Origin of the sequence: Pseudomonas sp. PA15(2017) (genome assembly GCF_001945395.1) — a bacterium.
Lineage (GTDB): Bacteria > Pseudomonadota > Gammaproteobacteria > Pseudomonadales > Pseudomonadaceae > Aquipseudomonas.
This window is the reverse complement of the sequence record NZ_MSXV01000037.1, coordinates 55,484-113,154: the sequence shown is the minus strand read 5'-3', so window position 1 is coordinate 113,154 and position 57,671 is coordinate 55,484. Positions and strand designations below refer to the sequence as shown.

Here is a 57,671-nt window from a genome sequence, read left to right as displayed (position 1 = left end):
GCTGAACGACACGTGGGGAAACCGAAGTCATGGGAAATACATCCTTTCGCATCGGCGCCCCCGCGCAAGACATCTCACGAGCCTTGGCGCCTCATTATTCTGGGTATCCGCTAGCGGATTTGATTCTAGGCAACGCCTTGAGTATAAGTGGGCGCACACGCAACCGATACTGGCAGCAGAGCAATTGATGATTGCATCTACGCAATATCAGATCAGCCACGTCGATCTCGCGCTGGTGCTCGCCCTGGTGCGCGGACGCTCTCTGGCCCGGGCCGCCGAGCAATTGCAGGTGGATGTGTCGACGGTATTCCGGGCCATCCGCAAGCTCGAGGCCAATCTGGGCATCGCCCTGTTCGAGAAAAGCCGCCGCGGCTACATGCCGACCCAGAGTGCCCAGGCCCTGGCCGAGCAGGCCGAACGCGCCGAGCAGGCCCTGGATGCGGCGCGGATCGCCCTGCAGCATGGCGAGAAAGTCATCAGCGGCACGGTGCGCCTGACCTGTACCGACGCGGTGCTGCAAAACCTGCTGCTGCCCAGCCTGGCCGAGCTGATGCCGCGCTACCCAGCGCTGTCGCTGGAGCTGGCCACCACCAACACCTTCGCCAACCTCAGCCGCCGCGACGCGGACATCGCCCTGCGTCTGTCCAACGCGCCGCCCGAGCACTTGGTCGGCCGCCAACTGGGGCACACCGCCTATTACATCTGCGGCCGCCCGGAACACCGCGACGCCTTCTTGCAGGCACCCACCTCGGTGCCGTGGATCGCCCCGGACGACTCCATGCCCGACCACATCACCGTGGCCTGGCGCCATCAGGTGCATCCCAGCCTGGTGCCGCGCTACCGCTGCAGCAGCATGTCGGCGGTGGCGACCCTGGTACAGGGCGGCCTGGGCATCGCCGCCCTGCCCGATTTCATGGCCCGCAGCCTCGATGGCGTGGAGCGCCTGAGCGAGGCGCTGGTCGATTGCGACACCGACCTGTGGCTGCTGACCCGCCCGGACTGCCTGGCGCTACGCTCCGTGCAGACGCTGTTCGACGAACTCACGCCGCTGCTGCGCACGCGCCTCAACAGCCGATAGTCCCGCCACTCTCGATGGCCTGCGACGCAGCGCGAGGCTGCCAGCGATTCGTGTGGCCATGATGCTGCGTTCGGGAACTCTCTGCTGATCCCTGCCTTCTTAAATAGCCACGGAGGATCAGGACAGACAGCGACAGGATTGTGCAATCGACCCGACACCGGGCTGCACTACGCTTATCCATCCACACGGCCATAAGCCGTTGATTTACAACCGATAGGAATGCCCATGACCACCATTCTCGGCTATGCCGCCCAGGACTCCAGCAAACCTCTCGCGCCCTACCGCTTCCAGCGCCGCGCCGTCGGCACCAACGACGTGCAGATCGATATCCTCTACTGCGGCGTCTGCCACTCCGACCTGCACACCGCGCGCAACGAGTGGAAGAACACCCTGTACCCCTCGGTGCCCGGCCACGAGATCGTCGGCAAGGTCACGGCCGTCGGTAGCGACGTGACCGGCTTCAAGGTCGGCGACCTGGCCGGCGTCGGCTGCATGGTCGACAGCTGTCGGAGCTGCTCGTCCTGTTCCGAAGGCCTGGAGCAGTACTGCGAGAACGGCTTCACCGGCACCTACAACGGCCCGCTATTTGGTGGCGAAAACACTTTTGGCGGCTACTCAGACGCCATCGTCGTCGACCAGAAATTCGTCCTGCGCATCCGTCACACCGACAACCTGGCCGCCGTCGCGCCACTACTGTGTGCCGGTATCACCACCTACTCGCCGCTGCGCCAGTGGAACGTCAAGCCGGGCGACAAGGTGGGTATCGTCGGCCTCGGCGGCCTCGGCCACATGGGCGTGAAGATCGCCGCCGCCATGGGCGCTCACGTGGTGCTGTTCACCACCTCGCCGAACAAGCGTGAAGACGCCCTGCGCCTGGGCGCTGCCGAAGTGGTGGTATCGAAGAACGCCGACGAGATGGCGGCCCACGCCAACAGCTTCGATTTCATCCTCAACACCGTGGCCGCCCCGCACAACCTGGATGCCTTCCTCGGCCTGCTCAAGCGCGACGCCACCATGACCCTGGTCGGCGTACCGGATTCGGCACACCCGTCGCCGGAGGTCTTCGGCCTGATCTTCAAGCGCCGCCGGCTGGCCGGCTCGCTGATCGGTGGCATCGCCGAAACCCAGGAAATGCTCGACTTCTGCGCCGAGCACAGCATCGTCTCGGACATCGAAATGATCGACATCCAGAACATCAACGAAGCCTACGAGCGCATGCTCAAGAGTGACGTGAAATACCGCTTCGTGATCGACATGGCTTCCCTGGCCAAGGATCAGGACGCGGCGTAACGTCAGCGCCTGATCGCCCAAAGGCCCGGTCTCGCCTGCGCGAACCGGGCCGTTGTTTTTATACCGGCATCGTCACGGGACTCAACCCGTTACGATCAGGCTTTCCTGATACCGGGCCTCGGTCCAAGGCGTGCTTGAACTGTCGGCCCCCGTTAACCTTACCACTCATTTATTGGGACACGTGCGGGTTGCACCGCTAGCCGATAAGCCCTTTGACTTCGCCCTTGGCTTGATTCAGCAGACCCGGAGATTGAGGCCCGGACTTGGCATCGCCCTTGTCCATCATACCCACGGCCTGACTTAGCAAAGTCGAAGGCGGGAGCCCGGTTTTGGCGCCGTCCTTGTCCATCAATTTCATGGCTTGACCTAGAAACCCGGGAGACTGGAGCCCAGGCTTGGGATCATCCTTGCCCATCAGGTCCATGGCCTGGCCCAACAAATCACTCATATCACCTGACTCCTTGGCAGCTTTGACCGCCTTCGCCGCTTCGGCGGCTTTGAAGATGGTTTGCAGGTCCGGCGTAATGGCGGTTTGCTCGGTAAGCGGTACCGGCAGCGGCATGCTGCTGAGTTTGGCCACCACATCGCCTGGGTTCTGAGTGAACGCACGCAGGGACTGCACGCCGTCCATCATTGGCAAAGCGATACCGGTTAATGGATCGAATGCGCTGATCTCCGGGAAATCTGGCAGGCCAACTCTGCCTGTCAGCACAGGTGTCGCCAGGGACGGAAGGAAAAGGCCCAGCAAGTAACGCGGGTTGCGCTTCTTGACCGACAACCCAACGCTGGCCAGCGCAATGCCCACGCCAACCACGCGCCCGGCTGTTGCCAAGACCGATAGGTTTTTGTTCGATTCGTTGTCGAAGTGAACCAAGCGGATGCGGAAGTAATCGGTAAAAGGCTCGCGCTCTCCAAGAGCAGAAGAATTCATGAACCAGGCACGCGAATCGTGTACCTGCTCGTCGAAGAGCTCCACCAGCGCTTGTTGCCCATTGGCAATAACTCCGGGCCTCACAAACAGCTCGCGATTACGCGCGGTTCCATTCTTGTAAAGCTCGGCATACTCCTGGGCTTCGTCTTCTTCGTTGATAAGATAAACGGTGCCGCCCAACAGCATGTTGATTACGCCACCGATGCTAAAGGTGTCTTCGTCAACACCCCAGCTACGATCATAATCACGCTTGAACTCAGCGGCGGCACGGCGCAATTGCTGATCGTCGAGCGCAGGCTCGAATGTCTTGTTTGTGTTGATGCGCGTATAGGCCTCAGTGCCCCCGACCAGCTTGAGATCAGCCTCATGCTGTTGCTGTTCGCGCTCGCTGAGTACAGGCAGCTCCTTGCCCTGAGCCGCTGCAGAATTTTCTGCCAGTTTATGGGCATGCAGACGTTTCAGAGCGGCCTGTTGCTCCTTGCTCATGTCCTGCCCTTTCACACGGCTGTAAAAGCCTTGCTTGTCGATGCCACTCGCAAAACCTTGCTTGTCGATACCGCCCGCATAGCGGTCGATACGCCAGGCCGTGATCAGGGCCTGCTCTCGCTTGATTACATCTTCAAGTGAACCTGCCACGGCTTGTTTCTGCCAGGCGTTGAAGCGGGTGACAAGCATCTCAGAGACAGAGAATTCAACTTCTGTCTTAGGCTCCATGATGCGCCACTCTTCTACTTTCTCGGTGCCGCTTAAAGCCGAACTAGGTATTTGTAATGGCGCCCCCGCAGCAAAGGCTGATCGGTACATATGGTGCAAAGGAATCTGCGACATAAGCTCCCCCTGACCACCTCGAGCCTTGCCTTGATCACCTGGGGGATAACCGCCGCCTACATCGGAATGCATACCGGGATAGACATACTCCCAGGTGTCCTTGCGATAAACAGATGCTCGGGCGTCGTCACGCGTCCCATCAGAATTTTTTTCCCGACGACGAATGGAGTCCAGCGGGAAGCTAGCGCGCTGCTCATGGGCCGAGACCAGATGCACGCAGCGCTTGAGGAAGCTGCAATCTTCAGGCAAACCGGTTGGCATGCAGGCCTGCCGCAGATCTTCGTCCGGCAAGCGCATGGTGCCGCTGGCCCAGTCCATATGGCCAGCTGCAAAAGGCGCACTGTCAGCCAGGCCGACAGCAGCCACGGTATCGAACAGCCCCAGGAACTCGATGGAAATGGGTAGCCCGGCGAACCGGTATTCGCTGGCTTCACCGTTCTGCTGGCGCGTCAGTTCCATCAGCCAGTTGGCAAAAGTGCGGGCCTGGGCGGCACCACGGGAAAACCCATAGACATAGAGGCGCAGAGCGAGGATTTCCGGCTTCTTCTCGGCAATTCGCCGCTGCTCCAGCAAACTGGAAAGTTTGTCCTCGTAGGGCTGCATCGCCGCCTTGCGCTTGCGTGCGCCATTTTCCAATAGCCCAGCGCTTAACACCGACTTTGCCCAGTTAGTGCCCATGGCCTCAACCAATGCCTGCGTCTGATCCAGTTGCAATCTCGACTCTGGTGTCAACGTCGTTTGTAAAGCATCAACGAGCCGAGTAAGCCCCCAGTTGATCCTATCTTCTCCACCACGGGCACCAATGAGCCCGTTTGAATCAGGTACATACTCTTTAATCTCCTCGAATACAGTACCCACTCCTGGGCTGTAATAACGAAAAAAACCATCATCTATTTTTTCGATGCTTGCATGAAGTAGACGCGCTACGTTGCTCGTACATCTAGGATCGGCAATAGAGTCCGAGGGCTCATGGTTATTTGTGCCATCGAAGCAAAGGCTGATATGCAGCGTTTTGCAGCAAGGTTCGGGGGCTTCTTCACCTTGCTTTGCCCCAACGCTGATCGACTTGCTCCAGAATTTCTTCTCATCTCGCTCTTGGGCCCGAATATTAAGGAGCACTTCCGAGGAGTCCAACGGTAGGCCTGTACGATCGAAAGGACGTGCAATTAGCACGCTGGCAGGCGGCGGCTTCATTACTTGGGACATTCCTTATCCTCCATCTTCCGCGGAAAGTTATAGGGGTAACCAGGATGGCCTGGAACTATAGGTGTGGCAGCGACGCGCACGGTGTCGCAAGGAAGAAAGTGCACGATGAGAGGACCAGGATTATCGTACTCATGTATTTCTACAACTGCACGGTGATGAGTGTAGTTAGCCGCATGTCTTTTATAATCATCAGGGTCTAGAGAACCGTATTTATTGCGCTTAAGTGGTACCGCTGGGCGTGGATTAGGATCTTTCTCCCACTCCACAATGGCTCTTAGCCCTGGACGCCACTGACGGGGTAGAGAGCCACAACATACCTGTCCACCGCCACCGCTATAAGGCCCTAAATTGGGCCCACCAGCGCCGTTGACGGTAAATCTGTTGATAGCGGCAGACGTATGGTTGTACCCCTCAACAGGTGCACCAAGCATCTCGGACTCCCTGGCCATACAACCGCTGACCAGCAATAACGTCAGTGGCAAAGCAGCAAATGGATAGCGGAGTATCGAGTTACGCGCAGCCGGTGACTTCAGGCTTTGGGACATTCCTTATCCTCCATCTTGCGTGGAAAGTTATAGGGGTAGTCCGGGTGGCGCGGCGTTACGGCCGCAGCCGTAACTCGGACTTGATCACAGGGGAGAAAGTGCACAACGAGAGGGCCAGGGCTGTCGTACTCATGTATCTCCACAACTGCGCGGTGATAGGTGTAACTAGCCGCATGTTTTTTGTAGTCATCCGGATCGAGAGAGCCATATTTGTTGCGCTTTAGGGGAGTAGCTGGTCGAGGATTGAGATCTTTTTCCCACTCCACAATAGCTCTCATACCTGGTCGCCAATAACGAGGTACTGAGCCACAACAAATCTGCCCACCGCCACCGCTATAAGGCCCTAAATTCGGCCCACCTGCGCCATTGACGGTAAACCGGCTAATGGCCGCAGAAGTATGGTTATAACCCTCAACAGGTGCTCCGAGCATCTCGGACTCCCTGGCCATACAACCACTGATCAATAATAGCGTCAGTGGCAAAGCAAAAAATGGATAGCGGCACATCAAGTCACGCGTTGCCGGTGGCTTCAGGCTTTGGGACATTCCTTATCCTCCATCTTACGTGGAAAGTTATAGGGGTAACCAGGATGGCCTGGAACTATAGGAGTGGCGGCGACGCGCACGGTGTCGCAAGGAAGAAAGTGCACCACGAGGGGGCCGGGGCTGTCGTACTCATGTATTTCCACAACTACACGGTGACGAGTGTAATGACTACGGTGCTCATCCATGCGTTTATTCCATGCATCAGAATACAAACGCTCAGACCAATTGGCATACCAGTAAGGCGAAGGGTCTTTCTCCCACTCCACAATTGCCCTTAACCCTGGTCGCCAGTATCGGGGGACCGAGCCACAACAGACCTGCCCACCACCACCGCTGTAAGGCCCTAAATTAGGATCACCAGCACCATTGACGGTGAATCTGTTGATGGCCGCGGATGTATGGTTATAGCCCTCAACAGGTGCGCCGAGCATCTCGGACTCCCTGGCTATACAACCACTAATCAATAATAGCGTCAGTGGCAAAGCAGCAAATGGATAGCGGCGTATCGAATTACGCGCTGCCGGTGACTTCAGGTTTTGGGACATTCCGTATCCTCCATCTTGCGTGGAAAGTTGTAGGGATACCCTGGGGTATCGTAGAAATTATTGTCCGCCGAAACGCTTACTTGATCACAGGGAAGAAAATGCATTTTCAATGTTCCGGCTTCTTGATACAGGGGGATATCCACTACCATACGGTGACTCGTGTAATTGGCCGCATGCTTTTTGTAATCATCCGGATCGAGAGAGCCATATTTGTTGCGCTTTAGGGGGATAACTGGTCGAGGGTTAGGATCTTTTTCCCACTCCACAATAGCCCTCAGCCCTGGCCGCCAATAACGAGGCACCGAACCGCAACAGACCTGCCCACCGCCACCGCTATAAGGCCCTAAATTCGGCCCACCTGCGCCATTGACGGTAAACCGGTTGATGGCCGCGGAGGTGTGGTTATAACCCTCGACAGGCGCACCAAGCATCTCACTCTCCTTGGACACACAGCCGGTTTGCAGTAACGCCACCAATACCGTGCTTACAACTAAAGCTCCGCGACTCACGCCCAAACCTCGGCCTCTTCGACAGGCGGCGCGATCGGCGAGTTTTCGGCCAGCCAGGCGCGCACGAAGGTGTCACGCTGGTCGAGGTCCTGTACCCCCTCTCGGTTCGCCGCCAACTGCCCGTGCATCAGGTGGCGCATCAACAGTTCCTGCAGCGCCAGGCCGTAGTCTTGTGGCTGCACGCCCCAGCTACGGCGATAGTTTTCTGCAGCGCTCCAGGCGAGCAGGCCGGCCACCTGTGCTCTGGTCAGCCGCAACGGGGGAAGTGGCGAGGGCAGCTCGGTCGGGCGCATGAGGTTACCCGCCAAGCTGCGAGGCATGCGGTCGCGGTCCTGCCAGTGCCAGGTAATGATCGGTGCGTGAAACCACGCCTGATGAGGGTCCAGCGCTTCACTGGTGGGAACCAGCATGCGTGGGTCATAGAAACGCAGCAGGCCACTGCCTCGGCCGTCGTTCCATTCGGCCTGGGTACAGTGGCTCAGGTGGCTGGCAAGCTGGACGAACGGCCATGGACTGATCAGCGCCAGGAGATGCTGATGGGCATTTTTGCTGGTGAGCAATTCGTCGAGCCAGGACCGCTGTTTGAGCTGCTCAGCTCTCATGCGCAACAGGATAGGCCCATCCGCGGCGATGGCTTCTTCCGGAGTGCCCTGAAGAAGCATGGCCATTTCCGGCGGCTGCTCGATTTCATCGAGGCGCGAGAGCAATGGGTATTGGAGGTTGCTGGCATCGACCAATAGATTGACATGCTGCAGGCCCGCGTCTGCTGCCTGCTCGCCAAGCAGCGTGAGCCAACTGTGGGTTGGGGATTTCATCGTCGCTCCTTGCTTTTAACGTGCGACTAGCACTTGGGCTTTGCTTTGCGCGCGGCGCAAACACTCTTCACAAACCGCCGGCTGCGGTTTTTCCACGCAGTTGCTGGCCACCTCTTCCGGTATTTCGCCAGCCTTGTCGCTATCCGCCGCCCCCGGTAATACAGGTGGTTTGATCGCAATACCCGAACCACTGCCTGGCGAGCCACCGGCATTCACCTTGACCGTTGGCCCGATCATGGTGATGCCGCTCGGATCCAGCTTGATGAAGCTGCCGCCGGCCTTGACGGTGAGCTCCATGCCCGCCTCGATCACGATCTTTTCGCCGGCCTTGAGGTGGATCTCCCTGCCAGCCTGAGTCAATTGCGCAGTGCCCAGCTTCACGTGCTGGTTCTGGGCGACGGTCAGGTGGTCATCGGTGCGCACCTCGACCTTACGGTCGGCGTGGGTGGTGCGGTGCTCTTCGGCCTTCAGTTCGGTGTAGGTGTTCTTCTCTACGGTGTCGTGGCGTTCGTTGCCGACGCGGATCTTCTGGTCGTGCTCGATATTTTCATCCCAGTCTTTCTGGGCATGAATGAAGATCTGCTCGGCACCCTTCTTGTCTTCGATACGCAGCTCATTGAAGCCGCCACCACCCGGGGAGCTGAGCGTCTTGAATACGGTGCGGGTCTTGTTCGCTGGAAGCGGGTACGGAACCTGATTTTCCTTGTGGTAAAGGCAGCCGCTGATCAGCGGCTGATCGGGGTCGCCTTCGAGAAAGGTGATGAGCACTTCCATGCCGATGCGCGGAATGGCGATGCCACCGTAGCGATCCCCTGCCCAGCCGCTGGAAACGCGCATCCAGCAGCTGGTCTTGTCATCTGCCTGGCCTTCTCGATCCCAGTGAAACTGCACCTTCACGCGACCATATTGGTCGCAGTGGATCTCTTCGCCAGCGGGCCCGGTGACCACGGCCGTCTGGCTGCCGAGCACGCGCGGCTTGGGGTGCAGCAGGGCTGGCCGGTACATCACGGCCCAGGGGGTGGCGAGAAAGCGGTTGCGGTAGCCCTGGTGAAAATCGTCCTTGTTATCGGTGGTATCGCTGCTTACCGACTCCTCCAGCACTTGCGGTTGTTTGCCTTCATGAAAGATTTCGGTCAGCAGCCACAGGTCGTTCCATTCGCTGCGCGGGTGTTCGGAAAGTGCCAGGAAATGACCACTCACCAGGCGGGTCTGATCGCCCCAGCCCTCGGCTTGCTGGTAGTCCGCGCGGTGCCGCTCCAGCGCCCGCTGACTGAGGAACTTGCCACGGGCGCGCTCGGCGTAGCGCCCTGGGTAATCGTAGTCCTCAAGATCCGGTTCGGTGCTTTCGCCGCTGGGCTTGTAAGCGGCTTCGAGCTGCAGCCTTGGCTTTTCGAAGTCATAGTCGCGGCGCGTAACGCGGCTGGTGCGGGTTTCCAGGCGCAACTTGAAGCCTTTGATGACCGGATCATCTGCCACCAGGCCGCTGCCCTGCACATAAGCCGTGGGCTGGCCCAGTTTCGGGAACACGGTCTGGTCATCACCGAACACCAGCAGATGGCCATCGGGGCCGTGCTGGAAGTGGTAGTGAATGCCCTCCTCCTCGCACAGGCGCTGCACGAAGTGCAGGTCGCTTTCGTCGTACTGCACGCAGTAGTCGCGCTCAGGGCACGGCTGACTCAATTGGAAGTTGTAGGCATTGGCCTTGATGCCATGTTCTTCGAGTACTTGCGCAATGATGTCCGGTGCGGACATCTGCTGATAGATGCGCTGATTGGCGCGGTGCTGCAGGTACTGCAACTGCGGAACGATCGACACCGTGTAGCGGCTCAGCCGCTTACCGGCATCGCCTTGGGCTACGCGGTAAATCTGGCCGTGAATGCCGCTGCCTTGCGGGTCGAACGCCAGGAAAGCCTGCTTGTGCAACAAGCTCTCCAGATCCAGATCGTGGTTTTCACTCACCAACTCCAGATCGAAACGATAGGGCTGGCTGACACCCTCGGTGCCCGTGAACGACAACACCTGCAGGTCGCCCGCAAACTCCTTAACGCTCAGGCTGAAGTGTGTTTCGTTAGAAGGATTGAACATCGTGTACTCCCTGTTCGGTTGTCATCCGTTGTGCTGGCCGGTCAGGCGTTTCAGCCAGGACGGCGGGGCGTCCAGTGCATCACGCAATTGCTGGGCAGTGATGGTGCGCTGCGCGGGATCGAAGGCCAGTGCAGTCTTGAGCGCCGGCCAGCAGCGCCTTGGCAGGTGCCTGGGGGCATGCAGCTCACCTTCGAGTCGTTCATCGCGCGCCTGGTTGGAAGGCAGGCGGCGGAACGGGTGCTTACCGCCCGCCAGCTCGTAAATCACACAGGCGGCCCCGTAGATATCGGCCCTGGCCGTCAGTGGCTCGCCATCCAGCAGTTCCGGCGCTGCGTAGCCTGGCGTCCAGGCATTGAAGCGCTCTCGGCTCACATGCGGTAAACCTGGCAACACACCCTCTTGCGCCTGCCCCAGGCCAAAGTCGAACAGCCTTATGCCGTCCTCGCTGACCATGACGTTGCTCGGTTTCATATCGCCGTGCAGTACGCCTCGAGAATGGACGTGGGCCAATGCATCGAGCAGCGGTAATGCAATTGTGCGCAGCTCTTGCCAGACAATACCCAGAGGCCGTTCACAGAGCAGCTTATCCAGCGTCAAACCATGCATGAGTTCCATGGTGAAAAAGGCCCGCTGGCACTCAGTGTCCACCTCGAAGGCATGCGCACGTAGCACATTGTCGTGGCGTAACCGCCGCGCAAGGGCGAATTCGCTATACAGCAGGGCACTTGCGTCGGGCGACTCGGCAAACTCCTCACCGAGAATCTTCAAGGCGATGTGAGGCTCGGGATCGCCAAACTGCTCGGCGAGCAGATCGCGTGCCCGGTAAACCAGCCCCATGCCCCCGGCCCCCAGCAGACGCTCGATGCGATATCGGCCGGCCAGCACTTCAGGCATCGCCGGCAAACGGGTTCGGCCGGCAGGCGACGAGGCTTTCGCCACCTTGGCAAAAGCGAAATACGTCAGGTCGCGCTCCTGCACGGCATCCACCGGCAGCTCGTCAGCAATACGCAGCAGTTTGCTCATTGGCGGATCACCACTGCGGTCAGGTTATCCCGCGCAGAACCGCGCAGAGCGCCATCGAACAGGCGCTCCACTGCGATATGTGGCGCTGCAAGGCTAAGTGCGTTCCCGAGTGCGTCACCGCTGATACCGTTGTAAAGACCGTCGCTGCACAGCAAGTAGGCGTCACCGGGATGAACCTCGAACTCCAGTACATCGAGGGTCAAGTGCTCGGCCGCTCCGACTGCGCGAGTCAGTGCGTGAGCGGCCGGGTGAACCCTTGCTTCGGCCGGAGTCATTTGGTGTTCATCGATCAATTGCTGTTGCAGCGAGTGGTCCTTGGAAAGCTGATACAGCCGCTGTGCCCGCCACAGATAGCAACGGCTGTCTCCAGCCCAGATACAGGCGCCGCGACTGCCCTCCACCAACAGCACCACCACGGTGCTGCCGATGATGTTTTCGGGGCGCTCAGCGACGATGGTCAGCTCCTGGGACAAGCGGCGATTGAGCCAGTGCAAGCATTGGCGAATCGCTGTGAGTCGCTCGTCGAAGCTCTGCTCGACCGGCAGATCAGCCAGGCTGGCGACGATCAGTTGGCTAGCGACGTCGCCACCCTGATAGCCGCCCATGCCATCGGCGACCACCCACAAACCATCTTGAGGGCAATCGAGAAAAGCATCTTCGTTGCGCGCACGAACCTTTCCCGTATCGGTTCGTGCGGCGCTACGCCACGGGCTGACCACCAGCATCAGAGCTGCACCGGCATACGGAAGCTACGCAGCGCGCTCATATCGAACGGATTCGGCGCACGCTGGCTGGTCAACAGGTAGTTGGCACGCATACCGCCCACGTCGGCCTTGAGCACCAGCACATCGCGGCCCGTGAGGTACTCGGTCTCCATCAGATCGAACAGCCTGAACAGTGACCAGGGGCCGGTGTTCTTCTCGATCCCCAGTGGCCGACCGACCATTCTGTCGAGCACCAGGCTGGTACGCCCGCCCTCGGCATCCGTCGGCCATTTGAATGCCATCGGCACGATCGGGCCATGGCGGTACTCCATGGTCTTGTCGCCGAGCTTGAATTCGGAGCGGCTGACTGCCGAATCCAGCGTGTAAGGCTCGAGCTTGAACTGCACCTGCGGTTCGGCCGGGTTATCAGCGAAGAAGCTCTGGCGGATAACCTGTGCAGCCGACATCTGGTCGAGGTAAGTCCTGGAAATCGGCAGGCTATGGCCGTCGACGCTACGCATGCGGTAACTGCCCGAGTCGCCATTGACGAATGGACGCATGTAACTGTCGAAGAAGCGATCGAAGATCCCCTGGGTCTTGAAGAACTCACGGAAGTCCGCAATCGCCACATCACTGGCGCTATGAGCGTCGAAGGGATAGCGCTGGCGAATCGCCTTGCCATAGAAGCTATACAGCTCGCTCTGATAACGCTGGTTCAGATACTGATAGGAGTCGCTGAGCACCAATCGCCAGGTATCTTCAGCCAGCACGTTGAACCAGCTGCCCACGGGGCGTGGCAGGCGGCCGGCGGAACTTCGCAGAGCGCTCAGCGCGTCACGCTGCCCCCCCATGCGGTGCTTGGCCATCTCGAAAGCGGCCTGCTCCGGCGCACTGGCACGGGCAAGGCTTGCTACCTGCATCTGCAGGTCGTTGAGCGCCGTCAATGCTGGAAGCAAGTCGGCAGTCGGCCCATTGTTATCATCGAGCAGGCGATGTAGCGGCTCGAAGCGGCTCTGCAACGATTTGCGCGATGTATCCGGCAGATTTTTCGCGCTGTCGGTGGCCTTGTCGGCAACGGCGTTGGCCAGTTTGCCGTTCTGATCCGCCAGTTGTCCCGCCGCCTCTGCTGCACCTTCTGCGGCATCCGCGATAGTCGCGAAGCGGGTGTTTTCCCTCACTTCTACCAGCAACTGCAGTATCGGTGAATTGGCGGAGGTGAGGCCGGCAAGCTGCTCAGCGCCCTCGGCGAAATCGTTGGCCGCCAGCAGGCCAATCTGACCCAAGGCTTCGCTCCAGTAATTGGCGTAGTCGCGGAAATACAACTGCTCGAGTTCAACCATCAAGCGGCGCATATCCATCACGCTAAGGTCGGAGCCCTCCCCCAATACCCAGTTGTCGCGCAGGATATCGCTAACGAGCATCGAGCCCTGTACCGAGAAATACTGCTGATAACCTTGTTGGGTATAGAAGCCTGGAATGACGTAGTTGCCGCCATAGAAAAGCGAGCCTTGCGGCCCGAGGTGTTGATCAAGGCGGTATTCGGGCAGCGTACGAGCCTGCTCGCGAAGCACTCGGTAAACCACGTTGGCCAACGACTCGCTACGCAGGATCTGACGCGCTTGAGCAACCAACTGCTCGTTCAGGGGATAAACGAATGGTTGCTTCAGCAAACGCTCGAAGTGCGCGTTCAGGCCATTCTGCACGGCGGTATTGCCGGTGTAGCGCTGGGACCAATCGGCCGCGACCCAGTCTTTGAGCCACTGTGCGTCGCGACGATCCTTCATGTTCAGCATCAGGTATGCGCGCAGGCCGTTGAGCAGGCGATCACGATCCTTGGTGTTGGCTCTGACCTGCCCCTCCAGCATGCCGGCAACCCGGGGCAGCAACTGTTCTTCCAACTGACGCTCGTAGGCCGCCACAACGACCGGCTCGACCTCCTCGCCCTGATACAAGCCACCACGCTCGTGGTAACTCACATCGCCTTTGTCTGGAAAGACCTGCGTCCCGGCATAACTGGTATCGAGCACCTTGAGAGCAGCCATCGCGTCGTCCCGGGCACTCAGAGCCGAATGCTGCTGGGTCCAGGTTTGCGCCAACGCGCGCAGCTTTTCAAGTCGCTCGTAATTGGCGGAAAAGCCGGTGGCCCAGAGCACACCGAACACTGCCAGGGCAGCGAGCGCGCCTACGTACAACGCACGTTGCCCCCAATGAATACGGTTTCGCTCACGTTTATCCAGCCCCGCAAGGTCGGCTTCGGGAAAAATGACCCGGCTGAGCAAGTGATGGATGAATCGCGAGCGGCCGTTGCGTAAGGTCGGCAATACCCCGGCACTCATGCCAAGGTTGGCACCAATGCTGGCAGCGGTAGCGTCCATTTCCCCGGTCAGGTGGGGTGCACTGGTCAGATAGAAGCCACGCAACTGGCTGGCGCGCTGATAACGGTTACCGGTGAATGCCATGTCCACGAACAGGCAAAGGCGCTCGCCGATCTGCCCCAGCTGATGCGGAAAGTCGAGAATACGGCCGCGGCGCTGGGTATCACGCTCCTGATGCATGCGCATGATTACCTGGCTGTTGAGGCGGCGCAGCAGCTCTTCGAACTCGTTGCGCAGCACCGCCACATCGGTGCCCGACTGCTCCTTGCGGAAGCTGGTGCCAAGCACCTGATCGCTTTCTTCGCGGGTCAGCTGATCGAAGAACTCATCGAAACCCAGCAGGCTGTCGGCCTTGCTCAACACCAGATACACCGGCACATCGACATGCAGTTTCTGATGTACGTCCTGCAACCGTGCACGCACCTGTCGAGCGAGGATCTCGAGCTGCTGCTCGCTATCATGCAGCAGGGTCTCGACCGGAATGGTCACCAGCACACCATTCAACGGTCGATTGCGACGACGCTTGCGAAGCAGGTTGAGCAACGTGCTCCAGGCGTTGCCATCGACTTCGGCATCCGGCTGGGTCAGATAACGGCCAGCGGTATCGATCAGCACGCCATGGTCGGCGAAGTACCAATCACAGTGCCGGGTGCCCAGGGTGTCACGGGTCAGCTTGCGCTCGATCTTGTTGATCGGGAACTCAAGCCCCGAGAAGTCCAACAGGCTGGTCTTGCCCCCGCCCTGCGGGCCGATCAGCAGGTACCAGGGCAAATCGCTGCGCCAGCGCTCGCTACGGCCGCGATACAAGCTCGATGTCTTGAGCGTGACGAGTGCTTCCTTGAAACGCGCCTTCAACTCCTTTTGCTCTTCGTCGATCAGTTCTTCACGACGAATGCGCTCCTGGCCGTCGTCACTTTCTTCTTCAGCCTTCTTGCGCACGCCAGCTCGCCAGCTGACGAAGACCATGGCCAACCCCCAGACGAGGAACAGCACACTGATGGTCAGCAAGCGGGAAGTCGAACTGGCCCAGAACTTGTAATCATCGACCGCCAGCAGAGGCCCAACGAACCATACGAGCAGTGCGACGAAGAGCACTAGCAGCAGCGTCCACACCCAAGTCTTACGCAGGAACGCGCCGACCTTCTTGAAAAAATTCTTCATTACACGTCCCTGTTTACGGCTGCGACTGCGGCTGAGCCGCTACTTGATCGAATGGCTGATACGGTTGCAGAACGGTGTCTCGCTGCTCGCTCAGCACCCAGGCAAAACCCGAATACATCACCACCAGGCAAACCAAGGTGAACAACACCACCATCCAGGCGGGCACAATGCGCACCAGGCTGCGACGTTGGTCGTTCAATCCCTCCCAATGCGGTGAAAGCTCGCGCGGCACATCCCCGCGTAATTGTCGGATCTGGCGATACAGCGCATCACGAATGCCCTCGAGTTCGAGCATGCCCCGCGCCTGCACCCGGTATTTACCCTCGAAACCAAGGGACAGGCACAGGTACATCAGCTCCAGCATGGGCAGGTGTTTGACGGGGTTCTTCGAAAGCCGATCGAGGAGCTGGAAGAACTTCTCGCCGCCAAAGGTCTCGTTGTGAAAACTGCTCAGCAAGCTCATCTGCGACCACTCACTTTCATTGCCCCAGGGCGTAGTGACGACCGCTTCGTCCACCACCGTGCAAAGAACGTAACGAGCAGCCATCACCTGGCTGCTTTCCGCTCCGTTGTGCAATGCACGAACTTCGAACAGCTTCAAGCCGGCTGTCAGCCGTTCATTGAGCGCATAAAGATCTTCATAGCTGTCGCTGTGTTTGAGGCGCACCACTTCGGACAACAATTCCGAGGCCGCGGCCACGAGCGAATTGAGGCTGACGTTGAACGCCTCGGCGGGACGCAGGCGAGCCGCATAGATCATACGTTCTTCCAGCTGCTCGAAACGCGGTGGCGCAGCGAAGTCGGTCAGCGGGCTTGAGGCAGGCCCCTGCCCCTGACGATCGAGCAGGATCGTCTTGTCGTCCTGATGGTAATCCGTGTCCTTGATCATGTCGGTCAGTTCCTTATGGCCCAGAACTTCAGTTCAAGCTCAGCGAATTCGCCAGACACATGGAATGCGAAACCACCGGAGCGCTCGAGTTGAGCGAGGTCTTCGGAGCTGAGTTCGAGAATGAAATAGGTTTTGTTGGAGTGGAATGCGATCTGCCGTGGAGCGACGGGCAACGGTTTGACCTTGATGCCCGGCAGATGCAGATTGACCAACTGGCGGATGCGCTCGACCGGGCCAACCTTGAGGTGTGCCGGCAGCCGGTGACGAAGCTCCTCCGAATCGCAGTTGGCGCTGGCGGCCAGCACGAAAGACGCCGAGCCCAACAGTTTGTGGTCGTGCAGCGGCGACACGATGATCCCGTATTGGCGGGCCTGCAGGATAAGCTCGATGGCATGCTGCTCCAGCACCATGGACAACACCTGACGAATCGCCTCCATCAATTTACGGAAGCTGGCGCCTTGATCGCTATGCTGGTAGCGGCTGTCCAGGCGGGGTCTCTTGCTGTCGCTCGAGAAAGTCGCCAGATCACCGAGCATGGTCAGCAGCGTGCGGTACAGCTCTTCGGGATGCACCTGTTCCAGGCTCAGGTAATGGCGCAACAGCAGCTCGGTTCGGTTGATCAGCTGCAGCATCATGAAGTCTCCGACCTCCGCTCCGCCGACCTTGCCATTGGAACGAATTCGCTCAGCGAGGGTGTCGCCCCGATGGCTGAGCATGCTGATGACTTCCTTGAGGCACGACAGCAGGTAGCTGGATGCATGCGCCTGTATGTAGGTCGGTACGAAGTCTGGGTCGAGGCTGATGACGCCGTCTGGCGTGGCATCGAGCACCTCACACAACTTCAGCTTCACGTAAGCCTGATCGCTCTGCTGCTCACCGAGCAAAAGCCGGAAGTCGGGGCGACCGCAACTGACCTGGCTGGACGAATCGTCACCGGCATTCGAGTCGGCAACCTCCGCCTCATAGGCGGTGTAGCGAGCCAACACATCGGACTGCTCCGGGCGACGCGCCTCGATATGGTTGCCCGTTACCAAAGGCAGTGCCAGATAGATAGGCGTATTGCCGGTATTGGGCGGCACATCGAGAGCCAAGGGTTCGATATTGCCGCCCAGCTCGAAAAGGCTGCCATCGGGAAGAATGCCGGACGCCTGGCTGACCACCAACTTGCCCATGTTGAGAAATTGCAGGTCGATATCCAGGCTCAGAAAGCCCCAGGTATAAGCACCCAACAATTGGGTTCGGGTTTTCAACTGATGGTCGTAGTAACGATCGCTGTGCTGGAAGTGCTGCGGGCGCAGCAGCATGCCTTCCTGCCAAATGACTTTATGAAAATTCACGTTCAGTCACCTGCCTTGGGAATCGCTGCATCGGTGTTGCGAATGCCGTTCTGATCGAGGGTCAGATCGGCCTCGGTAACTTGCAATGGGGCCACTTGAAGGGTGTAGCGCCACCGAGCCTCTGGTAGATCCCTGTAGGCCGCCAGCACACCGACGTAGCGGCTCCCCTCCTGGATACTGAGTTTGAGATCGACTGTTTGCCCGGGGCGCAGCTCGAGCTCTTCGGTCGCGACCATATCTGGCGCCAGAGACTCCTTGGCGCGTTCGTAGAGACTGAAGAAGTCCGCGTTCTCGAACGCGACCGGATGTTTAAGCTCATACAGACGCAAGACGATTGGCGACGGACGCCCGTTGAGATCAGGGTTCAGTTGGTCACTCGCCGTCAGCTTCAGGTTGAGCTTGGTGACATGCGAGTACGGTGAGAGCGTCGAGCAGGCGGCCAGGGCGACCAAGGCGCTCAATACTGCCAACGATTTGATTAAAGCGTTCGAACGACGAAACATGTGCATCATCCTTGACGGTCAGAATCCAGTGTTGAAATAAGGCGCACCTGCTCTTCATAGGCCTGTGCGAAGTCACGTGCCAGCAGACGCTCACTCCAGTCATCGTCCTGCCTCAACGCCTGGTGATAACGCCCGTAGGCCCTCCAGCGGCTGCCAGCAGTGGTAAATAGCGGTTTGGTGTCACGCTCGAAACGCAACGTGAGTTGCTGTGGCGAAAAATGCTCCAGGGTGCCGCGAACGGCGGCCCGGCTCGCCATCAGCATGGCCACCTGATGAGCCTGCAGGTCACGGAACGAGCGTGATATCGCCTGCTGCGCGGTGAGCTGTCCTGGCTTATTCGCCTGCAGCAAAAGGCTCAATGCTTCACCGGCATCGCCGGCGAATTTGAGGGGATTCTTTTGCGAGCCCAACGCCGTGGTCTGAGCGAGGCGTAACTCGTTTTTCAGCTCACTGCGCGTGCGCAAACTCTGCTGCAAGCCCGCGACGCTTTGCTTGAGCAATTGTGCAACGCTCACAGCCAGCGACTCCTTTGCCTCGTGGTCGTAGCCAGAAATATCCATGCCCAGCGCATCGGCGAACTTTTCCCAAAAGCCTTCGGATTGCCGTTCGACCGGTGCTGGCGCAGGCGCCGACTCAACCTTCTGTGGTGCTTCGACCAGCTCCGGTACCAACAGGCTTTCCATATCGATACGCGCATAGTCGGCACGCTGACGACTATCGTCGGCTGCGGCGGCGGGCGAAATCAGCTCCTCGAACTCCGAGTAGACGCGCTCCTGCTGATCGAGTGCGGCGAGCGGATCCAGGTCGAGAAACGCGTCATCGGGAATGATGCTACCGGCGGCTTGAGGTCGGCCCACTTCGACGTCGAACATCGCCGGGTCGCGAACCAGCCGCGCGCGAACCTCGAAATCCCCAAGTAAATAAACGCTGCCATGTTCGATACGTACCGCCTCGCCCTTGCGCAGCCGGGCACCACTCGAACCCTCCTGAATACCGTTGCTGCTGGTATCGGTCAGGAAGAAGGTGCCGTCGCGATAGCTGACCAGCGCGTGGTGGTTGGAAAGGTGACGCTTGCGATCCGGAATGATCCAATCACAATCCTCTCCCCGCCCGATCACACCGCCGGCCTGCTTGAATGTCTTCTGGCACAGCTCGGCAGGCACGAACTGCTTGGTGTTCAACACTTCGAAAACCAGCTCCATGATGATGCTCCTTGCGGTCACTTGCCGCGGTTGACCGCTTGCGGATCACCCAGAGGGCGATAGGTGTCGTCATTGAATTTGTAATTGCCGCCACAGCCGCTAATGCCGCACAGCACGAAAAGGCTCAGAAGAAAGACTTGCCAGTATCGAACAGGCATCAGAGGTCTCCAGAAGTACGCAACATGCACCGATTTTTCACAGTGGTATCGCTGCCATGAACAAAGAGTGAAACCGGGCGCTCACTGCTACCCATTGAGCTCACCCAGGTTGATATTCAGACGTCCGAGGCGGTAAAGCAGCGTGCGCCTGGGCAGGCCTAGCTCTCGCGCCGAAAGGGTTTGGTTGCCGGCATTCTTGCGCAGGCAATCGAGCAACAGGCTGCGCTCCACCTGCTCCAGGCGCTCGCGCAAGCTGAGGTTGCTGTCGACAGATTCGGCATCGACGCGCAGGGAAAAATGCTGGACCAGAAGCTCGCCGCCCTCACAAAGAAGAACAGCACGCTCGACCAAGCCCTTGAGCTCGCGCACGTTGCCTGGGAAGGTGTATTGGGAAAGATGATCGAGTGCGCCATCCGACCAGCGCACCGGGTCTCGCTGCAGAAACGCACAGGCTTTCTCGGCGAAGTGACGCGCCAGGTCGAGAATGTCGCCCTCCCGATGACGCAATGCCGGTAGCTGGATAGGAAATTGCGCCAGCCGGTAGTACAGGTCTTCGCGAAACTTGCCTTCGCTGACCATCACCGCAAGGTCCTGGTGGGTAGCGGCGATAATCCTCACGTCGATCTTGTGGGTATCGTTGGAACCCAGTGGGCGGATTTCGCCCTCTTGCAGCACGCGCAGCAACTTGGCCTGCAGCGAAAGCGGCATGTCGCCGATTTCATCGAGCAAAAGCGTGCCGCCATCAGCTGCATCGAAAAGGCCCGCTCGGTCACGTTCGGCACCGGTGAAGGCTCCTTTGCGATAGCCGAACAGCTCGCTTTCCAGAAGGCTTTCCGGGAACGCGGCGCAATTCTGCACGATGAACGCGCGCGAGCGCCGTGGACCACAATCGTGAATCGCTCGTGCAACGACTTCCTTGCCGGTTCCCGTTTCGCCACGCAGTAAAACGGTATAGGGGCTGTGCAAAACCTTGCTGATTAGCGAGTAGGTTTGTCGCATGACAGCGCTCTTGCCGATCAGGCCATAGCCGCTGGCGACCGGTGTGCTGTGAACGGCGGAGCTTGCATCACCCGATGACTGACGCAAACGCTGTAGAAGATGCAGCTGTACGAGCACGAACGAACCCAGCTTGCAAAGGGAATCGGCGAACACCTGCAATTCGCTGCTGCGACGGCTAGCGCAAACCAGCAAACCTTCGACCGCTTTCTGCTGATTGATCAGTGGCACGCAAAGCAGCGTTTCCCACTGCGCTGCAGAAGGAGGTAGAAAGCTGGTTTCATACAGGCTGCCGCTCAGCTTCTCGACAAACACCACGCGATTCTGGCAGAGCGCGAACTGCAACAGCTGCTCTCCGTTGTAATCGACAGGCAAGCTATCGGCCTCTCGCGGTTGCAGTTGGCTATCCAGATACTCGGCTTGCATACCCAAACAGGTATGCGTGGCATCGAGCAGGTACACCTGAGCCAATTCGCAGCCACTGAGCTCGGTCAATGCGCGTACGAAGTCACCCAACAACGCGGCAACATCCGATGCACGTGACAAGCTGGCGAACTGTGCGAGTAGGCGCTCTGCATAAATCAGCGGCTGCGGCACTTGAGCAAACATCACACCCACCTCAGGCGAACTCGCAGGCCACGCTGCCATCACCATCGAGCGTGGCATGAACACGTTCGAGGGTTTCGCCCGTGGCCATCGCATCGAGCAATCGGTCCGCAACCAGCGGCAGAACGTGCTGATCCAGTAAATGATCGATCAGGCGTGCACCGCTCTCGCTTTGCGTGCAGCGTTCGGACAGGTGATCGACCAGGTTCTGGCACCAGGTGAAATTCAGCTGACGACGGCTCAAGCGCTCGCCCAGGCGGCCCAGTTTGATCTCGATCAGCTCACGCAGAACCGGGCCGCCGACCGGGTAGTACGGCACCACTTTCATCCGCGCCAGTAATGCAGGTTTGAAGTGTTTGCTGAGCACCGGGCGAATGGTTTCTTCGAGAACCTCGGCGGTTGGCCGTGAGCCCTCTGCGCAAAGCTCGCTGATGCGGTCGCTGCCCAGGTTCGAAGTCATCAGAATCAACGTATTGCGAAAGTCGATTTCGCGCCCTTCGCCATCGTTGGCCACGCCCTTGTCGAAGATCTGGTAGAACAGGGTGAGCACATCTGGATCGGCCTTCTCGACCTCATCGAGTAGCACCACCGAGTAGGGTTTCTGCCGCACAGCTTCCGTCAGCATGCCGCCCTCGCCGTAACCGACGTAGCCCGGCGGCGCACCAATCAGACGGGAAACGGTGTGTTTCTCCTGGAACTCGGACATATTGATTGTGGTGATGAAGCGATCGCCGCCGTAGAGCAGGTCAGCGAGCGCCAAAGCGGTTTCGGTTTTACCAACGCCGCTCGGGCCAACCAGCAGAAACACGCCGACCGGTGCATCTGGTTTGTTCAAACCAGCAGCGGTGGCGCGCATGGAACGATCCAATGCATGCACGGCTTGTTCCTGCCCACGGATACGGGTGCGCAGGTCCGTCGCGAAACTGGCGATTTTGGCGTTGTGCTCTCGGGCCAATTGCGTCAACGGGACGCCGGTCCAGGCGCTGATCACTTCAGCCACCAAGCGCGGGCAGACCTCGAAGCTGACCAGGCGCTCTTTCACCTGTGCGGCAGTCAGCGCCTTGTGCGTTTCGTTGAGCCGAGCTTCCAGCGCTTCGACGTTGAGCATTTCATCGGCCTCGCCAACTACCCGTTCAGGCACGTCGTCTTCGGTGCTGTCCGCAACGCCGATGGCTGCTTCACCTTCTCTAGCGTCGCGCGCCATGGCCAATTGCTGGCGCAGTTCCAGCAGGCGCTCGGCCAGTTGCTTCTGTTCAGTCCACAGCGCTTCCAGCGCGACCCGCTCAGTCTCGGCTTCGTCCAGTCGCGCTTCCAGCGCTTGCAATGCGTCATGATCGATCAGAAGACCGGCTTCGCCATCGCGGCGCAGCGCCTGGCGTTGACGACCACCTTCGGCCAGCTCACCGCGCAGGCGCTCGAGGCTTTCCGGCGCGGCGGCAAGGCTGATGCGTACGCGCGCGCAAGCGGTGTCGAGCACATCGACTGCTTTGTCCGGCAGTTGCCGACCGGCCAGATAGCGCGCCGATAGTTCGGCGGCCGACACCACGGCGTCATCGCGCAGGTAGATGCCGTGGCTCTTTTCGTAGACTTGTGCCAGGCCACGAAGAATGGTGATCGCTTCGTTCACCGTCGGCTCGTGCAACTGCACTGGCTGGAAGCGTCGGGCCAGCGCAGGGTCTTTCTCGAAGTACTTCTTGTACTCGGCCCACGTGGTGGCCGCGATGGTGCGCAGCTCACCGCGGGCGAGCGCCGGTTTCAAGAGGTTGGCGGCGTCGGAGCCCCCGGCGTTGCCGCCAGCGCCGATCAGGGTATGGGCTTCGTCAATAAAAAGGATGATCGGTTTCGGCGAGGCCTTGACCTCGTCGATGACGCCTTTGAGGCGACGCTCGAATTCACCTTTGACGCTGGCGCCGGCCTGCAAAAGGCCCATGTCCAGCGACAACAGCTCTACGCCCTTGAGCACCTGCGGCACTTCACCGGCCGCGATACGTGAGGCCAGGCCCTCGACGATGGCGGTCTTGCCGACCCCGGCTTCACCCACCACGATCGGGTTGTTCTTGCGACGACGGGCCAGGATGTCGACCATCTGCCGAATTGCACCATCGCGGCACAGCACCGGGTCCAGTTTGCCGTAGCGGGCTTGCTGAGTCAGGTTGTGGGTAAAGCGCTGTAGCAGCGACTCGCCCTGCGCAACCGGCTTGCCGTCGGCCTGCGTCTGAGGCTGTTGCGACAGGGCGAACGCCTTCAGGCGCTCGATGTTCAACCTGGCAAGCAGCGGCTGGTAACGGCTGCCTGCATAGCGCAGCGGGTTGCGCAGCAGCGCGAGGATCAGTGCAGCATCCTCGACCTGAGTCTGGCCCAGCTCGAGGTTGGCCACCAGCAGGGCATCCTGCAGCCATTGCACCAGTTCCGGAGCGAACACAGGGTTACGTGACTCGCTGTGCTCGACGCGGGTCTGCAAGGCGGCGCTCAGCTCACCGACATCCACGTCAGCGTCTTGCAAGGCGCGAGACAGCAGGCCGTTCTGCCGTTCCAGCAAGCCCAGCAGCAAGTCTTCGACGAGAATCTTGCTGCCGCCGCGGGCGACGCAACGCTCAGCCGAACGCTCCAGATCACGTCGGCTTTCAGCGTCCAGCGCCTGGATGAGTTGTTGCAGGTCTACATTGATCATGGGTCATCTGTCCTTAATGAATTTTGCTGCCCAGCGTCACCACGCCGTCCGCTTTCTCGCGGCCGAGCCAACTGGTCCATCCTAGGCGGCATGCGTTCTGCTCGCCGATGCGCAGTTCACGAATTTCTTCCTGACGCAGCACGAGGCGAATGTCGTAATCGAGTGGGTCACGGAGCGTGAATCGCACCAGGGCACAGAGCGGCTGGTAGCCGAAACCGATCGGCAGGAACTCATGGAAGCGCTGCCAGTCGAGTTCGCGGATATGAATGCGGAATTTGCCGCTGCGGTCGCGTACGTGTTCGCCGAGGACGAGGTCTTCGCCAAGCAGACTATTGGCTCGCCCCAGACGATTACGCTGCTCCTCGAGAATTTCCACGCGGCGCTCGATGCATTGCTCGATGGTCAACTCAGCGTGCTTGAAGTAGTAGCGCAGCACCGCCTCGATCAGCGCCGCCGAGTGCGCACGAAGGCTGAGCAGGCCCAGATAAGGCAGGAGGCGTTTCCAGTTCAGTTCCTTGGCACGCCGGATCTCCTCGCCACCCAGGCCGATCAAGCCAAAAAGGTGTGACGAGAACGGATCGACGGCGCCGCTTTCGAAGCTTGCGCGATATCGATACTTCTTCCAGATCGGCAGCATCAGGCGTTGCAACCGATGATGAAACAGATCCAGGAAATTGCGCGTCGGGTTGCCGTCTTCGCTATCGCCCAACGCCTGCTCGCCATAGAACGCAGGCAACGGCGAACCCGAACCGACCAAGCCGATCAGGTTGAAACGCATACGCGCCCGCATACGCCCGTGCTCTTCGAAAAACTCGACACGGTCAACATCGCTGCTCGGGAAGCCCAGACTCGGATTGGCCTGGAATTCCAACTGGTCATACAGTTCCTCTTCGCTCAGGTACGGGTGTGCCTGGCGCAACCGGTCAAGCACCAGTAATACCGCCTGAAACAGCGAGTACTCGCGTATGCTTCGTGCCAGCCCGCTCAAAGCAGGGGCTGCAGGCCCATACGTGGTGTCCATTGGTACACCTCTCCCTGTGTGCTGTTTACCCGTAACTCGTGATACGAGTTCAGGCTGGCGTACAACGCGAAAAACTCGTTGAGCACGGAAGCGAAAACGAACAGGTCGCCCTCACCGATATACCCCTCAGGGTCGATCGTCAGCTCGGTGCGCAACCCACGTACTGGCAAGCCACGATGCAAACGATCCACGTGGTGATGCTTGATGTGCTTGAGCCCACCGAGCAGGCGCTTGCTGACCTTCTCCGCGTGCTGGTCGTAATAGCGCGGCAGGTCGTAGGTCTCCAAAATCACCTTCAAAGCATTGACGTCGGCCAGCGACAGGTAGTTGAGCGACATGTTGCTGATCAACTTCCACAGAAAGTCGCGGTTCAACGGCGGCGCAAAGCTCGATGTGGCCGGCGTGATATTGCGGAAACTCAAAAATTCCGGGGTTTCCTCGCACGCCACGCAGATGTCGCCAAGCTTGAGCTTGCGTGGCAGATTCTGATTGGTACAGGTCAGCTCGATGGACAACGTTTCATGAGCCTCTGCGTGACGGATGCCGAAACTCAGATAGGTATCCAAGCCGTTGTGCAGCAGGGACGGGCGCTGGCGAATGCTGTAATGCGGCCGGCTGTTCGGCACGTCGAAACTCGGGTCATGCTCGAAAGACTCGAAGGGCACGTATTGCTGGTAACCCAGGCCACCGGGCTTCCACCCCGTAACGCCCTCGACGGAAAACACGCCGCAGTTTTCCAGATCGTATTCGGCTGGCAGCAGCAGGTACTCGTCCTGCTTGCCATCGAGACGGATCGGCAGGGCGTCATGCTCGAACAGATTGACGATAGGGGTGCAGAACAGTTTGACGTTATCCAGGGTTGGCCGCAGGCGCTGGATGCCGCTCTTGCGAATATCGAATCGCAGCTCGAAGCCACGTGACTGTTTGAGCGTGTCTTCTGGGAGGGCCTTGAGAATGTCCAGACCCTCGACATCGACGAACAGGAACTTGTCCTGGAAAGCGAAGTACTCCTGAAGGTAGCGATAACCGCGGAAGGTATTCAGCGGATACGGGATCAACGCCTCCTCTTCGGCGAACCCCACCGGCTGTACACGGTTACCCGGTATCTTGAATGCCATCGGCACACCATTGGCGCCCTGGATGGGTTTACCTGCCGCGTTCAGCGGAATCAGTTCGATACCTTGGAGGTTGCGCAGCAGGCTCAGGTACAGCATCTGGCTGATGTAACGCTCACCGGCGAAGTGCAGCCGCAGCTTGCTCAGTTCCAACTCGCCAAGATGGCCATCGGCGCTCATCCCCAGGCGCAGGCTCAGCAATGCGCCGTCGCCCTTGACCGAGTAGTTCAATGCAGCCAGGTTCAGCGCCAATACCTCTGTCGGGTAGCAGGTACGGAAACGGCAGCGCACGTCATTGATCGGCACGCTCTCGATTGGCGTATCACGCTCGACCTTGAGTGCCGGGCCGGAGCGCTTGAGCGGATCGAACTGCAAAATGCTGAATGCCGGCAGCGGCCGCATGTAATTGGGCCACAGCAACTGCATCAGCGAGTGGCTAAGCTCCGGCAACTCGTCATCGAGTTTCTGGCGCAGGCGCCCAGTGAGAAAGGCAAAACCTTCCAGCAACCGCTCCACATCCGGATCCCGCCCGGCCTGCCCCAGGAACGGCGCCAACGCCGGACTACGCTCGGCGAAACGACGACCGAGCTGGCGCAGTGCGGTAAGTTCGCTTTGGTAGTAGTGGTTGAAGGACATTTAGGTCAGCTTTCCATATAGATGTAGGATGTTTTGCTGGTGAACATGTTTAGTCAGCTCATGCTCAGGCCGGTGTCTGATTTAGATAATAAGTTCCAATAATGTGAATAACCGGCACAATCAGAACACATACATACATCATTACCTTGTGAGCGCGCTTTTCCTTTATGCTCCGCGATATCCCGAGTGCAGCCACCAATAAGCAGACGATTGCGCCCCCCCGAAGAGATCGCTGTCCGCGACGCTTGCAAAATAACCCTGAATGGTCATTTATTGATCCATAAATTTTGCCATAGGAACAGGTTCAATTGCCGCAAACAATATCGACCTCGACAAACGCTCATCACCGAATAAATCCTTATCAACAATAATGCTCCAATCGCTCACACTCCCTCCCATCCTGGGCATGTTGATCAGTTCTCCAGATGGGTATAAGGAGTATTGCTGACAAATACATTCAGCCAATTTCCCTTCCACTGCGGCATCGAAATCGCGAATTCCTTGTGTTTTTTATCGAAATCAATCCAAGTAACACCAACCTCGACATCATCTTCGAATACGCGCATGTCCAGTGATTGAGTATCATAGAGCGGAGTTCGATAGACCCGCCTCGGTTCTTGCGTATCGATAACCCTCAAGTACCCCATACCACCAAGCATAAAAACCCGATCGACACGCACACTTTCCATAACATAACGCCCCGACGGACTGACCTGACTCGAACTGGCAGGGTATCCGAGCATGGCGTTAACGCCATATGTAAAAACCGCACAGCTGGCTATTAGTAGAACACCTAGCATCCAAATCCGCTTAGCTCGAATCAACCAATCTGCCCCGCCATAAGTCGAAATCAATTATTGCGTCCTTTTTTGCAGAACACCGAGTCTTGAAATCCTTTGGATCAAACCCCTCACAGCTATTGTTTTTGGCCCATCAAGATCACAGCCGGTCTGTCCCAGAAAAGGGGCCGACACAGGACTACGCTCAGCGAAACGGCGGCCCAGTTGGCGCAGCACGGTGAGTTCGCTTCGGTAGTAGTGGTTAAAGGACACGCTGTAGTACCTGCTTGGTAGTGAAACTCATCTAAAACAAAATCCGGTCGACCGAGCGCTCTGCGCGGTCATCTTGCTGCCAATACTCTGCTGCTCGCCTCAATCGCTTCCGACAATGTCGTATCTAGTGTTACTGATAAAGCTATTGAGCCAATGCGACCTCCACTCGGGCATCCTGATGCCGAAGTGCTGATCGCGTTTGTAAAAATCGATCCACACTATTCCAACAATGACATCGTCCTCATGAGCACTCATGTCCACCGCACTTCGTGGGTACAAAGGTGAGCGAAAAACCGCATTGGAATCTCGCTTATCGGTGATTCGCAGGTACGCCAGATCATCAAACGGTACTAGCCATCCTCTGACGGGCACATTTTCGATCAGATAATCGCCTGACTCGCTAACGACTGAGCTGCTGGCCGAGCGCGTGAAAAGATCATTCACGGAGACGCCAAACAGACCGACGGCAATGACTAACAAACCGATGAACAAGAATGCTCTTTTAACGGTCATCATTTTTTCACCAGCTCAATTGAAACCGGAGCAATGGTTTCGTAGAAAATATCAGAAAACAGCTTGAAATCCCCGCCCTTGGAAAACTGCTTTCTATACGCCACGAAATGCTTGTTCTGGATTAAGAAATATCGTCTATTTGACGCTTCAACGAACTGCTTCTGCACCGCATCACTCGCACCGAAGATAGATGACCGCCCGATAGCAGCCATTTCTTCATTGATTGCCATATTCTGCGCATTGGCTTCAATTACCCCGGCGACACCGTCAAAATTCCAGTACCCAAGGGGCTGGCTGACAAAATCGTCACCATCGCTGAAGTCGTAGTTATCTTCAACGTAGTAACCCAATCGGTCGGCGACGAATACAATTTTCTTATCAAAGACATTCACCGCGCCCTCGGCAATGACGCGCATATTGAAGTTGGCCAACGCTCCACGAAGCTCGTCAAGCTCGCCACCACCGAATTGACTGAAGTTAACCGCACGCGAATTAAAATAGCCAAACCTCTCTGCAGCTCGACCCCGCCCGTTGAAAGTTACTGGATAACAACCGGGCCCGGAATTACCAAATGCACGCAGTATCTTTGTGCGTATTTCTGGCATAGCCTTCGCATTATTCCACGCAGCCTTGAGCACTTGGCGCGTCTCTTCAGGCTTTTTGAATTTCAGTACCCAGTTCATCTTAACAATGCTTTCTTCGATGTACTGGTCAGGCACTGGCCGTGTGCGCTCTTTCTCTTCTGTTCCCATTCCACCGCTAGCGTTTTCCCAAGGAGTGCCGTTGAACCAGTGGCGCATCAACGCAGCAGCAACCGGCCACTTCATCTTGTCCATGGCGCCAGGAATATCGCTGACTTTGAAAAGTCGCACGGCAGTAGATTGCCCGGCACTATTGTTGGCGGGGGTAAGGCTCGAGGATACTACTGTGTCTGCCATATCAACGACCTTTCCTTAAACGCTTGCGGCATCAGAAAAACTACTCACCCAATCAACACTTCGGTTTGCTGCTCTATGAGCAATTCCACAGTCTCCGCTTGAGCAGAGGAAATCTTCTGGGTCTTTCCATCTTCGTTGGTAATTCCGCAGATGATCTTTCCCGAAGCGGTTTTCAGCGTGTACGACACGCAAGCCATTGGCTTACCGGTATCCTGGCAATTGATCACAAAGTGCTCGTCAAATGGCCACTTGATCTCCACCGGCAGCGGCGGCACAAACGGCGCCGGCGTATGCGAATTCCCGATAATCACCGTGCCTGATCCGGCGGTGACTTTGTTGCCATGGGTGCCCACCGAATCAACGGTGGCGGCGGGCTTGCCGTTGATCAGCACCGTGGTTGCCAGACCGCCCGACATCGCACCACCACACGCCGAGGCATCGCCCTGGCGGGCGGCCGCGAGGCCGTCGAAGAACACGTCGCCGGAACCGGCGGCAATCGGGCTGGTTCCGTGGCCCGGCTTGGGGCAAGCGGTGGGGTCGGACAGGCGTGCTGCGGGCTTACCGGACATCGAAGTCTCCTTACTTGACCTTCACTTGACCGCTGCCATCCAGGCGCGCGGAGAAACTGACCTGCCGCTTGAACCCATCGACTTCCAACAGCCCTTCAATGCTGAAGGACAGGCGAAGCCGATCATTGTCACGCGGTAGGGAAACGACACGCACATTGCTCATCCGGGGCTCGTAGGCCTCGATGAAGCGCTCTATCGCCAGGCGTGCCTGGGTCAGGGAATCGTGCAGACTCAGGCGCATGTCGTTGAGATCGGGCAACCCGTAGTCGGACAGTGTCTGCACACTGCCGGCCCGGGTGCTGAGCATCTTGGCCAGATGGGCAGCCACGGACGCCATGATGGAAACCTCGCGGCTCCAGGCGGCGCGTTTGTCCGCGTCGCCGTTCAGGCGTTCAAAAAGGCTGCCGTATCCGTTCATGAGTAAGCTCCGTTTACTCTTTGTCCAACTTGCCGACCAGCGACAGGGTGAAATCGGCACCCATGTACTTGAAGTGCGGGCGCACGTTCAGGCTGACGCGGTACCAGCCCGGCTCGCCTTCCACATCACTGACGCTGATTTGCGCAGCACGCAGCGGACGACGGCCACGGACTTCAGCGCTCGGGTTTTCCTGGTCGGCCACGTACTGACGGATCCACTTGTTCAGCTCCAGCTCGAGATCGGTACGCTCTTTCCACGAACCGAGTTGCTCGCGCTGCAGTACCTTCAGGTAGTGAGCCAGGCGGTTGACGATCATCATGTAGGGCAGCTGGGTGCCGAGCTTGTAGTTCAGCTCGGCAGCCTTGCCTTCTGCGCTGATGCCGAAGAACTTCGGCTTCTGCACCGAGCTGGCGGAGAAGAACGCCGCGTTGTCGGAGCCTTTGCGCATGGTCAGGGAGATGAAACCTTCCTCGGCCAGTTCATATTCACGGCGATCGGAAACCAGGACTTCGGTAGGAATCTTGGTTTCGATTTCGCCCATGCTTTCGAAATGGTGCAACGGCAGGTCTTCGACGGCACCGCCGCTTTGCGGGCCGATGATATTCGGGCACCAGCGGAACTTGGCGAAGCTGTCGGTCAGGCGAGTACCAAACGCGTAGGCGGTGTTGCCCCACAGGTAGTGTTCGTGGCTGTTAGCGACGGTTTCTTTGTAAACGAACGACTTGACCGGGTTTTCTTCCGGGTCGTACGGGTTGCGCAGCAGAAAGCGCGGAACGGTCAGGCCGACATAGCGGGAGTCTTCGGATTCGCGGAAGCTCTGCCACTTGGCAAATTGCGGGCCCTCGAAATGATCTTTGAGATCCTTCAGGTCCGGCAGACCGGTAAAGCTCTCCAGGCCGAAGAACTTCGGACCGGCCGCGGCGATGAATGGCGCATGGGACATGCACGAAACGCTGGCGACGTACTGCATCAATTTGACGTCAGGGGAACTCGGCGACATGAAGTAGTTGGCGATGATCGCGCCCACCGGCTGGCCACCGAACTGGCCGTACTCAGCGGTGTAGATGTGCTTGTACAGGCCAGACTGCATGACCTCTGGCGAATCTTCGAAATCGTCCAGCAGGTCTTCTTTGGAGACGTTGAGGATTTCGATCTTGATGTTTTCACGGAAGTTGGTGCGATCAACCAACAGTTGCAGGCCACGCCACGAGGACTCCAGCGCCTGGAAGTCGGGATGGTGCAGAACCTCGTCCATCTGGCGGCTGAGCTTGGCATCGATCTCGGCGATCATGCGGTCAACCATCGCCTTCTTGACCGGCTCACCGTTGTTGTGCGGCTTGAGCAGTTCTTCGATGAACGCCGATACACCACGCTTGGCGATGTCATAGGCTTCGTCATCGGGAGTCAGGCGAGTTTCAGCGATGATGCTGTCGAGAATGCTGTATTCGCCGCTATCGTTGCTCTTTTGCTGTGCTGCGCTAGTGCTCATTGTGTTGGCTTCCTTGACTGATAGGGGCTCAGGCGTTCGGTGCTGTGGCGCTCAAGCCCAGCTCACCCAGTACGCGGTCACGGGATTCATCGTCAGCGAGAACGCCTTCGATGGCTTTGCGGAACGCCGGTGCGTTACCCAGCGGGCCCTTGAGGGCCACCAGTGCATCACGCAGCTCCATCAGTTTTTTCAGCTCAGGCACTTGCTCGACCAGGCTGGCCGGGTTGAAGTCCTTCATCGAGTTGATGCGCAGTTGTACGGCCAGCTCGTCAGTTTCACCGTCTTCTTGAAGGCGATTGGGCACGCTCAGGGTAAGGCCCAGTTCCTGCTTGGAAAGAACCTCATCGAAGGTCATCTTGTCGATGCTGATCGGCTTACGATCTTCGATCTTGCGCTCGTCTTTACGGTGGGTGTAATCACCGATCGCCAACAACTTCAGCGGCAGCTCAATTTCCTCTTGAGTGCCACCGATGGCGGGTTTGAAGGTGACGTTGATGCGTTCCTTTGGGGCTACCGAGCCTTCTTTGGCCATGGCTTTTCTCCTTGCGGTTGTGGCCCGGAGGCCTAATCGAGTACCACTTCGAGGTCGAGGTGGCACAGCCTGCGATAAATCTCTTCCTTACGTTCACGCACTGCATGGTTCTGCGGTAAAAGCTCACAGCAGTTGTGCAGCAAATTCAGTACTTGCAGCGAAAGATCGGGCTCCCAGTCGTGCAATCCGGAAGCTTGCAGTGCCTGGTCAAGCGCCTCGAGCTGGGTCTTGGCCAACTCATACTTCTTGGCCATGAAACACAGTCGCGCCATGGTGAATTGCCAGAAAAAACGGACGCGCCCACCATGGGCGTTCTGCAAACCTTGCTTGAGTATCTGCACGGCAGACTTCAACCCGTCGCGCCGCAAGATCGGAACGACTTCGTCCAGTGCTTTTTCCCAGGCGGGCTGGCTTTCAACGTCGGTTTCGATCTTGCGCGGTGCACTGGGGCTTTGCAGATGCGGCATCACATTGGCGACGATCCAGGCGCGAGTAGCTGGATCGGCAAATGGCTCACCGTCGTGGAAACGCAACTCGATGATGCCGGGCAGACGCTGGATCAGCAGGGCAAAGTGAATCTCGACTTCGCGCATGGCCATCTCGGCATCCAGCCCTTGCAGGCATTCCCAGACCATTCGCTGCCCGTCAAACCAGAACGGCGCCTTGGCCAGACTGGCCTCGAGTTCGACCAGCAGATCCGCATACTTGCCTTGGTCCAGACGTTCCTGATAAGCCTTGAGCTTATCGGCTGGCAGCCCTCGCAACGCCGTGATTTGTTCGCCATTGCGCTCGGGCAGAATGTCTACTCCAAGCCACAGCAGCGTCCGGTTCAGGCGCAGAGCCCGTAAGTCGGTAGCCTTCTGCTTGAGCCACCAGGCACATAACGGACGCGAGTTCTCCTGCTGGGCACGCAGTGCCTTCTGCGCCTCTTTCTCGTTATCGATAGGCGCGCCTGGCGTGAAGAGCTGAGTCGCCGCCTGTTTGACCTGCGCGACGGTCGCACTCACCACGCCAGGCTCGGGCTGGTTGTTGGCCGCGCGCTGCACCATGCCACTCAGGCGGCGTGAAATGGGCAACAGCAGCGGTGCGTCACTGCCCAAGTGCTCGGTGCAAACGGCGTCGAGCGCCTCCAGGTGCTCCACCATGCGTCGAAACAGGGGCAACTGCTCTTTGATCGCGACATTTTCGGTGAGCACTTGCTCGATACGCGAGAGCAACCAGCTGATGGCAGCGGCGCGCGTTCGCGCCTTTGCCGGGTGTACGTCGGGCCAATGGTGCTCGCATAAGTGGCGAAGCAGACCTAAGCCGGCGAGCAGCCCCTGAAACGACTCGCGCTGATACAACGCCCAGGTCAGCCACGCACTTACGCGCAGATCCTTGGACTGTGTGCGCAATAGGCTCTCGCTATTTTCACGAATCTTCAACCAATCGATTTGGCCGTTTTCGTGCATTGAGGATGCTTTCGCCAACTCACTTTCCAGCGCCTCATACTCGCTGGAAAAGCGAACATCTTCGCCAGCGAAAAGCACGTCGGAAATAGGAGTTTTAGCTAGCTCTAGATAATGAGCTGAAAGCTTACTTGAATAAGACATCCTCGTCCTTTACTAGGTAACGTCCATGTAGTCCTGAAAGTCGCATCGACTAAAACGTCGCTCGCGACACTGCTGATTCGGTTGAGTCCACAACCCTCAGGCGCTGAAATCCTAGGGATCAGACCACTGATTGGCAAGCGTGGCACAATCATGGCGCTTGGAATTTGCCGAAACGGAGAAGCAGCTCGCAAACCCGGTAAAGACCGCGTCACAGTAAGCCCGGCAATGAGATCCCAATCGAGATGATTCTAATTGGCCATCACTTTGAGCCACTTCGACAGTTACCTACATGCGCAGAAAGTTGCGCACTTTTCTTGTGGATAAAACTGTTGATAACCAAACAATCCGCAGAAGAAATAAGGCTGTCGTAGAACTGCGCAAGAAGTTGCGCACCACTGCGCAACTTCTTGCGCACTTTTTTTGCGTGATTAGCTGGTGTAATGGCTAACGTTCAAAAAATTGCTGCTGCGATGCTCTGCTGATACGGAGGCGCCCACCAAGGCTATCCGGGGGAAAATGTTCAGCGAAATTCGAACGGATCAGCATCCTGATGCGCTGGGAAGCGCTCGCGGTAGGCGGCCAGGGCCAAGCCGTCGAGGCGCTGTTGAAATACGCCGGCCCTATCGCTGGCATCGAGCAGGCTGTCGCCCTGGAAATCCAGCACCTGGGAATCGCCGCTGTAGGGATGACCCTTGCCGTCCACACCGATGCGATTGACCGCGGCCACGTAGCAGAGGTTTTCGATGGCCCGCGCCGGCAACAGGCGGTTCCAGTGCAGGCGCCGCGCTGCCGGCCAGTTGGCGGTATAGAGCAGCAGGTCGGTGCCTTCGGCATCGCGGCTCCATACTGGAAAACGCAGGTCGTAGCAGATCAACGGGCGCACGCGCCACCCCTTGACCTCGAACAGCGCCTGACGCTCGCCGGCAGCGTAGTGCTGGTGTTCGCCGGCCATGCGAAACAGGTGGCGCTTGTCGTAGTGGGCCAGCGAACCATCCGGCCGCGCCCACAGCAGCCGGTTGCGGTAGCTGCCGTCGGCGGCCTGGATGATCAGGCTGCCGGTGATCACCGCATCGGAGCGCTGCGCCTGCTCGCAGAGCCAGCGGCTGGTCGGCCCATCTTCCAACTCGGCCAGATCGGCGGACTGCATGGAAAAACCGGTGCTGAACATCTCCGGCAGGATTATCAGATCGGCGTCCACGGCCTGCTGCAGCTGCTTTTCGAAATGCGCGCGATTGGCCGCAGGATCGTGCCAGGCGAGGTCGCTCTGGATCAGCGCCAGTTCGAGGTGGTCTTGTTTGCTCATCGATGTCGCTCCCGTGATATCGCATACCAGGCGGTGGACAACGCTTCGCGGTTGTCCGCCCTACAAGGTGCTAGATGGCGCGCAGTCTTTCCGCGGCCTGGCGCAGGGTGTCCTCGCGCTTGGCGAAGCAGAAGCGCACCAGGCGCTGCGCCGGGTCGGGCCGCTCGCTGAACACCGAGACCGGAATCGCCGCCACGCCATGCTCGCGGGTCAGCCACTGGGCCACGGCCACGTCGTCCAGATCCGGACGGATCGCCGCATAATCGGCCAGCTGGAAATAGGTGCCCGGCGTACGCGTGAAGGTGAAACGCGAACCGGCCAGCAGGTCGCAGAACAGATCGCGCTTGGCCTGGTAGAACGCCGGCAGCTCGCTCACATGCTCGGGGCAGGCGGCCATGAAATCGGCCAGCGCGTGCTGCAATGGCGTCACCCCACAGAAGCTCACGTACTGGTGAACCTTGCGCAGCTCGGCGCTCAGCGCGGGCGGCGCCACCACGTAGCCGGTCTTCCAGCCGGTCACGTGGTAGGTCTTGCCGAACGAGCTGACCACCAAGGCCCGTGCGTACAGCTCGTCGTGAGCCAATATGCTGGCGTGCTGGCGGCCGTCGAACACCAGGTGCTCGTAGACTTCGTCGCTGACGATATGGATGTCGCGAGCGCGGATCAGCGCGGCCAGGCGGTCCAGCTCGTCGCGGCCTATCAGCGCGCCGCTGGGGTTGTGCGGCGTGTTGAGGATGATCAGCCGGGTACGCGGGCTCAGCGCTGCCTCCAGGCGTTGCCAGTCGATGGCAAAGCTCCCCTGCGCCAGCGGCACGTGGATACAGCGCCCACCGGCCAGGGTCACACTCGGGTCGTAGCTGTCGTAACAGGGGTCGAAGACGATGGCCTCGTCGCCGGGATGGATCAGCGCCTGGATCGCGCAGAAGATCGCCTGGGTGGCGCCCGGCGTGACGGTCACCTCGCTGTCCGCACTGACGTTGCGCCCGTACAGCCGCTCGATCTTCAGGGCGATCTGCTCGCGCAGTGCCGGCACCCCGGTCATCGCTGCGTACTGGTTGTGCCCCGCCGCCACATGCCGGGCCAGTGCCTCGCGCAGCGCTTCGGGGCCGTCGAAGTCCGGGAAGCCCTGGGACAGGTTGATGGCGCCCGTCTGGGCCGCGAGCTGGGACATGGTGGTGAAGATGGTGGTGCCGACAGCGGGCAACTTGCTGGTGAACATCGACGCGTCCTGGGCAGTTGAGGCAGACGCCGAGGATAGCCGATGGCGTGAAGCCCACGCACCCGGTAATAATCGCCGCCCTGCCAACGAGAATGCCCATGAACGTCGAAGACCTGCGCCTGTTCGTCACCACCCTGGACGCCGGCAGCTTTACCGCCGCCGCCGATACCCTCGGGGTGACCAAACAGTACGTCAGCCGTCGCGTCGCCGCCCTGGAGGCACTGCTAGGCGTGCGCCTGCTCAACCGCACCACGCGCCGTCTGCAGGCCACCGAGCTGGGCCTGCTGCTATACGACAAGGCCACCACCATTCTCGCCGACCTGCGCGATGCCCAGGAGCTGGTGTCGGCCCAGGGCGCGTCTCTGCGCGGTACCCTGCGGGTCAGCGCACCGATGACCTTCGCCACCCTGCACCTGAGCCACGTGCTGCCGCTGTTCATGCAGCAGCACCCGCACATCAACCTGGAGATCGACCTCAACGACCGCGCCGTCGACCTGCTCGCCGACGGCTACGACATGTCGATCCGCATCGGCACCCTGGAAGACTCGAGCCTGATCGCCAAGCGCCTGACCGACATGCAGACCATCCTCTGCGCCAGCCCCGTTTACCTCCAGCAACATGGCACACCGGCCGACCTCGACGCCTTGCAGCAGCACGCGTGCCTGCTCTACGGGCACAGCCGCCACGTGGAGTGGCGCCTGCGCGAGGCCGGCAAGCCGAGGAACCTGGGCATGCGCGGCCAGCTGCGTGCCAACAACGGCGAGCTGATTCGCGATGCGGCCATCGCCGGCATGGGCATCGCCTACCTGCCCACCTTCATCGTCGGCCAGGCCCTGGCGAGCGGTGCGCTGGTGCCGATACTCGAACAGCACTGGCCGGCGTCGGCGGCGGTGTATGCGGTGTATCCGCAACATCGCCAGTCGGCCCGTGCGGTGCAGGTGTTCTCGGATTTCATCAAGCAGCAGATCGAGCACCTCAGCGCCTGAAACTGTCAACCTGAAACGGACAATAATTCCATTTTCAGCCGGTTAATCAATCCGAAGATAGTCAGTAACATTCCTTCCATGCCGCCGATAGAGGCAGCGCCACCACCTGGAGGATTCATCATGCTGGCTATCCGGAAATCGACCGATCGTGGCCACGCCAATCATGGCTGGCTCAATTCCTTCCACACCTTTTCGTTCGCCAGCTACAACAACCCGAAAGAGCGCGGCTTCTCCGACCTGCTGGTGATCAACGACGATACCGTGGCCGCCGGCCAGGGTTTCGGCGAGCACCCGCACCGCAACATGGAGATCTTTTCCTATGTGCTGCAAGGCGCACTGGAGCACAAGGACAGCCTGGGCACCGGCTCGGTGATCCGCACTGGCGACGTGCAACTGATGAGCGCCGGTACCGGCGTGTCGCATAGCGAGTTCAACCACTCGCGCAGCGAGCCGGTGCACTTCCTGCAGATATGGATCGTGCCGGGCGAACGCCAGGCCGAACCGCGCTACCAGCAGGAGCACTTCCGCGAAGCGCAGAAACGCGGCCGCCTGCATCTGATCATCTCGCCCGATGGCGCAGATGGCTCGCTGACCGTGCGCCAGAACGCCCGCGTCTACGCCGGTTTGTTCGACGGTGACGAGCAGGCGCACCTGCAACTCGGCGATGACCGCTACGCCTACGTTCATGTGGCCCGCGGCAGCGTCCAGCTCAACGGCGAGCAGCTGCAGGCCGGTGACGGTGTGCGAGTACGCGATGCCCGCGACCTGCACCTGAGCAATGGCCATCAGGCCGAAGTGCTGGTGTTCGACCTGCGGCCCAACGAGCTGCCGTCGTTGTACTGATGGTCGATGACTGCGGTTGAGCGGTAGCCGGAACGCATCGTCCTGGGTATCGCTTCGCTCAACCGCAGGCTACAAATTGAGTGACCAATACAGAAACGCCCCGGCCGAAGCCGGGGCGTTTCTGTTACGAGTCAAAAACGTGATCGGTGAGCGTTTAGAGTGTCCACTTCAACGAGAACATCAGGTTGCGCGGATCGCCATACACACCGCCACCGCCACTGCCAGGAAGACCATCCCAGTATTTTTTATCAAAGACGTTATTGAAATTGACGCGGCCATCCCAGTTTTCGCTGAATCGGTAGCCGGCCATCAACCCCACTACCGAGTAAGCATCCTGCTCGGAATGTCCAGTACCTACGCGCCGATAGGTGTCGCTCTGCGTGACGATGTCGGCACCCACACGCCACCCGCTCAACTCACCACTCAGGTCATAACTGGTCGCCACCTTGATCAGATGCTTGGGCTGTTCCGGAGCAAACAACTTGCCTTTATTGCGGGCATCCTTGGTGTACTTGCTATAGAGGTAAACGTAAGAAGCCGAGAGCTGCCAATTGGCTGTCAATGCTCCACTCAGCTCGGCATCGATACCTTGGCTGCGCACTTCGCCAGCAGCAGCAGAGCATGTAATGTTTCTATCCCTGCAACTTTGCGGCTGAGGATTCAGCGCGTAGGCCCGCCCATGCTGAGTCATATCGAACAGTGCAACGGAGGCATTCAACCCGCCCTCGAAATACTCACCCTTCAGGCCGATCTCATAGCTTTTTCCGGTCATCGGGTCTAGCACCGAATCGGAAGTATCTCTTGCATTTTGAGGCTGGAAGATTTCGGTATAGCTCGCGTATACCGAGTAAGTGTCATCAAGGTCGTACACGACGCCAGCATAGGGCGTCACTTCACGAACGACTTTGTAGTCTCTACCGCCGGAACGGCTCTCGTATTCGTACCAACTGGCACGCCCGCCAAGAATTACGTGCAGCGGCTCGATGGGGTTAAGGCGTACACCACCATAAACGGCTTCTTCGGTCTTTGTGTAGCGTGATGCATAGGGATTACGGGGGGTCGATGGTTTTGGAACATTGTGATAGAAATTATAAATATTGATGCGCTCATCACTTGGCCACCAACCACCGACCTGATCGAATTTTTCCTGGCGGCGGCTGGCGCCCAGAAACGCATTATGTTCTTGCCCAAAAAGCTGGAATGGGCCTGAAAGCGATGCATCCAGATTATTTTGTTTATCCTTATTAAAGTACTGCCCGCTCGACTGAATGACATCGGAGCCACGCCACTGTGGGTAGCTGGAAAAGGTATCAGCCTCCGACCACGTTTTGGTACCCGACAACTTGGCAACCCAACCGTTGTCCATTTGGTGGGTGATATCGGAGAACAGGGTGTAGTGCTCCTGATCCCAACGTGACCAGTCGTTGGCCAGGAAAGCGGAACGTGACAGACCAAGCTTCTCGCCATTGGGACCACTTGGTAGGGCGCCCCAGTCAGATCTCTTGTCTTCACGCTGATAGCTGGCACCGATGCTCCAAGTGGTCGCATCGTTCAAATCAGCTTCCAGAATGCCGTAAAAGGTCTGACGCTGAACCTTACGCACATCGGTAAAACTCTTGTTGTCTTCGTAGGCCCCTACGAAACGGCCGCGCAGGGTGCCCGAGTCGTTCAGCTTATTGGAACCGTCGACCTCAGTTCGGTAGCGGTCCCAGCTACCGGCGCTGCCGCTGATGCTCAGGTAAGGCGCATCAGTAGGCCGCTTACGTACCAGGTTAATGGTTGCCGACGGGCTGCCCGCACCGGTCATCAGGCCGGTGGCACCGCGTACGACTTCGATGCGGTCGAAGATGGCCATGTCAGCCGAGGCAATGGTGTCCTGCGTGAAAGTACTGGTAGTGGTAGGCAGCCCGTCATACATGATGTTGTCGATGTTGAAGCCGCGCGCCTGAAAACTATGGCGGTCAGAGCCGAATTTGTTGAGGGTAAGCCCTGGAGCAGCGCGCACCAGATCCTCCAGATCATTGATGCCTTGATCCTCTATGCGTCGGCGAGTGAACACACTGACTGATTGGGGGGTTTCACGGATAGAGAGCGGTAATTTGGTTGCGGTACTCATCGAGCCCGTGGTGTAAGACTGCGTACCCTCGGTGGTCGCTGCCCCCATCAGGCGCCTCTGTGCGCTGATGTTGAGACCGTCGAGCAGTACAGCCCCCTCGCCGCTCGCGTCCGTATGAAGCTGGGCGGTGTCACCACTCACGGTAGCGACCAAGCCGCTGCCAACCAACAGCTGGCGCAGCGCCTGTGCAGGCTCCAGGTTGCCGCGCACGGCAGGTGCCTGCTTACCTGAAACGATTTGCGGGTCGAAGGCTACACGCAATCCACTGACCGCCTCCAACTGATTCAAGGCGCTGGAGAGTGGTTGGGCCGATAGATCGACATTCACGGGCGCAGCGACAGCGTAGGTACAAAGGCACAGCGATAGAGCACTGGCCAGGCGTGAATAGGCTGGGCAAAACATGGATGAACTCCTAAGTGTGTGTGGTGGTTTGCTAGCTCCCTACCCATCCCCTTGGGTAACCGGAGAGCATTACCTGCTTGCAGGACCATCAATGATAACAATTCTCATAATCATATGTAATGTCATTACGCCACATTCAGATTCTCATAGCTGCACGACCGATTGCTTTTGCCGAGGGGCTTTCGATTTCCAACACTTTGCCAGGACAGCATCGCCACCCTGCACGACGGCGAAGGTGTCGATGCCAGAAGCTCGAGATGCCGAACCGCTTGTCAGAGCGCTCGACAGAGCTTATGTGATACGCGCCTGGGCAAGAGGCGTTTCATTTCACGGCGCCCCAGGCAGCTACCATTCACCCCGTAAAGCGGCTGTTCTCGATGCGTGGGAGCAAGCGCCGTATACCTGCAGCCTCGGTCGAGCAAGGCATTCAGCCCATTGCCACAGCTTGGTATGCCGTAATGTCGGCTCGCTATAGTGGGCGCTTGGTTGGCACCGGATCGAACTTTCAGTGGGATCGTAGAGGACGGCGATGCCAGTGTAGTGGCCGAAACCATCAATGGTTCTGCCTGTATGAAGCGCGACGATCGAGCGGTACTCCTGCGAAACAGACAGGCCGTAGATTTGGAAAGGCCGCGGCAAGCGAGCTGGCTCAACAATCGATGGCTGCTGGCATCCATTGGCAACATGGCGCCAGCGCCAGTGGATTGATTATCAAGCAACTTGTCGGGTCAACCTAAACTCCGGGCGTCACGGCTGTTGCAGGAGCTGAGTGCAACCGCCGGTGTCAATCCGGCGCAGGCGAGCGATCCCCTCAGGTCGCCAATGGCAATGCACCTAGGCGCCTCCCCAGCACTGCCTTAGAATGAGCCCCCGCCGCCCGCCGGCCATCTGCTCAGTCGAAAACTTCCATGCGCTGGTTGCTCGCCTTCACGCTCTTCTTATTGGCTCTGGCCGGGCATGCAGCCGCTGCGCCCGCGTCTCCTGTGGCCACCGTCGACAAGGTGTTGGTGGAGAAAGCCCAGCGCCGGCTGCAACTGATCAGCCAGGGCAAAACGCTTAAGTCTTATCGAATTTCCCTGGGCAAGCAGCCGGTCGGCGCCAAGTTGCGCGAAGGTGATTTGCGCACGCCGGAAGGCTTCTACTGGATCGACTGGCGCCGCAAGAGCGAGAAGTACAACCTGTCCATGCACATCTCCTACCCCAACGCCCGTGACCAGGCGCAGGCCAAGGCCGCAGGGGTGAAGCCGGGCAGCATGATCATGATCCACGGCACGCCGCTGGACGACGAATACCCCGAGTGGTTTTTCCACACCCTCGACTGGACCGAAGGCTGCATCGCCATGAAGAACGCCGACATGCGCGAAGTCTGGGCGCTGGTGAAGGATGGCACGCTGATCGAAATCCGCCCCTGAGACGCGGCGCTTACCAGCGGATCCTGCGCGACACCTCGCTACCGCCCGGCGCCAGCCATTGCGCGCTGATCAGTACCGGCTGCAGCGCCGCGCCAGGCTCGACCCGCCCCGTCAGCCGCGCCTGCCGGGCAAGCAGATCGGCGGCCAGGTCGGCCTGATGCTGCCCCGGCAAACTCAACTGCCCCGCCAGTTTCCAGCCGCTGCTGCAGTCGAGCGCCAGACGTGCCTGCCCCAACTCCAGCTGCCAGGGCGCAAGCAGAGCCAGATCATCTCCCTGCAGATTTCCGTTGGCTGACAGGCAACGCGCGCCGCGGCCCTCTAACTCGATATGCCCCTGCCATTGCCCTGCCAGGCGGTAACCGGTCTCCAGCGTATGCGGGTCGCTGACGGGGCGTAGCGAGGCATGCCAGGCCCACGGCCAGCCGGAGACCTGCAGCTGCCAGCGCTGCCCCTGATAACCGGCACTCGCCTGTGCATTGAGGCGCCAGGGTTGCCAACGCCAGTGCAGCGGGCCGAGATCACCGAGGCGCTCGGCCTCGCCCTGCCAGATGCTGCCGCTGATGCCTGCCAACGGCACAGGCAGCGGCGCCATCAACCAACGGGCGGGCAATTCGACCAGCAGCGTCACGGTAAATACCAGTAACGCCCACAAGCCTCCACGGCGCGTCATCGCTGCAGCGCCAGGTCGAACTGCAGCGCCGAATCACCACGCCGCAGCCCCCACCGCAAGGGTCGCGCACCCTCTCGCTCCAGCTGCTGCAGCCAGTCACCGAGCACGCGTTCATCCTTCACTCGACCACGCACCAACCATTGCTGGTTGCCGACTTCCAGCGACTCGATGCTGATGTCACGGGCCTTGGCGGCCTGATGCAGCTCATCGGTGGTCAGTGTCCGTTCGGCGCGCATGGTCAGGGCCGACTGCGCCAGTGCCTGCCATTGGCGGAATACCTGCCAGCGCTGTTGACCTTCTCGCCAGGCCAGTAGCGCGAGCAATACGATGATGACTGCCGCTGCCAACAGGTGCACGTTGCGGCGCTCGAAACCCAGGTTCATGACGCGGCTCCCAGATCGAAAGTCAGATTGAGTTGGTCACCGGCCTGGGTCACCTGCACCGCTACGCCAAGGGCGCGGGCCATTGCCTGCCAGGGTGCTTCGTCGATGGTTTCGTGACCTTGCAGCCGCAGTGTCCAGCGCTGCCCATCGAACTCGGCAGCACTGAGTTGCCAGCTCACGTTGGTGCGCAACCAGCCATCGAACTCACTCTGCAGGTGCTCCAGTTGTCGCAGGCGAAGCTGGCGCTCTTGCGCCCCCAAGCGCTGCTGTTTGAGCCGCTGCATTGCTTCGCGCAGCGAGGCAACCGACCCAACCACGTCCTCGACCTGCGCCCGATACATAGCCTGCTGCCGCCATTGCTGGTTACACCACAGGCCTGCCCAAAGCACAGCCAGTGCCAGACACGCGGCCGGCAGACGCCACGCACCTGGGCCGAGCTGGCGGCGCTGGCGTATTGGCCGGCGCCGTTCGAACAGGCTGGGCATGCCATCCAGCGCCGCGAAAACCTCGGGCCACTCGCCCACGACTGACTGCGTATCCAGATCGGCCCAAACCCCAGCTGGCGTCGCCGCCTGAGGCTCGAGCGGCCAGGCCAGCCAGTGCTGGCGTGCTTCGCTGTCGCTACCGACGAACAGGCTCAATCGCTCACTCTGTCTCCAGCACCACGCCGAGCCCGGAGATGGCATCGGCAACAGCTGGAACTGCGCCCAGCAACGCTGCACATCGAGTTGCCACTCGGCGCATTGCGCCAGCCAGCCATCGAGCAGCGCTTGCTCCACGCAGACCAGTCGCATGGCGCCGGGCTCACGGGCCAGGCAGCCACAGGTCACATCCTGAGCACCCTGCAGCAGGCGGTCTTCGAGTAGCAGCGGCCATTCGTGCCGTTTGAGGCCCGGCGGCGCCGGAACCTGGAAGTGGCTGCACGCCTCGCCCGGCAACACCAGCGCCACCCGTGCGCCCGGTATCGCTGGCGGCATTGCAAACCCTGACGCCCGCACACGTCCCTGCTCGACCCGTGCCCACTGCCAGGCCTCGCCATGGGTGCCCGGGCGCACCAGCAGCCAGGGCCGCGCTGTGCGACGACGCCAGCGCTCAAGGTTCATGAGCGGCCCCACGGCAGGGCGAACGTACAGACATAAGGTGCTCCATCGCGCTGAAACGTCAGGCGCACGCCCCTGTCGGGGCGTAGCCTGTCCGTCGAGGGCCAGGCCAGCCAGCGGCTGTCCTGGCGAAAGCTGAAACTCACCGACTCCACTCGATCCAGCTGCTCGCGCAGGGTCCAGATCGGTGCGGCGGCGGCGTACAGGTCACTGGAGGTGTGCAGCAGCAGGCGCTGGCTGCGGCGGTCGTAACCCAGACGCTGGCGCTGCAACCGGCTCCCGCCTTCCGCGCTCGGCCAGGCGCCCAGGGCCACCCACTGCAGCTGCAGCTCGTTCGCTCGCCAGTCCAGCCAGTTCAGGGCCAGTGGCAAACGCTGCTCATGAAGCTGACGCAGCACGGTGGTATCGAAGCGGCGCTCCAGCGCCAGGCACAAATCCAGTACCGGCATACCTGGCGAGCCTTGCGACAGGCGCTCGCGCACGTTGATCCAGCCGTTGATCAGTGCTGCCAGCAGCACGCCCAACAACGCCGTCAGTGCCAGGGCGACCAGCAGCTCCATCAGAGTCAAACCGCGCTGCCCGCCCCTCACGGGTGCACCAGAAACAGCTGATACAGCCCCAACGACTCACGACGATCGCTATCGGCGAACAGGCTCAGCTCGGCGCGGCGCAGGCCGCGTACGCCAGTGCCTTTCATCTGCAATTGCCAATGGCAGTTACCGGGGCCCTGGACGAGAATCCCGGCGAGGCTGTTCTGCGCCGGCCAGAGCTGCTCGACCGCGAAGCGTGCTTCCAGCTCGCGGGCACACAACGCGCCGAGTTGATGCTGCTGAACGCTTTGCTGAACGGCCAGGCGCTGACGTAGTACCTGGCTGGTCATGACCGCCAGCGTGGCGGCGATAGCCAGGGCGACGGTCACCTCCAGCAAGGTGAAACCGCGCTGGTGCCTCATGGCAGAGAGATCCGCTGCAAGCGCCCGGCACTGTCCCACTGCCATTGCTCGCCGCCATCGGGCCACTGCCAGCGCAGGCCCCGCGGGCCACCGACGCCATTTGGGGTGAACACCAGACGCGGCTCACTGGCCGCCGGCCAGTCGGGTCTGAGCGTCGCCGGCCACTCGCCCAGCGCGACCGTTTCGACCTGCCAGCGCAGGCCGTCCTCACCGCGCACCTGGCGCACGAACTCCGGGCGCTGGCCATTCCAACGCAGGCCATGGATCTGCCCCGCATGCAGCGCCACGCCCGCCTGGGCGCGGCTGGCGGCGGCCAGGCGCTCGAGGGCTTGCTGCGCCGGCGCCTGGCCGCTATCGAGCCAGGCCACGCTGAGGCTGGTCAGCAAACCGGCGATGGCCAGCACCACCAATAGCTCCAGCAGACTGAACCCACGCTGCGCAGGCGTAGGGTGGATGACGCTCTGTTCATCCACCATGGCGACAGTGAAACGGTGGATGGGTGAAGCGTCGTCCACCCTACATTGGTTGACCACCACCGCGTTCTGGCCAAAGGTCATAAGCAGTCGCTCACAGCGCCCAATTGCCCAGGTCGGCATCCAACCCTTCCCCGCCCTCGATGCCATCGGCGCCCAGGGAATAGATGTCCACCCGGCCATGCTCGCCCGGGCTGCGGTACTGGTAAGGGTTGCCCCAGGGGTCCTCGGGCAGGCGGCGGATATAGCCGTCGGCGCGCCAGGCCCGCGGTAGCGGCTCGACGGTGGGTTTGCTCACCAGCGCAGCCAGCCCCTGCTCGTTGCTGGGAAAGCGCAGGTTGTCGAGGCGGTACATGTCCAGAGCCTGCTCGAAGGTCGACAGATCGGCCATCACCTTCTGCGTCATGGCCTTGTCCTGGCTGCCCAGGATGCTGGGCGCGACCACGGCGATCAGCAGCCCCATGATGAAGATCACCACCATGATTTCCATCAGGGTGAAGCCCCGTTGAGCGAAACGATTGCGGCGCATGATGGCGCTCCTTTCTAAAGTGTCAGGCCCTGATTGAGCTGCATGATCGGCAGCAGCACGGCCATTACGATGAACAGCACGACGCCGCCCATCACCAGAATCATCAGGGGTTCGAATAGCGCCATGGCGGTGTCCACCTGGCGGGCGAAGCCGCGCTCCTGGTTGTCGGCAACACGTTCGAGCATGTCCGGCAGGGTGCCGCTGGCCTCGCCACTGGCGACCATGTTCAGCAGCAACGGCGGGAAATGGCCGCTGGCCTCCAGGGCGCGGTGCAGGCTGACGCCGCCCATCACCTCGCTGCTGACCCGCTCCAGGGCCAGGCGGATGCGCCGATTGTCGACCGTGGCAGTGGCCACCTGCAGCGCTTCGAGCAATGGCACGCCGCTGCCCACCAGGATCGCCAGGCTGCGCGACAGCCGGGCGCTCTCCAGCACCTGCAGGAGCACGCCGACCTGGGGCAGGCGCAGCAGCAGATCGTCACGGCGCAAACACCAGTGCGGCTTGCGCAACAGCAGCTTGCCGATCGCCAGTGCCAGCAGCGCCGCGCCCAGCAGCCAGGGGCCGAGCAGCACCAGCGTGTTGCTGAGGCCGATCAGCAGCGTGGTGATCCACGGCAGGCTCTGCCCGGCGTGGGCGAACTGCTCGATGAGCTTGGGCACCACGAAGGTCATCAGGCCGATCACCACGGCCAGGGAAACGCCCATCAGCACGGCGGGATAGATCAGCGCGGTGCGCGCCTTGTGCTGCTGGCGCTGCACCTGTTCGAGGTGCTCGGCCAGGCGTTCGAGCACCTGGGCCAGGCGACCGGAGCGCTCACCGGCTTCGACCAGCGCACAGTACAGCGTCGAGAACACCCCGCCCTGGCGCGCCAGGCTGCGGGCCAGGCCGACGCCTTCGGCGAGGGAGCCGCGCACCGCCACCAGCAGGTTGCGCAGGGCGGGCTGAACCAGTTGCCGCTCCAGGGTGCCCAGTGCGTCGACCAACGGAATGCCGGCAGCGGTGAGCGTCGCCAGTTGCCGGGTCAGCTCGCACAGTTGCGCGCGGCTGACCCGCTGGCGGCGTGGCTGGCGGGTTTGCGGATCATGGCGGTGCAGCTCGCGGGCGAACAGTCCGCGCTCGCGCAGCAACTGCCGGGCATGGCGATCGCTGTCCGCCTGCAGGCTGGCCTTGTGCTGTTTGCCGGCCAGGTCGACGGCCTGGTAGCGATAGGTCGGCATGCTCAGCCCTGCACCGCGCGCAGCACTTCGGCGAGGCTGGTATCGCCGCGTGCCAGGCAATCGCAGGCCATGGCCGCCAGGCTCTGCCGACGGCCTTCGAGGTAAGCCTGCATGCTCACCTCGCTGGCGCCGTTGTACAGCAATGCGATCAGCCCGTCGTCCAGCTCGATGAATTCGTACAGCCCCAGCCGGCCCTGATAACCGCTGCCCTGGCATAGCTCGCAGCCCACCGGATGAAAGCTGTGGTCGAGGCCGGCCAGCTCCGGCATCAGCTGTCGCTCGGCGACCTGCAGGGGGCGTCGCTCGGCGCAACTGCACAGGCGGCGCACCAGGCGCTGGGCGAGCACACCGCGCAGGCAGGAGGCGATCAGGAACGGCTCGATGCCCATGTCGCGCAGCCGGGTCACCGCGCCCACGGCGCTGTTGGTATGCAGCGTAGACAGCACCAGGTGCCCGGTAAGGCTGGCCTGCACGGCGATCTGCGCGGTTTCCCGATCACGGATTTCGCCAAGCATGATCACGTCCGGGTCTTGGCGCAGGATCGCCCTCAGGCCACTGGCGAAGGTCAGCCCGGCACGCGGGTTGATGGCGGTCTGGCCGATACCGGTGATGGCGTATTCCACTGGGTCTTCGACGGTGAGGATGTTGCGGCTGCCGTCGTTGAGGCTGTTGAGGCTGGCATACAGGGTGGTGGTCTTGCCCGAGCCGGTCGGCCCGGTGCTCAGCACGATGCCGTTGGGGCGGCCCAGGCAGGCGCGCAGGCCCTGCTCCACCGCAGCCGGCATGCCCAGGTTGGGCAGCGCCAGCAGGCTGGCCTGCTTGTCCAGCACACGCATCACCACCCGCTCGCCATGGATGCCTGGCAGGGTGGAAACCCGCACATCGACCTCACGGCCAGCGGCCCGCAGGGTGATACGGCCATCCTGAGGCTGGCGTTTTTCGGCGATGTCCAGCCGCGCCATGACCTTGATCCGCGACACCAGCATGGCCGACAGCGCCCGCGGCGGGCGCAACACTTCACGCAGGTGGCCGTCGATGCGCAGGCGTACCACCAGGCTCTGCTCGAAGGTCTCGATATGGATATCCGAGGCCTGCAGCTGCAGGGCCTGGGCGAACAGGCCGTTGATCAGGCGGATCACCGGTGCTTCGTCATCGCTTTCGAGCAGATCCTCGATGCGTGGCATGTCGTTCATCAGGCTGTCGAGATCGACCTGCTCGCCGATTCCCTCGATCAGCGCCGCATTGGCACCCTCGCCGGCCTGGTAGAGCTGGCCCAGGCGTTGCTCGAACTCGGCACGCGGCAAGCGAGACACGGAGCCTGGCGCACCCTCGACGCGCAGCAGCTCCTGCAACTGGTCGGTGTCGGCGTCGTCACACAGCCACAGGCTCCAGCTGCCCTCCCCGGGCACCCAGGCCAGGCCGGTCTGACGAGCCAGACGATAGGGCATCAGGGCCATTACCAGGTGCCTCGGTCGAAACGTGCGCGGCTGGCCGGAAACAATTGCTGCAGCCCGGCATCACTCTCCTGAGCGGGCAGCTTGAGCGCCGTCTCGCGCTGCAGGTTCTGGTATTTCTCGGCACTGAAACTGGCGATGCTCGGCCCGTCACGCAGAATGCGCGGGCGGATGAACACCATCAGGTTCTGCTTGACGCCACTCTTGCCGGTGGAGCGAAACAGCCGGCCGAGCCCGGGGATGTCGCCGAGCAACGGCACCTTCTGATCCCGTTCTCTGACTTCGTCGCTGATCAGCCCGCCAAGAATGATCAGGCCATTGTCCTCGACCATCACCTTGGTCTTGATCTCGCGCTTGTTGGTGATCACATCGCTGGCCGAGGCGAAGTCGGCGATCGACGACACCTCCTGGACGATGTCCAGGCGCACGCTGTTGTCGATATTGATCTGCGGTTTGATGCGCAGCTTCACGCCAACCTCGCGGCGCTCGATGGTCTGGTACGGGTTGCTGTTGTTCTGGGTCACCGAGCCGGTGACGAAGGGCACTTCCTGGCCGACCAGAATCGACGCCTCGGCGTTGTCCAGGGTCAGCAGGGTCGGGGTGGACAGCAGGTTGAGGCCACTCTCGCTCTTCAGCGCATTGAGCAGCACGGCGAAATTGAAGCCGCCACCGAAATGGCCGATGCCGGCAGTCGCGCCGTTGACCCCGGACAGCAGTTCGCCGAGGGCGGCGCTGTTTCCGCTGGCCGCCGCCCCGGCGATACCTGCGATGTTCGCGCCACCGGCGCTGAAATTGACCACCCCGGCGCCTAGTTTCTCGTCGGCGAACAGCCACTGTATACCCAGCTCCTCGGCACGGGAGTCGGAGACCTCGGCGATGATTGCCTCGACCACCACCTGGGCACGGCGGATGTCCAACTGCTCGACGATGGACCGATAGGCCGCCAGCTCGCTGTCCGGCCCCACCATCACCACCGCATTGGTGCCCTCCTCGTACTCCAGGCGCACCCCGGAATCGCTGACCGGCAAGCGGGCGACCTGGGCACCCTCCGCGCCCTCACCGGGCGCCTGGGGTACTTCCTGGCTCAGGCCACGCAGCACCTTGACCACCTCACCGGCGTTGGCATGGCGCAGGTAGATCACCTGGGTATTGGAGCTGCGCAGCTCGCCGCCCGGTCGATCCAGCTGGGTGAGCAACGCACGCACCCGCTCACGGCTGTCGGCGCTGCCGCGTACCAGCAAGGCATTGCTGCGCGGATCGGCGATCACCTGGGCGCTGTCGCCACCCTTTTCGCTGGCCAGGAGGCGAGTGATCAGCGCGCTGGTGTCGGCGGCGCTGGCATGCTGCAGGGGCATCACCTGCAGCGGCTCGTCACTGACCTGGTCGAGTTCGGCCAGCAGGCGATCGATGCGTGTCAGGTTGCTGCGCCAGTCGGTGACCACCAGCAGGTTGGCGGCGGGATACGGCGTGATGACGCCCACCCGCGGGTCGATCAGCGGCTTGATGATGCCGAGCAGCTGCTCGCTGGCCGCATTGCGCACGCTGAAAACCCGGGTGGCGATGCCGTCGCCACCGGCCTGCTGCCCGCCGCTAGGGTCCACGGGTACCGGCTCGAGACGGGCGGCCTGGTCGGGCACGATCTTCACGCTGCCGTTGGGCAGGTTGACCGCGGCGAATCCCTGGGCCCGCAACTGGGCGAGAAAGATGTCGTAGATCGCTTCGCTGTCATGGCGCTCGACCGTACGCACGGTGACCTTGCCCTTGACCCGAGGGTCGACGATGAACGTCGTGCCGGTGATCTGCGACACGCTGTCGATGAACTCGCTCAGCTCGGTGTCGACGAAATTGACTTCGTACAGCGGCGACTCGGCGACCGGCAGGTCCAGCGCCTCTTCGCCCAGCGTCCGGGCAGAACCCAACGCCAGCACGGCGGCCAGGCAGTAACGAACGATCATCTCTTATCCTTGCCGTTTGAAACCGGTCACGGCGGGCCGTGGCGGCCAGGGCAGCCGCTCGAGCCGCCCCTGGTTATCGAAAATCAGGCCCGCTTCGTCGATGTCCTGCAGCACGATGCCGGGAGCGAGACGTTGCCCGCGGGTGAAGCTGCGTACCCGCTCGCCGAAGCGCAGCACCACCACGGTGGCGCTCGGCGGCTGCGCGCGCAGCCCGCCCAGGTACTGGACCGGCAGGCGCGTCAACGGCAGTGCGTCGCCGTCGGCATTCAGTTGCCAGTGGCCGACCAGCAGGCCGGGCGGCGCGACCACGTCGGCGACGGCCGCGCGTGCCGGTCGTGGTTCACGGCTGAGCTGCAGCACGCATTGCGCCGCGAGCCACGCGGCGAGGGTCAGCCACAGGCCATTCCACATTCGCGGCGTGCTGATCAACTGACGCCTCTGGGGTGCCAGCCGGGATGGCCCTGCACGTAACGAACGGTGGGCAGATGCAGGGCAGGCAATTGCCAGCCGCCTGGCTGCTTGGCCAACCAGGCTTCCACGCGCTGCCAGAGGGGTTCGCCTGCGTTGGCGTTGACATCGGCGACCAGTGACAGGCTGCGGCACATGCCCTCGGGCGGCGTCAGCCCGGATACCCGCTTGCCGGTCGGGCTGTAGTTGACCTGCCAGGCCTGCCCCTGCCAACGCGGCAGATCCTGGCTGTTGTCGAGTAACAGGGGATCACCGAACAGCTGATCGGCGGCATTTTCCAGCACGCTTTCCAGGGGTTTTATCGGCGCTTCCACGATGGGTGCGGGGTAACCGCCAGTCAGGCTGATCAACTGATCACGGGTGATCGCCTGCCCGGCGGCTACAGGGCTGTCATAACGCAGGCCAGGCAGCAGCACCGGCATCTGGCCATCGTCGGACAGTGCCTGATGCAGCAGGCGATCCCAACTGCCGCCGCGGGTATCCCGGCGCCACAGCGCCTGCGGCGCCTTGGCCAGCGGCTGATCGAGCCAGCCGGCATGCGGCGCACGCTGGCCCTGCAGCTGCGCACGTAACTGTGCTGCCTGGCTCTGGCCTGCGGGGGAAAGCAACCGTTCGAATGCCGGGTGAAAGCGCGCGACGAACGTCCATTGCCCCGCCAGGCGCTGGCAGCCGATATGAAAGGCGCCGCTGGCCCGGCAGCCGCCGAGTACAACCGGTACGCGCCGGCCACTGCTCTGCAGCACCTCGATCGGCGCCGGCCAGAAATCCTGCCCACGGGCACACAACAGCAGATCGGCATCGCTCAGCCGTTCGGCCAGCCACAGTCCGGGCCCGGTGCCCACGTCGGCCAGGGCGATGACCAGATCGGCCTGGTCACGCGCCTCCTTGAAGGCCGGCAGCAGCGCCTGGTACCACTGTTTGAGGGAAGCCTTCTGGTCCGCGGCATAGGGGTCGGTAACGCCGACCACGGCAACGCGCACCCCGGCACGCCGGATGACGGTGAACGGCTCGGTGCCCAGCGCCTGTGCCTGCTCCTCGGCAAGGCCAGCGCCCAGCACCGGCCGTGCGAACTGCCGGTAGAGACCACTGCAGCGCTGTGGCCACAACACGCGCTCATCGCTGCTGACCCGCACATCGCTGCCCAACAGGTGGCTGCCCTGGGCGCCGCTCTCGCCCTGGGTCAGATAGGCCAGCCCGCTGCCGTTCCACCCCTGGCCATTCTCCAGGGTCAGGCAACGCTCGGCGCCGTGGCGCTGACGCAGTTCGCCGAGCATGGCGCCGAGCACGGCGTAACCACCGGTGCTGGCGCCGTCGGCCAGGCGCGCATCGAGTAGCGGATTGAGTTCGCTGCGCGCCTGGTGGGCATTGCTGCCACTGATCCAGGGCGCTCGCCCAAGGTGCGAAACAGGCCCCAGCCGCGTGGCCGGCACCACCGGCTGACCTGGCTGGCGGGCATCCAGGGTATCGGCGAAATAGAGCAATTCCAGCTCCGACTGCCCGCCCTGGCGCGACGTCGCGAAGCCCGAACAGGCGCTGAGCATCGGCGCCACGGCACCGACGCCCATCCAGCTCATCACTTCCCGTCTGCCGATGCCTGTCATCGCCCTGCGCGCCTCGCCGTTATGCGTTGTCGGAGCGGGATACTGGGCAGCTTATGTGACAGTTTAATGGCGGTTATTCGACAGCCAAGGTGCAAATCAACGAACAAAAACCCAGATAAATCAGAAGACTAGCGTCACAAACCCTTCAACGGGCATTAACACAACTGCCAAAAAATCATCACACACGGTCTCTAAAGTCCCGGTTTCCTGAAGCCGCTTCACCAGAAAAAGGACATGACCTGATGAGTCGAGATACCGGCGATAACTTGAACCGCAATAGCAGCGGCAACCTGCCCATGGCATCGGTTCTGGATGCCTATCTGAGCCGCCGCAGCGTAATGCGCGGTGGCCTGGGCGCCGCCATCGCCATGATCGCGGGCACCGGCCTCACCGGCTGTTTCGACAGCAGCTCGAGCAACGACGACCCGGCGCCAACCCCGGCCGATCCGAAACTGGCCCTGGGTTTTCAGTCCATCGCCGGCTCGCGCACCGACGCCTGTGTGGTAGCCGCCGGTTACAGCGCCTATGTGCTGGCCCCGTGGGGAACGCCGTTCAACTCCCTGGCTAACCCGTGGAAGGACGATGGCAGCAACACCTCTACCGATCAGGCGAATTCGGCCGGCATGCACCATGACGGCATGCACTTTTTCCCCATCAACGGCAGCTCCGAAGATGGCCTGCTGGCCATCAACTACGAATACATCGACGAAGACGCCCTGCATCCGAATGGCCAGACCAACGCCAGCGCTGGCAACCGACCGGCCGAAGAGGTACGCAAGGAAATCAACGCTCACGGCGCTGGCGTCATTCGCATCAGCAAGGTCAATGGGCGCTGGCAGGTGGTCGATAACGATCCCCTGAACCGTCGTTTCACCACCGCCACGGTGATGGACATTTCCGGCCCGCTGGCCGGCACCGACCACCTCAAGACCAAGTTTTCTCCAACCGGTACCCAAACCCGCGGTACCAACAACAACTGCGGTAACGGTTACACCCCGTGGGGCACCTACCTGACCTGCGAGGAGAACTGGCCGTCGATCTTCATCAACACCGCCACCCGCCCTGCCGATCAGTCCCGCATCGGCGTGGGCACCAGCAGCGGCCGCTATCGTTGGGAAACCGCTGCCGGGGACGTGTCAGAGCAGGACGACGAGTTCACTCGCTTCAACATTACCCCAAGCGGTGCCGCAGCCACCGACGACTACCGCAACGAGGCCAGTACCTATGGTTACATCGTCGAGATCGACCCATACGACGCCAGCACGCGTGCCGTGAAACGCACCGCCCTGGGACGTATCCGCCACGAAGGCTGCTGGCCGGCACTGCCGGTAGTCGGCAAGCCGGTGGTGTTCTACACCGGCGACGACTCGAACAACGAGTACCTGTACAAGTACGTATCCGACGCCCTGTGGGAGGCTGCCGATGCCAACCCAAGCGACCGCCTGGCAACCGGCGCCAAGTACATGGACAGCGGCACCCTGTACGTCGCCCGCTTCGATGCCGACGGCGCCGGCGTGTGGATTCCGCTGGTCGCCTCCACACCCACCACCGATAACAGTACCCTGGGCGCCAAGTTCACCGACCTGCCGGGCATCATCCTCAACACCCGGGGCGCTGCCGATGCCGTGGGCGCGACGCCGATGGATCGCCCGGAGTGGACCGCCGTCAACCCGCTCAATGGCGACGTCTACCTGACCCTGACCAACAACAGCGCGCGCACTCCAGCACGAGTCGACGCCGCCAACCCCCGTGGCCCGAACCGCCATGGCCACGTGATCCGCTGGCACGACAGCGACGATCAGCTCAGCTTTGCCTGGGATATCTTCGTGTTCGGCGCCAACGCCGCAGGCGCTCCGGACATCAACCGCTCCGGTCTGACCGAACTCAATCAGTTCGCCAGCCCCGACGGCATGAGCTTCGACAGTCGCGGTATTCTGTGGATCCAGACCGACAACGGCGAATCGACTTTGACCAGCTACACCAACGACCAGATGCTGGCGGTGATTCCCACCAACCTGGTCGACGCCAGCGGCCAGCAGATCCCCGTCAACGCGCAGAACCAGGTGGATCTACGCCGCTTCTTCGTCGGCCCCAACGGTTGTGAAGTGACCGGAATCGCCTTCAGCCCGGACAACAAGTCGATGTTCGTCAACATTCAGCACCCGGGTAACTGGCCGTCCACCGACGTCGCCACGGACGAAACACCGGCAGGCACCACCGTGCGCCCACGTTCCTCCACGGTGGTTATCCAGCGCAACGACGGCGGCGCAATCGGCGTCTGACCGGCCTGCGCGGCACGGGATCATCTCGTGCCGCCGCTCCTCACCTGGATGGCGCGGCCGCGACGTCCAGGCGCTCTCTTCCCGGAGCCGGTTCACGATCATCCGCCGTAGCTCCACCGGTAATGACTGCACCGTGGCGGGAGCGGACTCTCAGCGCTCCCAGAGTGGATCAGCGAACGGCCGCTTCTGCCTTGTTGCAGTCGACCCACAGGACACAAGCCCCCTGGCATGCAAAGATCGTGAGCGGGTTTCAGCTACCGCTTGCTATCAGCCCCTGCCTACAAGGCGTACGGCAAGGGTTCCCGGCTGATCACCTGCACGCGCTGCGCAGGCACCTGCGCATGCCAACGCACCACACCTTGGGCCTGTATCTGAAACTGGCTGCCGATCAGCCGACCGTCCTGCTCGAACTCGAGCTGCAGCGTGAAATCACCGCTGTTGAGCAGCAGCCCTTCACTCAAGCGCTGGAAGCTCAGATCGTCGACGGCGCCCAGGGCTTCGCGCAAGGCAGCCGCATCGCGATAACCATTGGCCGGTCGACCGGTGACGATGCGAGCCAGCAGCGCGCGCGGGAATTCGCCTTCGTAGAGCGCATCGAGCAACGGCAAGTGCTCCAGGCCCAGGGCATTGGCGTTCAGCCGCCACCCGGATGTCTGCGGCAGCGCACAGAGCTGCGGATAACGTAGCTGCCGCCCGCGCTGCGGGGTGAGCAGCAGGTTCAGCTCGCTGATGTCCACCATCGGTTGATTGGCGGCGAGCCGAGGCGGCGTCTGGCGCAGGTACTGATCGCTCTCGGCGCCGTGCAGGCGGCTTTGCCCATCGCTGTCGATCCAGTCGGCCAGGGCATGCACCAGTTGCTCGGCAGCCAGGTCGTCGCCGAGCAGATACTGCAACTGCCGCTCGGCCCGCTCCGCTTCCTGGCCGGCCAAGGTATTGACGTTGAAACAGCTGTGCAAATCGCGGATACGCAGGGTTGCGGCACCGCCGCCGAAGTCGTAGCGCAGTGGTTGCCCACGCAAGGCTTGCCAGAACAGCGGGCTCTGCCGCCAGGCAGGGTCCAGGAGCGCCTGTTCGACGAATGCCAGGCCGGCGACCTCCATGGCCCGCGCCTGGATTCGCTGCTGTTGCAGGCGCACCGAATCGACCTGCTGCCGCCCTTGTTGAACCATCCACGTCAGCCCTCCGGCGAGCATGGCCAGGGCCACCAGCACCATCAATAACGCCGCCCCGCGCTGCCGTCCGCACCCCATCGTCGCGCCCTCGAATCAGAGCTGACAGTCAACAGGCTGAATGTTGCAGAGAGGTGGCAGCCGCGGCTTTTCGTCATCCGCGCGTCACTTCAGCGTCACAAAGCCCAGGCAGATTAGCCCTTCGAATTCATGACGTTGGAGAGTTTTCATGGGTGGCATCGGTATCTGGCAACTGGTCATCGTGCTGTTGATCGTATTCCTGTTGTTTGGCAGCAAACGCCTCAAGACGCTGGGTGGCGATCTCGGTGAAACCATCCAGGGTTTCCGCAGATCCATGGCCAGCAACAGCGAGGCGGACGACTCGCCGCCCCAGGTACAACAGCAGCAGGCGCCGTTCTCGGGAACCGCCCAACAGTCCCACAGCCAAACGGATCGCCAGGCCTGATGTTCGAAATAGGTTTCACCGAGATGCTGTTGGTGGGTGTGGTGGCGTTGCTGGTTCTCGGCCCGGAGCGCCTGCCAGTGGCAGCCCGCACCCTGGGCCGCGGCCTCGGCCAGGCAAAACGGGCGATGGGCATGCTGCGTGATCAGGTGGAGCGTGAACTGGATGCCCAGGCCGTGAGCAAGGAACTGAATGCCGCGTCATTGCGGCAGCTGGAACAGGAACTGCGCCGCGGCATCAACCTGCAGCCCGACTCGCAACCCGCCGCGGCCAAACGGGAGGGCACAGCATGAGCAACATGCCGTTGACCGCCCACCTGGGCGAACTGCGCAAGCGCCTGGTGCGCTGCCTGCTGGTGATCTTACTGGCGTTCCTGGGCCTGTTCCCGTTCGCACAGACGCTTTACACGCTGATATCCGAACCCCTGCGCCGCTACCTGCCCGAAGGCGCGAGCATGATCGCCACCAGCGTGACCTCGCCGTTTCTCGCACCCTTCAAGCTGACCCTGATGGTCGCCGTGTTCATTTCCATGCCAGTGCTGCTGCATCAGGCGTGGGGCTTCGTGGCGCCGGGGCTGTACCGCCGCGAGCGGCGCATTGCCGTGCCGCTGCTGATTTCGAGCATTCTGCTGTTCTACGCCGGCATGGCCTTCGCGTTCTTCGCGGTGTTTCCGATGATGTTCGGCTTCTTCGCCAGCGTCACGCCCGATGGCGTGGAGATGATGACCGATATAGCCCTGTACCTGGACTTCATCCTCGCCCTGTTTCTGGCCTTCGGGCTGGCCTTCGAAATTCCCG

Annotated in this window: 53 protein-coding genes (2 of these 53 running past the window's edge); 9 read left to right on the top strand and 44 right to left on the bottom strand. The window is 60.8% G+C overall.

Features of this window, described 5'->3' with window-relative positions; genetic code table 11:
- Positions 1–31 carry the 5' portion of a glutamine synthetase family protein gene (locus BVH03_RS12255; protein ID WP_075934503.1) on the bottom strand. The gene continues 1,352 nt to the left of window position 1, outside the view, so 31 of the gene's 1,383 nt are visible here — the first part of the coding sequence; it begins with the start codon at positions 29–31; its stop codon lies beyond the left edge, outside the window.
- A 156-nt stretch (positions 32–187) separates the two neighbouring features.
- On the opposite strand from BVH03_RS12255, the gene BVH03_RS12250 reads away from it, so the two are divergent.
- Entirely contained in the window at positions 188–1,078 is an 891-nt protein-coding gene (locus tag BVH03_RS12250; protein WP_075961419.1) for a LysR family transcriptional regulator, read from the top strand.
- 225 nt (positions 1,079–1,303) lie between these two features.
- Entirely contained in the window at positions 1,304–2,368 is a 1,065-nt protein-coding gene (locus tag BVH03_RS12245; RefSeq protein ID WP_075961418.1) for an NAD(P)-dependent alcohol dehydrogenase, read from the top strand.
- Positions 2,369–2,564: 196 nt separating this feature from the next.
- Here the strand turns inward: BVH03_RS12245 and BVH03_RS12240 are convergent, their stop codons facing one another.
- The 29 genes from BVH03_RS12240 to BVH03_RS12090 form a co-directional block, all read right to left on the bottom strand.
- Complete coding sequence (locus tag BVH03_RS12240; RefSeq protein ID WP_083640049.1) at positions 2,565–5,333, bottom strand: DUF2235 domain-containing protein; 2,769 nt, start codon at positions 5,331–5,333, stop codon at positions 2,565–2,567.
- Positions 5,321–5,782, bottom strand: coding sequence for a DUF3304 domain-containing protein (locus BVH03_RS12235; protein WP_256574694.1), 462 nt, complete (start codon positions 5,780–5,782; stop codon positions 5,321–5,323). The genes BVH03_RS12240 and BVH03_RS12235 overlap by 13 nt, the downstream gene beginning before the upstream one ends.
- Positions 5,783–5,862: 80 nt before the next feature.
- Positions 5,863–6,327: a DUF3304 domain-containing protein gene (locus tag BVH03_RS12230; protein WP_371915355.1), complete on the bottom strand. Its 465-nt coding sequence runs from the start codon at positions 6,325–6,327 to the stop codon at positions 5,863–5,865.
- Between the two features lie 80 nt (positions 6,328–6,407).
- On the bottom strand, positions 6,408–6,854 hold the full coding sequence (locus BVH03_RS12225; RefSeq protein ID WP_371915354.1) for a DUF3304 domain-containing protein: 447 nt from the start codon (positions 6,852–6,854) through the stop codon (positions 6,408–6,410).
- 98 nt (positions 6,855–6,952) lie between these two features.
- The gene (locus tag BVH03_RS12220; protein ID WP_083640046.1) at positions 6,953–7,399 is read right to left on the bottom strand and encodes a DUF3304 domain-containing protein; all 447 of its coding nucleotides are present in this window, start codon (positions 7,397–7,399) and stop codon (positions 6,953–6,955) included.
- A 74-nt stretch (positions 7,400–7,473) separates the two neighbouring features.
- Positions 7,474–8,292 carry a DUF4123 domain-containing protein gene (locus BVH03_RS12215; protein WP_075961415.1) on the bottom strand — a complete coding sequence of 273 codons (819 nt, stop codon included), beginning with the start codon at positions 8,290–8,292 and terminating at the stop codon, positions 7,474–7,476.
- Between the two features lie 15 nt (positions 8,293–8,307).
- Entirely contained in the window at positions 8,308–10,377 is a 2,070-nt protein-coding gene (tssI, locus tag BVH03_RS12210) for a type VI secretion system tip protein TssI/VgrG (protein WP_075961414.1), read from the bottom strand.
- A 21-nt stretch (positions 10,378–10,398) separates the two neighbouring features.
- On the bottom strand, positions 10,399–11,400 hold the full coding sequence (locus tag BVH03_RS12205; protein ID WP_075961413.1) for a serine/threonine-protein kinase: 1,002 nt from the start codon (positions 11,398–11,400) through the stop codon (positions 10,399–10,401).
- On the bottom strand, positions 11,397–12,125 hold the full coding sequence (locus BVH03_RS12200) for a PP2C family serine/threonine-protein phosphatase (RefSeq protein WP_075961412.1): 729 nt from the start codon (positions 12,123–12,125) through the stop codon (positions 11,397–11,399). The genes BVH03_RS12205 and BVH03_RS12200 overlap by 4 nt, the downstream gene beginning before the upstream one ends.
- The gene (gene tssM / locus BVH03_RS12195; RefSeq protein ID WP_075961411.1) at positions 12,125–15,640 is read right to left on the bottom strand and encodes a type VI secretion system membrane subunit TssM; all 3,516 of its coding nucleotides are present in this window, start codon (positions 15,638–15,640) and stop codon (positions 12,125–12,127) included. The genes BVH03_RS12200 and tssM overlap by 1 nt, the downstream gene beginning before the upstream one ends.
- A 13-nt stretch (positions 15,641–15,653) precedes the next feature.
- On the bottom strand, positions 15,654–16,529 hold the full coding sequence (gene icmH, locus BVH03_RS12190) for a type IVB secretion system protein IcmH/DotU (RefSeq protein WP_075961410.1): 876 nt from the start codon (positions 16,527–16,529) through the stop codon (positions 15,654–15,656).
- A gap of 5 nt (positions 16,530–16,534) precedes the next feature.
- The gene (gene tssK / locus BVH03_RS12185) at positions 16,535–17,866 is read right to left on the bottom strand and encodes a type VI secretion system baseplate subunit TssK (protein WP_075961409.1); all 1,332 of its coding nucleotides are present in this window, start codon (positions 17,864–17,866) and stop codon (positions 16,535–16,537) included.
- A gap of 2 nt (positions 17,867–17,868) precedes the next feature.
- Complete coding sequence (gene tssJ / locus BVH03_RS12180) at positions 17,869–18,369, bottom strand: type VI secretion system lipoprotein TssJ (protein ID WP_075961408.1); 501 nt, start codon at positions 18,367–18,369, stop codon at positions 17,869–17,871.
- Positions 18,370–18,374: 5 nt separating this feature from the next.
- A complete protein-coding gene (gene tagH / locus BVH03_RS12175) occupies positions 18,375–19,571 on the bottom strand; it encodes a type VI secretion system-associated FHA domain protein TagH (protein WP_075961407.1) in 1,197 nt (398 codons plus the stop codon).
- Positions 19,572–19,588: 17 nt separating this feature from the next.
- Positions 19,589–19,729 carry a type VI secretion protein gene (locus BVH03_RS12170; protein WP_075961406.1) on the bottom strand — a complete coding sequence of 47 codons (141 nt, stop codon included), beginning with the start codon at positions 19,727–19,729 and terminating at the stop codon, positions 19,589–19,591.
- An 87-nt stretch (positions 19,730–19,816) separates the two neighbouring features.
- Positions 19,817–21,334 (bottom strand): sigma 54-interacting transcriptional regulator, encoded by a 1,518-nt coding sequence (locus BVH03_RS12165; RefSeq protein ID WP_075961405.1) that lies wholly within the window; start codon positions 21,332–21,334, stop codon positions 19,817–19,819.
- Between the two features lie 10 nt (positions 21,335–21,344).
- On the bottom strand, positions 21,345–24,002 hold the full coding sequence (gene tssH, locus BVH03_RS12160) for a type VI secretion system ATPase TssH (protein ID WP_075961404.1): 2,658 nt from the start codon (positions 24,000–24,002) through the stop codon (positions 21,345–21,347).
- Between the two features lie 13 nt (positions 24,003–24,015).
- On the bottom strand, positions 24,016–25,023 hold the full coding sequence (gene tssG / locus BVH03_RS12155; RefSeq protein WP_075961403.1) for a type VI secretion system baseplate subunit TssG: 1,008 nt from the start codon (positions 25,021–25,023) through the stop codon (positions 24,016–24,018).
- Entirely contained in the window at positions 24,987–26,774 is a 1,788-nt protein-coding gene (gene tssF, locus BVH03_RS12150) for a type VI secretion system baseplate subunit TssF (protein WP_075961402.1), read from the bottom strand. The genes tssG and tssF overlap by 37 nt, the downstream gene beginning before the upstream one ends.
- Before the next feature lie 413 nt (positions 26,775–27,187).
- A complete protein-coding gene (locus tag BVH03_RS25930) occupies positions 27,188–27,628 on the bottom strand; it encodes a hypothetical protein (protein ID WP_143485950.1) in 441 nt (146 codons plus the stop codon).
- A 297-nt stretch (positions 27,629–27,925) separates the two neighbouring features.
- A complete protein-coding gene (locus tag BVH03_RS12130; protein ID WP_256574691.1) occupies positions 27,926–28,342 on the bottom strand; it encodes a hypothetical protein in 417 nt (138 codons plus the stop codon).
- Positions 28,339–29,277: a DUF6402 family protein gene (locus tag BVH03_RS12125; protein WP_075961400.1), complete on the bottom strand. Its 939-nt coding sequence runs from the start codon at positions 29,275–29,277 to the stop codon at positions 28,339–28,341. Before BVH03_RS12125 ends, BVH03_RS12130 begins: the two co-directional genes overlap by 4 nt.
- A gap of 44 nt (positions 29,278–29,321) precedes the next feature.
- Positions 29,322–29,846, bottom strand: a complete 525-nt coding sequence (locus tag BVH03_RS12120; RefSeq protein ID WP_075961399.1) for a PAAR domain-containing protein — start codon at positions 29,844–29,846, stop codon at positions 29,322–29,324.
- 10 nt (positions 29,847–29,856) lie between these two features.
- The gene (gene tssE / locus BVH03_RS12115) at positions 29,857–30,264 is read right to left on the bottom strand and encodes a type VI secretion system baseplate subunit TssE (RefSeq protein ID WP_075961398.1); all 408 of its coding nucleotides are present in this window, start codon (positions 30,262–30,264) and stop codon (positions 29,857–29,859) included.
- A 13-nt stretch (positions 30,265–30,277) separates the two neighbouring features.
- The gene (tssC, locus tag BVH03_RS12110) at positions 30,278–31,753 is read right to left on the bottom strand and encodes a type VI secretion system contractile sheath large subunit (RefSeq protein WP_075961397.1); all 1,476 of its coding nucleotides are present in this window, start codon (positions 31,751–31,753) and stop codon (positions 30,278–30,280) included.
- Positions 31,754–31,781: 28 nt separating this feature from the next.
- A complete protein-coding gene (gene tssB, locus BVH03_RS12105) occupies positions 31,782–32,285 on the bottom strand; it encodes a type VI secretion system contractile sheath small subunit (RefSeq protein WP_075961396.1) in 504 nt (167 codons plus the stop codon).
- Between the two features lie 32 nt (positions 32,286–32,317).
- Complete coding sequence (tssA, locus tag BVH03_RS12100; RefSeq protein WP_075961395.1) at positions 32,318–33,877, bottom strand: type VI secretion system protein TssA; 1,560 nt, start codon at positions 33,875–33,877, stop codon at positions 32,318–32,320.
- Positions 33,878–34,397: 520 nt separating this feature from the next.
- The gene (locus BVH03_RS12095; protein WP_075961394.1) at positions 34,398–35,180 is read right to left on the bottom strand and encodes an amidohydrolase; all 783 of its coding nucleotides are present in this window, start codon (positions 35,178–35,180) and stop codon (positions 34,398–34,400) included.
- A 70-nt stretch (positions 35,181–35,250) separates the two neighbouring features.
- On the bottom strand, positions 35,251–36,399 hold the full coding sequence (locus BVH03_RS12090; RefSeq protein WP_075961393.1) for a pyridoxal phosphate-dependent aminotransferase: 1,149 nt from the start codon (positions 36,397–36,399) through the stop codon (positions 35,251–35,253).
- Between the two features lie 98 nt (positions 36,400–36,497).
- Here BVH03_RS12090 and BVH03_RS12085 point away from each other — a divergent pair, with 98 nt between their 5' ends.
- On the top strand, positions 36,498–37,385 hold the full coding sequence (locus BVH03_RS12085; protein ID WP_075961392.1) for a LysR family transcriptional regulator: 888 nt from the start codon (positions 36,498–36,500) through the stop codon (positions 37,383–37,385).
- Positions 37,386–37,505: 120 nt separating this feature from the next.
- Positions 37,506–38,228: a pirin family protein gene (locus BVH03_RS12080; RefSeq protein ID WP_075961391.1), complete on the top strand. Its 723-nt coding sequence runs from the start codon at positions 37,506–37,508 to the stop codon at positions 38,226–38,228.
- A 154-nt stretch (positions 38,229–38,382) separates the two neighbouring features.
- Here BVH03_RS12080 and BVH03_RS12075 read toward each other — a convergent pair whose 3' ends face one another.
- Positions 38,383–40,746, bottom strand: coding sequence for a TonB-dependent siderophore receptor (locus tag BVH03_RS12075; RefSeq protein WP_075961390.1), 2,364 nt, complete (start codon positions 40,744–40,746; stop codon positions 38,383–38,385).
- 908 nt (positions 40,747–41,654) lie between these two features.
- Here BVH03_RS12075 and BVH03_RS12070 point away from each other — a divergent pair.
- A complete protein-coding gene (locus BVH03_RS12070) occupies positions 41,655–42,158 on the top strand; it encodes a murein L,D-transpeptidase family protein (RefSeq protein ID WP_075961389.1) in 504 nt (167 codons plus the stop codon).
- Between the two features lie 10 nt (positions 42,159–42,168).
- Here the strand turns inward: BVH03_RS12070 and gspN are convergent, their stop codons facing one another.
- From gspN to BVH03_RS12010, 12 genes are all read right to left on the bottom strand, one after another.
- Positions 42,169–42,828 (bottom strand): type II secretion system protein N, encoded by a 660-nt coding sequence (gene gspN, locus BVH03_RS12065; RefSeq protein ID WP_075961388.1) that lies wholly within the window; start codon positions 42,826–42,828, stop codon positions 42,169–42,171.
- On the bottom strand, positions 42,825–43,211 hold the full coding sequence (gene gspM / locus BVH03_RS12060) for a type II secretion system protein GspM (protein WP_075961387.1): 387 nt from the start codon (positions 43,209–43,211) through the stop codon (positions 42,825–42,827). Before gspM ends, gspN begins: the two co-directional genes overlap by 4 nt.
- Positions 43,208–44,314: a GspL/Epsl periplasmic domain-containing protein gene (locus tag BVH03_RS12055; RefSeq protein WP_075961480.1), complete on the bottom strand. Its 1,107-nt coding sequence runs from the start codon at positions 44,312–44,314 to the stop codon at positions 43,208–43,210. Before BVH03_RS12055 ends, gspM begins: the two co-directional genes overlap by 4 nt.
- Positions 44,311–44,901: a prepilin-type N-terminal cleavage/methylation domain-containing protein gene (locus BVH03_RS12050; RefSeq protein ID WP_075961386.1), complete on the bottom strand. Its 591-nt coding sequence runs from the start codon at positions 44,899–44,901 to the stop codon at positions 44,311–44,313. The genes BVH03_RS12055 and BVH03_RS12050 overlap by 4 nt, the downstream gene beginning before the upstream one ends.
- A complete protein-coding gene (locus BVH03_RS12045) occupies positions 44,898–45,263 on the bottom strand; it encodes a type II secretion system protein (RefSeq protein WP_075961385.1) in 366 nt (121 codons plus the stop codon). Before BVH03_RS12045 ends, BVH03_RS12050 begins: the two co-directional genes overlap by 4 nt.
- Positions 45,260–45,739, bottom strand: coding sequence for a type II secretion system minor pseudopilin GspH (gene gspH / locus BVH03_RS12040; RefSeq protein WP_075961479.1), 480 nt, complete (start codon positions 45,737–45,739; stop codon positions 45,260–45,262). Before gspH ends, BVH03_RS12045 begins: the two co-directional genes overlap by 4 nt.
- A gap of 91 nt (positions 45,740–45,830) precedes the next feature.
- A complete protein-coding gene (gene gspG / locus BVH03_RS12035; protein WP_075961384.1) occupies positions 45,831–46,265 on the bottom strand; it encodes a type II secretion system major pseudopilin GspG in 435 nt (144 codons plus the stop codon).
- Between the two features lie 14 nt (positions 46,266–46,279).
- Complete coding sequence (gene gspF, locus BVH03_RS12030; protein ID WP_075961383.1) at positions 46,280–47,482, bottom strand: type II secretion system inner membrane protein GspF; 1,203 nt, start codon at positions 47,480–47,482, stop codon at positions 46,280–46,282.
- A 2-nt stretch (positions 47,483–47,484) separates the two neighbouring features.
- Positions 47,485–48,933, bottom strand: coding sequence for a GspE/PulE family protein (locus tag BVH03_RS12025; RefSeq protein WP_083640052.1), 1,449 nt, complete (start codon positions 48,931–48,933; stop codon positions 47,485–47,487).
- A gap of 5 nt (positions 48,934–48,938) precedes the next feature.
- A complete protein-coding gene (gene gspD / locus BVH03_RS12020) occupies positions 48,939–50,891 on the bottom strand; it encodes a type II secretion system secretin GspD (RefSeq protein ID WP_083640044.1) in 1,953 nt (650 codons plus the stop codon).
- A gap of 3 nt (positions 50,892–50,894) precedes the next feature.
- Positions 50,895–51,302: a pilus assembly protein PilZ gene (locus BVH03_RS12015; protein ID WP_075961381.1), complete on the bottom strand. Its 408-nt coding sequence runs from the start codon at positions 51,300–51,302 to the stop codon at positions 50,895–50,897.
- Positions 51,303–51,316: 14 nt separating this feature from the next.
- Complete coding sequence (locus BVH03_RS12010) at positions 51,317–52,960, bottom strand: lipoprotein UxpA (RefSeq protein WP_075961380.1); 1,644 nt, start codon at positions 52,958–52,960, stop codon at positions 51,317–51,319.
- 242 nt (positions 52,961–53,202) lie between these two features.
- Between BVH03_RS12010 and BVH03_RS12005 the strand changes: the two genes are divergently transcribed.
- Positions 53,203–55,242 (top strand): PhoX family phosphatase, encoded by a 2,040-nt coding sequence (locus BVH03_RS12005; RefSeq protein WP_075961379.1) that lies wholly within the window; start codon positions 53,203–53,205, stop codon positions 55,240–55,242.
- A gap of 278 nt (positions 55,243–55,520) precedes the next feature.
- Here the strand turns inward: BVH03_RS12005 and gspK are convergent, their stop codons facing one another.
- On the bottom strand, positions 55,521–56,492 hold the full coding sequence (gene gspK, locus BVH03_RS12000; RefSeq protein ID WP_075961378.1) for a type II secretion system minor pseudopilin GspK: 972 nt from the start codon (positions 56,490–56,492) through the stop codon (positions 55,521–55,523).
- Positions 56,493–56,640: 148 nt separating this feature from the next.
- Between gspK and tatA the strand changes: the two genes are divergently transcribed.
- The 3 genes in view from tatA to tatC are tightly spaced (each overlapping or abutting the next) and all read left to right on the top strand, a layout consistent with a single transcriptional unit that may run on beyond the window.
- Positions 56,641–56,877: a twin-arginine translocase TatA/TatE family subunit gene (gene tatA / locus BVH03_RS11995; protein ID WP_075961377.1), complete on the top strand. Its 237-nt coding sequence runs from the start codon at positions 56,641–56,643 to the stop codon at positions 56,875–56,877.
- Positions 56,877–57,167 carry a Sec-independent protein translocase protein TatB gene (gene tatB, locus BVH03_RS11990; protein ID WP_075961376.1) on the top strand — a complete coding sequence of 97 codons (291 nt, stop codon included), beginning with the start codon at positions 56,877–56,879 and terminating at the stop codon, positions 57,165–57,167. The genes tatA and tatB overlap by 1 nt, the downstream gene beginning before the upstream one ends.
- Positions 57,164–57,671, top strand: partial view of a twin-arginine translocase subunit TatC gene (gene tatC / locus BVH03_RS11985; protein ID WP_075961375.1) — the 5' portion only. 242 nt of this gene lie beyond the right edge of the window; 508 of the gene's 750 nt are visible here — the first part of the coding sequence; its start codon is at positions 57,164–57,166; its stop codon lies beyond the right edge, outside the window. Before tatB ends, tatC begins: the two co-directional genes overlap by 4 nt.

Bases quoted from the DNA above. Each gene is read 5' to 3' on its own strand.
- BVH03_RS12250 (WP_075961419.1), top strand. From the start codon at position 188: ATGATTGCATCTACGCAATATCAGATCAGCCACGTCGATCTCGCGCTG.
- BVH03_RS12245 (WP_075961418.1), top strand. From the start codon at position 1,304: ATGACCACCATTCTCGGCTATGCCGCCCAGGACTCCAGCAAACCTCTC.
- BVH03_RS12240 (WP_083640049.1), bottom strand. From the start codon at position 5,333: ATGTCCCAAGTAATGAAGCCGCCGCCTGCCAGCGTGCTAATTGCACGT.
- BVH03_RS12235 (WP_256574694.1), bottom strand. From the start codon at position 5,782: ATGGCCAGGGAGTCCGAGATGCTTGGTGCACCTGTTGAGGGGTACAAC.
- BVH03_RS12230 (WP_371915355.1), bottom strand. From the start codon at position 6,327: ATGGCCAGGGAGTCCGAGATGCTCGGAGCACCTGTTGAGGGTTATAAC.
- BVH03_RS12225 (WP_371915354.1), bottom strand. From the start codon at position 6,854: ATGCTCGGCGCACCTGTTGAGGGCTATAACCATACATCCGCGGCCATC.
- BVH03_RS12220 (WP_083640046.1), bottom strand. From the start codon at position 7,399: ATGCTTGGTGCGCCTGTCGAGGGTTATAACCACACCTCCGCGGCCATC.
- BVH03_RS12215 (WP_075961415.1), bottom strand. From the start codon at position 8,292: ATGAAATCCCCAACCCACAGTTGGCTCACGCTGCTTGGCGAGCAGGCA.
- tssI (WP_075961414.1), bottom strand. From the start codon at position 10,377: ATGTTCAATCCTTCTAACGAAACACACTTCAGCCTGAGCGTTAAGGAG.
- BVH03_RS12205 (WP_075961413.1), bottom strand. From the start codon at position 11,400: ATGAGCAAACTGCTGCGTATTGCTGACGAGCTGCCGGTGGATGCCGTG.
- BVH03_RS12200 (WP_075961412.1), bottom strand. From the start codon at position 12,125: ATGCTGGTGGTCAGCCCGTGGCGTAGCGCCGCACGAACCGATACGGGA.
- tssM (WP_075961411.1), bottom strand. From the start codon at position 15,640: ATGAAGAATTTTTTCAAGAAGGTCGGCGCGTTCCTGCGTAAGACTTGG.
- icmH (WP_075961410.1), bottom strand. From the start codon at position 16,529: ATGATCAAGGACACGGATTACCATCAGGACGACAAGACGATCCTGCTC.
- tssJ (WP_075961408.1), bottom strand. From the start codon at position 18,369: ATGTTTCGTCGTTCGAACGCTTTAATCAAATCGTTGGCAGTATTGAGC.
- tagH (WP_075961407.1), bottom strand. From the start codon at position 19,571: ATGGAGCTGGTTTTCGAAGTGTTGAACACCAAGCAGTTCGTGCCTGCC.
- BVH03_RS12170 (WP_075961406.1), bottom strand. From the start codon at position 19,729: ATGCCTGTTCGATACTGGCAAGTCTTTCTTCTGAGCCTTTTCGTGCTG.
- BVH03_RS12165 (WP_075961405.1), bottom strand. From the start codon at position 21,334: ATGTTTGCTCAAGTGCCGCAGCCGCTGATTTATGCAGAGCGCCTACTC.
- tssH (WP_075961404.1), bottom strand. From the start codon at position 24,002: ATGATCAATGTAGACCTGCAACAACTCATCCAGGCGCTGGACGCTGAA.
- tssG (WP_075961403.1), bottom strand. From the start codon at position 25,023: ATGGACACCACGTATGGGCCTGCAGCCCCTGCTTTGAGCGGGCTGGCA.
- tssF (WP_075961402.1), bottom strand. From the start codon at position 26,774: ATGTCCTTCAACCACTACTACCAAAGCGAACTTACCGCACTGCGCCAG.
- BVH03_RS12130 (WP_256574691.1), bottom strand. From the start codon at position 28,342: ATGATGACCGTTAAAAGAGCATTCTTGTTCATCGGTTTGTTAGTCATT.
- BVH03_RS12125 (WP_075961400.1), bottom strand. From the start codon at position 29,277: ATGGCAGACACAGTAGTATCCTCGAGCCTTACCCCCGCCAACAATAGT.
- BVH03_RS12120 (WP_075961399.1), bottom strand. From the start codon at position 29,846: ATGTCCGGTAAGCCCGCAGCACGCCTGTCCGACCCCACCGCTTGCCCC.
- tssE (WP_075961398.1), bottom strand. From the start codon at position 30,264: ATGAACGGATACGGCAGCCTTTTTGAACGCCTGAACGGCGACGCGGAC.
- tssC (WP_075961397.1), bottom strand. From the start codon at position 31,753: ATGAGCACTAGCGCAGCACAGCAAAAGAGCAACGATAGCGGCGAATAC.
- tssB (WP_075961396.1), bottom strand. From the start codon at position 32,285: ATGGCCAAAGAAGGCTCGGTAGCCCCAAAGGAACGCATCAACGTCACC.
- tssA (WP_075961395.1), bottom strand. From the start codon at position 33,877: ATGTCTTATTCAAGTAAGCTTTCAGCTCATTATCTAGAGCTAGCTAAA.
- BVH03_RS12095 (WP_075961394.1), bottom strand. From the start codon at position 35,180: ATGAGCAAACAAGACCACCTCGAACTGGCGCTGATCCAGAGCGACCTC.
- BVH03_RS12090 (WP_075961393.1), bottom strand. From the start codon at position 36,399: ATGTTCACCAGCAAGTTGCCCGCTGTCGGCACCACCATCTTCACCACC.
- BVH03_RS12085 (WP_075961392.1), top strand. From the start codon at position 36,498: ATGAACGTCGAAGACCTGCGCCTGTTCGTCACCACCCTGGACGCCGGC.
- BVH03_RS12080 (WP_075961391.1), top strand. From the start codon at position 37,506: ATGCTGGCTATCCGGAAATCGACCGATCGTGGCCACGCCAATCATGGC.
- BVH03_RS12075 (WP_075961390.1), bottom strand. From the start codon at position 40,746: ATGTTTTGCCCAGCCTATTCACGCCTGGCCAGTGCTCTATCGCTGTGC.
- BVH03_RS12070 (WP_075961389.1), top strand. From the start codon at position 41,655: ATGCGCTGGTTGCTCGCCTTCACGCTCTTCTTATTGGCTCTGGCCGGG.
- gspN (WP_075961388.1), bottom strand. From the start codon at position 42,828: ATGACGCGCCGTGGAGGCTTGTGGGCGTTACTGGTATTTACCGTGACG.
- gspM (WP_075961387.1), bottom strand. From the start codon at position 43,211: ATGAACCTGGGTTTCGAGCGCCGCAACGTGCACCTGTTGGCAGCGGCA.
- BVH03_RS12055 (WP_075961480.1), bottom strand. From the start codon at position 44,314: ATGAACCTTGAGCGCTGGCGTCGTCGCACAGCGCGGCCCTGGCTGCTG.
- BVH03_RS12045 (WP_075961385.1), bottom strand. From the start codon at position 45,263: ATGAGGCACCAGCGCGGTTTCACCTTGCTGGAGGTGACCGTCGCCCTG.
- gspH (WP_075961479.1), bottom strand. From the start codon at position 45,739: ATGGTGGATGAACAGAGCGTCATCCACCCTACGCCTGCGCAGCGTGGG.
- gspG (WP_075961384.1), bottom strand. From the start codon at position 46,265: ATGCGCCGCAATCGTTTCGCTCAACGGGGCTTCACCCTGATGGAAATC.
- gspF (WP_075961383.1), bottom strand. From the start codon at position 47,482: ATGCCGACCTATCGCTACCAGGCCGTCGACCTGGCCGGCAAACAGCAC.
- gspD (WP_083640044.1), bottom strand. From the start codon at position 50,891: ATGATCGTTCGTTACTGCCTGGCCGCCGTGCTGGCGTTGGGTTCTGCC.
- BVH03_RS12015 (WP_075961381.1), bottom strand. From the start codon at position 51,302: ATGTGGAATGGCCTGTGGCTGACCCTCGCCGCGTGGCTCGCGGCGCAA.
- BVH03_RS12010 (WP_075961380.1), bottom strand. From the start codon at position 52,960: ATGACAGGCATCGGCAGACGGGAAGTGATGAGCTGGATGGGCGTCGGT.
- BVH03_RS12005 (WP_075961379.1), top strand. From the start codon at position 53,203: ATGAGTCGAGATACCGGCGATAACTTGAACCGCAATAGCAGCGGCAAC.
- gspK (WP_075961378.1), bottom strand. From the start codon at position 56,492: ATGGGGTGCGGACGGCAGCGCGGGGCGGCGTTATTGATGGTGCTGGTG.
- tatA (WP_075961377.1), top strand. From the start codon at position 56,641: ATGGGTGGCATCGGTATCTGGCAACTGGTCATCGTGCTGTTGATCGTA.
- tatB (WP_075961376.1), top strand. From the start codon at position 56,877: ATGTTCGAAATAGGTTTCACCGAGATGCTGTTGGTGGGTGTGGTGGCG.